The sequence below is a fragment of the Stenotrophomonas sp. 2694 genome (assembly GCF_040548715.1).
GTDB classification, from domain to species: Bacteria; Pseudomonadota; Gammaproteobacteria; order Xanthomonadales; family Xanthomonadaceae; genus Stenotrophomonas; species Stenotrophomonas indicatrix.
In genome coordinates this window covers 57,090-113,232 of record NZ_JBEPSG010000006.1, presented here as the reverse complement: position 1 = coordinate 113,232, position 56,143 = coordinate 57,090, and the positions used below count along the sequence as shown (strand labels likewise).

At 66.9% G+C, this 56,143-nt stretch carries 51 protein-coding genes, 1 other RNA gene, 1 pseudogene and 1 riboswitch (2 of these 54 only partly in view); of the genes and pseudogenes, 35 read left to right on the top strand and 18 right to left on the bottom strand.

Annotated features, from left to right (window positions below):
• On the top strand, positions 1-901 hold the 3' portion of the coding sequence (bcsZ, locus tag ABIA73_RS09890) for a cellulose synthase complex periplasmic endoglucanase BcsZ (RefSeq protein ID WP_312310791.1). Its footprint begins 233 nt before the window's first position; only the last 901 of its 1,134 coding nucleotides appear in the window; its start codon lies beyond the left edge, outside the window; the stop codon is at positions 899-901.
• Positions 902-943: 42 nt separating this feature from the next.
• Here the strand turns inward: bcsZ and ABIA73_RS09885 are convergent, their stop codons facing one another.
• The 3 genes from ABIA73_RS09885 to ettA all read right to left on the bottom strand — a co-directional run bounded on the left by ABIA73_RS09885 (position 944) and on the right by ettA (position 4,923).
• Positions 944-2,260 carry an NCS2 family permease gene (locus ABIA73_RS09885; protein WP_025876668.1) on the bottom strand — a complete coding sequence of 439 codons (1,317 nt, stop codon included), beginning with the start codon at positions 2,258-2,260 and terminating at the stop codon, positions 944-946.
• Positions 2,261-2,323: 63 nt separating this feature from the next.
• A complete protein-coding gene (locus ABIA73_RS09880) occupies positions 2,324-3,013 on the bottom strand; it encodes an outer membrane protein (RefSeq protein WP_025876666.1) in 690 nt (229 codons plus the stop codon).
• A gap of 245 nt (positions 3,014-3,258) precedes the next feature.
• Entirely contained in the window at positions 3,259-4,923 is a 1,665-nt protein-coding gene (gene ettA / locus ABIA73_RS09875; RefSeq protein WP_025876664.1) for an energy-dependent translational throttle protein EttA, read from the bottom strand.
• Positions 4,924-5,175: 252 nt separating this feature from the next.
• Between ettA and ABIA73_RS09870 the strand changes: the two genes are divergently transcribed.
• The 6 genes from ABIA73_RS09870 to ribD all read left to right on the top strand — a co-directional run bounded on the left by ABIA73_RS09870 (position 5,176) and on the right by ribD (position 9,867).
• The gene (locus ABIA73_RS09870; RefSeq protein WP_025876662.1) at positions 5,176-5,652 is read left to right on the top strand and encodes an RcnB family protein; all 477 of its coding nucleotides are present in this window, start codon (positions 5,176-5,178) and stop codon (positions 5,650-5,652) included.
• A gap of 184 nt (positions 5,653-5,836) precedes the next feature.
• Positions 5,837-7,090: a serine hydroxymethyltransferase gene (gene glyA, locus ABIA73_RS09865; protein WP_088101079.1), complete on the top strand. Its 1,254-nt coding sequence runs from the start codon at positions 5,837-5,839 to the stop codon at positions 7,088-7,090.
• A 67-nt stretch (positions 7,091-7,157) separates the two neighbouring features.
• Complete coding sequence (locus ABIA73_RS09860; protein WP_140228003.1) at positions 7,158-7,577, top strand: hypothetical protein; 420 nt, start codon at positions 7,158-7,160, stop codon at positions 7,575-7,577.
• A gap of 30 nt (positions 7,578-7,607) precedes the next feature.
• Positions 7,608-8,051 (top strand): hypothetical protein, encoded by a 444-nt coding sequence (locus ABIA73_RS09855; protein ID WP_025876656.1) that lies wholly within the window; start codon positions 7,608-7,610, stop codon positions 8,049-8,051.
• A gap of 94 nt (positions 8,052-8,145) precedes the next feature.
• The gene (gene nrdR, locus ABIA73_RS09850) at positions 8,146-8,667 is read left to right on the top strand and encodes a transcriptional regulator NrdR (protein WP_025876654.1); all 522 of its coding nucleotides are present in this window, start codon (positions 8,146-8,148) and stop codon (positions 8,665-8,667) included.
• Positions 8,668-8,781: 114 nt separating this feature from the next.
• On the top strand, positions 8,782-9,867 hold the full coding sequence (gene ribD / locus ABIA73_RS09845; RefSeq protein ID WP_312963402.1) for a bifunctional diaminohydroxyphosphoribosylaminopyrimidine deaminase/5-amino-6-(5-phosphoribosylamino)uracil reductase RibD: 1,086 nt from the start codon (positions 8,782-8,784) through the stop codon (positions 9,865-9,867).
• Positions 9,868-9,881: 14 nt separating this feature from the next.
• On the opposite strand, the gene ABIA73_RS09840 is transcribed toward ribD, so the two are convergent.
• Genes ABIA73_RS09840 through ABIA73_RS09830 form a run of 3 tightly spaced genes read right to left on the bottom strand, consistent with a single transcriptional unit; the run spans position 9,882 to position 11,586 of the window.
• Positions 9,882-10,148 (bottom strand): hypothetical protein, encoded by a 267-nt coding sequence (locus ABIA73_RS09840; protein ID WP_218788654.1) that lies wholly within the window; start codon positions 10,146-10,148, stop codon positions 9,882-9,884.
• Positions 10,149-10,174: 26 nt separating this feature from the next.
• Positions 10,175-10,714 (bottom strand): energy transducer TonB, encoded by a 540-nt coding sequence (locus tag ABIA73_RS09835; protein ID WP_354275720.1) that lies wholly within the window; start codon positions 10,712-10,714, stop codon positions 10,175-10,177.
• Positions 10,711-11,586 (bottom strand): hypothetical protein, encoded by an 876-nt coding sequence (locus tag ABIA73_RS09830; protein WP_218788658.1) that lies wholly within the window; start codon positions 11,584-11,586, stop codon positions 10,711-10,713. The genes ABIA73_RS09835 and ABIA73_RS09830 overlap by 4 nt, the downstream gene beginning before the upstream one ends.
• Positions 11,587-11,645: 59 nt before the next feature.
• Between ABIA73_RS09830 and ABIA73_RS09825 the strand changes: the two genes are divergently transcribed.
• Complete coding sequence (locus ABIA73_RS09825; RefSeq protein ID WP_256994006.1) at positions 11,646-11,777, top strand: hypothetical protein; 132 nt, start codon at positions 11,646-11,648, stop codon at positions 11,775-11,777.
• A 42-nt stretch (positions 11,778-11,819) separates the two neighbouring features.
• Here ABIA73_RS09825 and ABIA73_RS09820 read toward each other — a convergent pair whose 3' ends face one another.
• From ABIA73_RS09820 to ABIA73_RS09805, 4 genes are all read right to left on the bottom strand, one after another.
• Positions 11,820-12,431 (bottom strand): hypothetical protein, encoded by a 612-nt coding sequence (locus ABIA73_RS09820; protein WP_218788660.1) that lies wholly within the window; start codon positions 12,429-12,431, stop codon positions 11,820-11,822.
• Between the two features lies 1 nt (position 12,432).
• The gene (locus ABIA73_RS09815) at positions 12,433-13,059 is read right to left on the bottom strand and encodes a hypothetical protein (protein WP_218788662.1); all 627 of its coding nucleotides are present in this window, start codon (positions 13,057-13,059) and stop codon (positions 12,433-12,435) included.
• A 7-nt stretch (positions 13,060-13,066) separates the two neighbouring features.
• Positions 13,067-13,948: a hypothetical protein gene (locus ABIA73_RS09810; RefSeq protein WP_354275719.1), complete on the bottom strand. Its 882-nt coding sequence runs from the start codon at positions 13,946-13,948 to the stop codon at positions 13,067-13,069.
• A 149-nt stretch (positions 13,949-14,097) separates the two neighbouring features.
• On the bottom strand, positions 14,098-14,721 hold the full coding sequence (locus tag ABIA73_RS09805; RefSeq protein ID WP_099820323.1) for an outer membrane beta-barrel protein: 624 nt from the start codon (positions 14,719-14,721) through the stop codon (positions 14,098-14,100).
• 242 nt (positions 14,722-14,963) lie between these two features.
• Positions 14,964-15,110: riboswitch (FMN riboswitch) on the top strand.
• A gap of 77 nt (positions 15,111-15,187) precedes the next feature.
• Between ABIA73_RS09805 and ABIA73_RS09800 the strand changes: the two genes are divergently transcribed.
• The 5 genes from ABIA73_RS09800 to thiL all read left to right on the top strand — a co-directional run bounded on the left by ABIA73_RS09800 (position 15,188) and on the right by thiL (position 19,258).
• Positions 15,188-15,814, top strand: coding sequence for a riboflavin synthase (locus tag ABIA73_RS09800; protein WP_354275718.1), 627 nt, complete (start codon positions 15,188-15,190; stop codon positions 15,812-15,814).
• A complete protein-coding gene (gene ribB, locus ABIA73_RS09795) occupies positions 15,811-16,911 on the top strand; it encodes a 3,4-dihydroxy-2-butanone-4-phosphate synthase (RefSeq protein WP_354275717.1) in 1,101 nt (366 codons plus the stop codon). Before ABIA73_RS09800 ends, ribB begins: the two co-directional genes overlap by 4 nt.
• Positions 16,912-17,231: 320 nt before the next feature.
• The gene (gene ribH / locus ABIA73_RS09790; protein ID WP_025876639.1) at positions 17,232-17,699 is read left to right on the top strand and encodes a 6,7-dimethyl-8-ribityllumazine synthase; all 468 of its coding nucleotides are present in this window, start codon (positions 17,232-17,234) and stop codon (positions 17,697-17,699) included.
• On the top strand, positions 17,696-18,175 hold the full coding sequence (nusB, locus tag ABIA73_RS09785; protein WP_025876637.1) for a transcription antitermination factor NusB: 480 nt from the start codon (positions 17,696-17,698) through the stop codon (positions 18,173-18,175). Before ribH ends, nusB begins: the two co-directional genes overlap by 4 nt.
• Before the next feature lie 120 nt (positions 18,176-18,295).
• Positions 18,296-19,258 carry a thiamine-phosphate kinase gene (gene thiL, locus ABIA73_RS09780; RefSeq protein WP_051562411.1) on the top strand — a complete coding sequence of 321 codons (963 nt, stop codon included), beginning with the start codon at positions 18,296-18,298 and terminating at the stop codon, positions 19,256-19,258.
• 389 nt (positions 19,259-19,647) lie between these two features.
• Here thiL and ABIA73_RS09775 read toward each other — a convergent pair whose 3' ends face one another.
• On the bottom strand, positions 19,648-20,103 hold the full coding sequence (locus ABIA73_RS09775) for a DUF805 domain-containing protein (protein WP_425513374.1): 456 nt from the start codon (positions 20,101-20,103) through the stop codon (positions 19,648-19,650).
• 441 nt (positions 20,104-20,544) lie between these two features.
• On the opposite strand from ABIA73_RS09775, the gene ABIA73_RS09770 reads away from it, so the two are divergent.
• The 4 genes from ABIA73_RS09770 (at position 20,545) to ABIA73_RS09755 (ending at position 25,673) form a co-directional block, all read left to right on the top strand.
• Positions 20,545-21,279, top strand: a complete 735-nt coding sequence (locus tag ABIA73_RS09770; RefSeq protein WP_080150020.1) for a CS1 fimbrial subunit B flags: Precursor — start codon at positions 20,545-20,547, stop codon at positions 21,277-21,279.
• 109 nt (positions 21,280-21,388) lie between these two features.
• On the top strand, positions 21,389-21,883 hold the full coding sequence (locus ABIA73_RS09765; protein WP_025876629.1) for a CS1 type fimbrial major subunit: 495 nt from the start codon (positions 21,389-21,391) through the stop codon (positions 21,881-21,883).
• Between the two features lie 126 nt (positions 21,884-22,009).
• Entirely contained in the window at positions 22,010-24,451 is a 2,442-nt protein-coding gene (locus tag ABIA73_RS09760) for a TcfC E-set like domain-containing protein (RefSeq protein WP_354275716.1), read from the top strand.
• A 34-nt stretch (positions 24,452-24,485) separates the two neighbouring features.
• Positions 24,486-25,673, top strand: a complete 1,188-nt coding sequence (locus tag ABIA73_RS09755) for a hypothetical protein (RefSeq protein ID WP_309910493.1) — start codon at positions 24,486-24,488, stop codon at positions 25,671-25,673.
• 45 nt (positions 25,674-25,718) lie between these two features.
• On the opposite strand, the gene ABIA73_RS09750 is transcribed toward ABIA73_RS09755, so the two are convergent.
• Both ABIA73_RS09750 and ABIA73_RS09745 read right to left on the bottom strand, forming a co-directional pair.
• A complete protein-coding gene (locus tag ABIA73_RS09750; RefSeq protein WP_140226197.1) occupies positions 25,719-26,126 on the bottom strand; it encodes a hypothetical protein in 408 nt (135 codons plus the stop codon).
• Between the two features lie 460 nt (positions 26,127-26,586).
• Positions 26,587-28,992, bottom strand: coding sequence for an autotransporter family protein (locus ABIA73_RS09745; RefSeq protein WP_354275715.1), 2,406 nt, complete (start codon positions 28,990-28,992; stop codon positions 26,587-26,589).
• A gap of 326 nt (positions 28,993-29,318) precedes the next feature.
• Here ABIA73_RS09745 and ABIA73_RS09740 point away from each other — a divergent pair, with 326 nt between their 5' ends.
• Together ABIA73_RS09740 and ABIA73_RS09735 are read left to right on the top strand one after the other, a co-directional pair.
• Positions 29,319-32,555 carry an autotransporter family protein gene (locus tag ABIA73_RS09740; protein ID WP_354275714.1) on the top strand — a complete coding sequence of 1,079 codons (3,237 nt, stop codon included), beginning with the start codon at positions 29,319-29,321 and terminating at the stop codon, positions 32,553-32,555.
• 195 nt (positions 32,556-32,750) lie between these two features.
• The gene (locus ABIA73_RS09735; RefSeq protein WP_354275713.1) at positions 32,751-34,772 is read left to right on the top strand and encodes an acyltransferase family protein; all 2,022 of its coding nucleotides are present in this window, start codon (positions 32,751-32,753) and stop codon (positions 34,770-34,772) included.
• A gap of 97 nt (positions 34,773-34,869) precedes the next feature.
• Here the strand turns inward: ABIA73_RS09735 and ABIA73_RS09730 are convergent, their stop codons facing one another.
• The 4 genes from ABIA73_RS09730 to ABIA73_RS09715 all read right to left on the bottom strand — a co-directional run bounded on the left by ABIA73_RS09730 (position 34,870) and on the right by ABIA73_RS09715 (position 39,086).
• A complete protein-coding gene (locus ABIA73_RS09730) occupies positions 34,870-36,255 on the bottom strand; it encodes an FAD-binding oxidoreductase (RefSeq protein WP_354275712.1) in 1,386 nt (461 codons plus the stop codon).
• Complete coding sequence (locus ABIA73_RS09725; protein ID WP_025876613.1) at positions 36,252-36,896, bottom strand: metal-dependent hydrolase; 645 nt, start codon at positions 36,894-36,896, stop codon at positions 36,252-36,254. The genes ABIA73_RS09730 and ABIA73_RS09725 overlap by 4 nt, the downstream gene beginning before the upstream one ends.
• A 110-nt stretch (positions 36,897-37,006) precedes the next feature.
• Positions 37,007-37,375 (bottom strand): YraN family protein, encoded by a 369-nt coding sequence (locus ABIA73_RS09720; RefSeq protein ID WP_032974901.1) that lies wholly within the window; start codon positions 37,373-37,375, stop codon positions 37,007-37,009.
• Positions 37,365-39,086, bottom strand: a complete 1,722-nt coding sequence (locus tag ABIA73_RS09715; RefSeq protein WP_354275711.1) for a penicillin-binding protein activator — start codon at positions 39,084-39,086, stop codon at positions 37,365-37,367. Before ABIA73_RS09715 ends, ABIA73_RS09720 begins: the two co-directional genes overlap by 11 nt.
• 81 nt (positions 39,087-39,167) lie before the next feature.
• On the opposite strand from ABIA73_RS09715, the gene rsmI reads away from it, so the two are divergent.
• From rsmI to rnpB, 3 genes are all read left to right on the top strand, one after another.
• Positions 39,168-39,986, top strand: a complete 819-nt coding sequence (gene rsmI, locus ABIA73_RS09710) for a 16S rRNA (cytidine(1402)-2'-O)-methyltransferase (protein WP_025876607.1) — start codon at positions 39,168-39,170, stop codon at positions 39,984-39,986.
• 102 nt (positions 39,987-40,088) lie between these two features.
• Complete coding sequence (locus tag ABIA73_RS09705) at positions 40,089-40,877, top strand: PDZ domain-containing protein (RefSeq protein ID WP_032974904.1); 789 nt, start codon at positions 40,089-40,091, stop codon at positions 40,875-40,877.
• 115 nt (positions 40,878-40,992) lie between these two features.
• Positions 40,993-41,344: RNase P RNA component class A (gene rnpB, locus ABIA73_RS09700), an RNA gene on the top strand.
• Positions 41,345-41,502: 158 nt separating this feature from the next.
• Here the strand turns inward: rnpB and ABIA73_RS09695 are convergent.
• A complete protein-coding gene (locus ABIA73_RS09695) occupies positions 41,503-42,291 on the bottom strand; it encodes an NRDE family protein (RefSeq protein ID WP_279208861.1) in 789 nt (262 codons plus the stop codon).
• 324 nt (positions 42,292-42,615) lie between these two features.
• On the opposite strand from ABIA73_RS09695, the gene mraZ reads away from it, so the two are divergent.
• From mraZ to ftsA, 13 genes and pseudogenes are all read left to right on the top strand, one after another.
• Positions 42,616-43,062, top strand: coding sequence for a division/cell wall cluster transcriptional repressor MraZ (gene mraZ, locus ABIA73_RS09690; RefSeq protein ID WP_025876601.1), 447 nt, complete (start codon positions 42,616-42,618; stop codon positions 43,060-43,062).
• 14 nt (positions 43,063-43,076) lie between these two features.
• Positions 43,077-44,045, top strand: coding sequence for a 16S rRNA (cytosine(1402)-N(4))-methyltransferase RsmH (rsmH, locus tag ABIA73_RS09685; RefSeq protein WP_025876600.1), 969 nt, complete (start codon positions 43,077-43,079; stop codon positions 44,043-44,045).
• Entirely contained in the window at positions 44,042-44,305 is a 264-nt protein-coding gene (gene ftsL / locus ABIA73_RS09680) for a cell division protein FtsL (protein WP_025876599.1), read from the top strand. The genes rsmH and ftsL overlap by 4 nt, the downstream gene beginning before the upstream one ends.
• Entirely contained in the window at positions 44,302-46,146 is a 1,845-nt protein-coding gene (locus ABIA73_RS09675) for a peptidoglycan D,D-transpeptidase FtsI family protein (protein WP_025876598.1), read from the top strand. Before ftsL ends, ABIA73_RS09675 begins: the two co-directional genes overlap by 4 nt.
• On the top strand, positions 46,143-47,651 hold the full coding sequence (locus tag ABIA73_RS09670) for a UDP-N-acetylmuramoyl-L-alanyl-D-glutamate--2,6-diaminopimelate ligase (RefSeq protein WP_154879374.1): 1,509 nt from the start codon (positions 46,143-46,145) through the stop codon (positions 47,649-47,651). Before ABIA73_RS09675 ends, ABIA73_RS09670 begins: the two co-directional genes overlap by 4 nt.
• Complete coding sequence (locus ABIA73_RS09665; RefSeq protein ID WP_032974908.1) at positions 47,648-49,042, top strand: UDP-N-acetylmuramoyl-tripeptide--D-alanyl-D-alanine ligase; 1,395 nt, start codon at positions 47,648-47,650, stop codon at positions 49,040-49,042. Before ABIA73_RS09670 ends, ABIA73_RS09665 begins: the two co-directional genes overlap by 4 nt.
• Positions 49,032-50,117, top strand: a complete 1,086-nt coding sequence (gene mraY / locus ABIA73_RS09660) for a phospho-N-acetylmuramoyl-pentapeptide-transferase (protein ID WP_025876592.1) — start codon at positions 49,032-49,034, stop codon at positions 50,115-50,117. The genes ABIA73_RS09665 and mraY overlap by 11 nt, the downstream gene beginning before the upstream one ends.
• Complete coding sequence (ftsW, locus tag ABIA73_RS09655; RefSeq protein WP_025876590.1) at positions 50,117-51,436, top strand: putative lipid II flippase FtsW; 1,320 nt, start codon at positions 50,117-50,119, stop codon at positions 51,434-51,436. The genes mraY and ftsW overlap by 1 nt, the downstream gene beginning before the upstream one ends.
• A complete protein-coding gene (murG, locus tag ABIA73_RS09650; protein WP_134832010.1) occupies positions 51,433-52,521 on the top strand; it encodes an undecaprenyldiphospho-muramoylpentapeptide beta-N-acetylglucosaminyltransferase in 1,089 nt (362 codons plus the stop codon). Before ftsW ends, murG begins: the two co-directional genes overlap by 4 nt.
• 40 nt (positions 52,522-52,561) lie before the next feature.
• Positions 52,562-53,998, top strand: coding sequence for a UDP-N-acetylmuramate--L-alanine ligase (gene murC / locus ABIA73_RS09645; protein WP_025876586.1), 1,437 nt, complete (start codon positions 52,562-52,564; stop codon positions 53,996-53,998).
• Positions 53,995-54,999 (top strand): D-alanine--D-alanine ligase, encoded by a 1,005-nt coding sequence (locus ABIA73_RS09640; RefSeq protein ID WP_154879378.1) that lies wholly within the window; start codon positions 53,995-53,997, stop codon positions 54,997-54,999. The genes murC and ABIA73_RS09640 overlap by 4 nt, the downstream gene beginning before the upstream one ends.
• A pseudogene (locus ABIA73_RS09635) lies at positions 54,996-55,673 on the top strand (cell division protein FtsQ/DivIB); the annotation flags it as partial. The gene ABIA73_RS09640 and the pseudogene ABIA73_RS09635, both read left to right, overlap by 4 nt.
• Positions 55,674-55,741: 68 nt before the next feature.
• Positions 55,742-56,143, top strand: the start of a protein-coding gene (gene ftsA, locus ABIA73_RS09630) for a cell division protein FtsA (RefSeq protein ID WP_025876580.1). 834 nt of this gene lie beyond the right edge of the window; only the first 402 of its 1,236 coding nucleotides appear in the window; it begins with the start codon at positions 55,742-55,744; its stop codon lies off the right edge, out of view.

Below are 56,143 nucleotides of genomic sequence, written 5' to 3'. Positions count from 1 at the left end.
CAACGATCCTGCACTGTTCGACCGCATCCTGGCCTGGACGCAGGACAATCTCGCAGGCGGTGACATGGCCGCGCGCCTGCCAGGCTGGTTGTGGGGGCAGGGCAAGGAAGGCTGGCGCCTGCTGGACGACAATCCTGCATCCGATTCGGACCTGTGGCTCGCCTACGCACTGCTGGAAGCTGCACGCCTGTGGCGCCGCCCCGCGCTGCAGGCCATCGCCGAAGGCATGCTGGCACAGGTGCGCGCGCGCGAAATCGTGCAGATACCCACGCTGGGGCCGATGCTGCTGCCGGGGCCGCAGGGATTCATCGAAGACGGCGCCACCCGGGTCAATCCGAGCTACCTGCCGCTGCCGTTGCTGCGGCGATTCGCAGCGGTTGATCGCAGCGGCCCCTGGCAGGCGCTGGCCGACAACACCGTGGCCCTGCTGCAGCAGACCAGTCCGCATGGGTTCGCGCCGGACTGGGCCGCGTGGAAGGACGGCAGCTTCATCGTCGATCCGGTGAAAGGGGCTGTGGGTGGCTACGACGCCATCCGCTGTTACACCTGGGCCGGCATGACTGCGCCGCGCGATCCCTTGTTCCGTCGCCAGCTCACCGCTCTGTCCGGCCCTCTGCAGCGCCTGCGCAGCGGTGCGCCGATGTGGGAGAAAATCGACACGCGTACCGGCAAAGGGCAGGGCGAGGGCAACTACGGTTTCCGTGCCGCACTGCTGCCCTACCTGCTGGCACAGGGTGAAACATCCCGCGCCGCGGTGCTGCTTGAAAGCCTGCCCAGCGCCGAACAGCAGCGTGCTGGCGAGCCCGCGTACTATTCGCAGATGCTCACCCTGTTCGGTCGCGGCTGGGCGGAAGGCCGCTGGCGTTTCGCTGCCGACGGACGCCTGCAGCCGCGCTGGTGATGCAACGGCCGGGCGATGCCCGGCGGGCCCATCAACAGGTGATCACTCCAGCGCGTAACGCAGCACGAACAACACCGCCACCAGCCACACTGCCGGATGCACCTCGCGCCAGCGGCCGGTGCCGGCCTTCAGCGCGGCATAGGCAATGAAGCCGAACGCCAGGCCGTTGGCGATGGAATAGGTGAACGGCATCGCCAGCGCACACAGCGCGGCGGGTACGGATTCGGTCAGGTCGCTCCAGTCCACTTCCACCAGTTCGCGCAGCATCAGTCCGGCCACGAACAGCAGCGCCGGCGCGGTGGCATAGCCGGGCACCATCGCCGCCAGCGGCGAGAACAACAGCGCGGCCAGGAACAACGCAGCCACCACCAGAGCGGTCAAACCGGTACGGCCACCCACCTGCACGCCAGAGGCGCTTTCGGCGAAGGCGGTGGTGCTGCTGGTGCCCAGCAGCGAGCCGGCCACAATCGCCGTGCTGTCGGCCAGCAGCGCGCGCCCGAACCGCTTCTGCGCGCCCGGCAGTTTCAGCAGGCCGGCACGGCCGACCACGCCATACAGCGTGCCGGTGGCATCGAACACTTCCACCAGCACGAACACCAGCACCACCTGCAGCAGCACGGCGATCGGCGCGCCGCCGTTGTGGTGCAGCAGGCCAGGCAGGTCCAGCTGCAGGAAGGTCGGCGCCAGGCTCGGCGGCAACGACACCAGCCCGTGGTACTGCAGATCGCCCAACGCCCAGCCGGCCGCGGTCACCGCCAGGATGCCGATCAGGATCGCACCGCGCACACGCCGCGCTTCCAGGATCGCGATCAGCAGGAAGCCGCCCAGTGCCAGCAGCGGCGGCGCGGTATTGAGCGGGCCCAGCGCCACCAGCGTGTCCTCGTTGCCGATGATCACGCCGGATTTCTGCAGCGCGATGATGGCCAGGAACAGGCCGATGCCGGCCACGATCGCCGACCGCAACGACGCCGGAATGCCCGACACCAGCCACGCGCGCACGCCGGTCAGCGACAGCACCAGGAACACCAGGCCGGAAATGAACACCGCCGCCAGCGCCTGCTGCCAGGGCAGCCCGGCAGCGCCGACCACGGTGAAGGCGAAGAACGCATTCAAGCCCATGCCCGGGGCCATGCCTACCGGGAAGTTGGCCGCCAGCGCCATCACCACCGAGCCCAGCGCCGCGGCCAGACAGGTGGCCACGAACACCGCACCGGCGTCCATGCCGGTGGTGCCCAGGATCTCGGGATTGACGAAGACGATGTAGGACATCGTCAGGAAGGTGGTGACACCGGCCAGCAGTTCGGTGCGCACGGTGGTGCCGTGCTGCTGCAGCTGGAACAGGCGTTCGAACAGGGACATCGCAGATCTCTCGTACCTGCACGCCCTGCCGCCCGAAGGACCGGCGGGTGCGTCGCCAGGCGGTTAGAAGTGGTAGTTCAACTTCAGCGTAACGCTGCTGTAGTTGGTATGGAAGCTGCGTCGCGCCGCAGCCGGGTAGTTGGGATCTTCCAGGTAAACCGGGCTGGAGCCCAGATGGGTGTAACGGTACTCCGCACCCGCCGAAAGCTGGTCGCTGAAGCGGTACAGCACGCCTGCGCCGACGTTCGCGCCGGTGGATACATGGGACGCGCGGGTTTCGAATTCGGCCACGCGGCAGCCATTGGTGGCCTCCACCAGCGACTTGTCGCAGCCCAGCGAAAACTCCTGGCGGGCCACGCTCACGCCGGCGCTGACGTACGGCAGCCACTGGCCCGCCGCGTAACCCAGCGTCAGGTTGACTGCGCCCGAACGGGTCACCGCATCCTTGCCGTAGTAGGGGCTGTACTGGTGGTTGTCGCGGTCCTTCCACTCCTGGGTGATGTTGCCGAAGGAAAGGGTGCCTTCGATCCCGGCAACCACATTGTTGTCGAACTGCCAGTTGCGGCCGGCCTGCAGCCCGCCAGCAAAGCCACGGATGCTTTTTTCAGAGGCATTGGCGTTGCTGCGGTCCTGGCTGTGGCCTTCGCCATGGCTGGCATGGGCACCCAGGTAGATGCCTTCCCAGTTCGCCGGCGCGGCCGCGGCAGTGCCCGACAGCAGCAGCGCTGCCGTGGTGGAGATCAGTGCTTTCATGGTGTTTTCCTACGAGGGGGATGAATCGGGTGCGTAGGAAAACCGAAGCGTTGGGCCGGGAACATACAACGAGTTGCAAAGTACGGAGGATGCCGCGTGCGACAAGGAATCAACACCGCTTTACACGGGCAGCCTTCAGCCGGGTCGCGTTGAAGCGCGTCGCGAAAGGGTCAAAAGCGTCAACAAAAATCGATTGCGGCCCATGAAAGGCGAAAGGCCGCGCGAGCGCGGCCTTTCGTTCTTGCTTACTTCAGCGCCTTGAAGCGCAGGCGCTTCGGCGCAGCGTCGTCGCCCATGCGGCGGCGCTTGTCTTCTTCGTACTCGCGGTAGTTGCCCTGGAAGAACTCCACGTGCGAATCGCCTTCGAACGCCAGGATGTGGGTCGCGATGCGATCCAGGAACCAGCGGTCATGCGAAATGACGAACGTGTTGCCCGGGAACTCCAGCAGCGCATCTTCCAGCGCACGCAGGGTTTCGATGTCCAGATCGTTGGACGGTTCGTCGAGCAGCAGCACGTTGCCACCCTGCAACAGGGTCTTGGCCATGTGCAGGCGGCCACGCTCACCACCGGAAAGCGAGCCGACCATCTTCTGCTGGTCCTGGCCCTTGAAGTTGAAGCGGCCGATATAGGCGCGCGACTGGATCTCGATGCCGTTGATGTTGAGGATGTCCAGGCCGCCCGCGATTTCCTGGAACACGCTGTGGTTGCCTTCCAGCGCGTCGCGGCTCTGGTCCACGTAGGACAGCTGCACGGTCGGGCCGACCACGATCTCGCCGGTGTCCGGCTTTTCCTGGCCGGTGATCATCTTGAACAGGGTCGACTTACCGGCACCGTTGGGGCCGATGATGCCGACGATGGCGCCCGAGGGCACCAGGAAGTTCAGGTTGTCGAACAGCAGGCGGTCGCCGAACTTCTTGGAGACGTTCTTGAATTCCATCACCGCCTGGCCCAGGCGCTCGCCCGGCGGGATGAAGATTTCATTGGTCTCGTTGCGCTTCTGGTAATCGACCGACTGCAGCTCTTCCAGGCGAGCCAGACGGGCCTTGCCCTTGGTGCGGCCGCCCTTGGCGTTCTGGCGCGACCACTCCAGTTCCTTCTGGATCGCCTTCTGGCGAGCCTTTTCCTGGTTGTCTTCCTGCTTCAGGCGCTCATCCTTCTGGGTCAGCCAGTCGGTGTAGTTGCCCTTCCACGGAATGCCGCGGCCACGGTCCAGTTCCAGGATCCACTCGGCGGCGTTGTCCAGGAAGTAGCGATCATGGGTGACCGCCACGACGGTGCCGGTGTAGCGCGCCAGGAACTGTTCCAGCCATTCCACCGACTCGGCGTCGAGGTGGTTGGTCGGTTCGTCGAGCAGCAGCATGTCCGGCTTCTGCAGCAGCAGGCGGCACAGCGCCACACGGCGCTTTTCACCACCGGACAGCTTGCCGACGATGGCATCCCACGGCGGCAGGCGCAGCGCATCGGCGGCCACGTCCAGCTGGTTTTCCAGCGTGTGCGCATCGCCGGCGGCGAGGATCGCCTCCAGGCGCTCCTGTTCCTTGGCCAGCGCGTCGAAATCGGCGCCTTCTTCGGCATAGGCGGCGTAGACCGCGTCCAGCGCAGCCTGTGCCTGCAGCACTTCGCCCACGCCTTCTTCAACCGCTTCACGCACGGTCTTGGTCGGGTCCAGCTCCGGTTCCTGCGCCAGGTAGCCAACCTTGATGCCGGCCTGCGGACGGGCTTCGCCCTCGAAATCGGTGTCCACGCCGGCCATGATCTTCAGCACGGTGGACTTGCCGGCGCCGTTCAGGCCCAGCAGGCCGATCTTCGCGCCCGGGAAGAAGGACAGCGAGATGTCCTTGATGATCTGCCGCTTGGGCGGGACCACCTTGGACACGCGGTTCATGGTGTAGATGTATTGCGAGGACATGAGGTCTCCGTAGGCGCGACCCTGCGCCCGGTCCGTCACGGGGAACTTCCCGTTGCGGCAGCGGGCACAGACTGAATGGAATACCCCCAATTATAGCCGGAACCGCTTACGCCCCGCGCCGTCCGCAGCGCCCGGGGCTGGCCGAGGACTGAATGGGCCGTCACAGTCCCGCAGCGGGAAGCGTTTCCAGCCGGAAACCGTTCAGATCGAATGCGCAATATGGGCTCACCACCCACCCAGCAGAGGTCTCCCATGCACATCCATCGACTCATGGCCGGCGCCGTGGCCTCTGTACTGGCGCTGGGCGCCATCGCCCCGGCCTTCGCCGACAACGACCACCGTGGTCGCGACCATGACCGCCGTGAATGGCGCGAAGATCGCCGCGAGTGGCGCCACGACCGTCGCGACTGGGAACGCGACCGCCGCGAAGCGCGCCGTGACTACCGCCACGACCGCCGCTACGACCATGGCTACTACCGCCCGGCACCGCCGCCGCCGCGCGTGGTCTACAGCCCGGGCTACCGGCCCGGCTATGGCTATGGCTGGCAGCGCGGCCACCGCTATCGCGATTACTACCGCGGCCCGATCTACGTGGTGAACGACTACCCGCGCTACCACCTGCGCCGCCCGCCGTCCGGCCACCACTGGATCCGCGATGACCGCGGCAACATGCTGCTGGTGGCCGTGGCAACCGGCATCATCGCCGACTACATCATCAACAACCGTTGATGCAGCGCCAGGGTCGGATCCCTTTCCAACGGAAAGGGCTCTGACCCCACACCGCCATTCGACACCATACGGGGCCGGATTCGTTCGTCGAATCCGGCCCCGGTCGTTTCGGCCCCAGCAGGCCGGGGCGGGGCTACAATCAATGGCTGAGCCGCATCCCTTTCCCCGCCTGCTGGAGTAACCGATGTTCCCGCGTGACGTCCGCATCGAAACCTACGATCCCGAACTGGCCAAGGCCATCGCCGCCGAAACCCAGCGCCAGGAAGACCACGTCGAGCTGATCGCCAGCGAGAACTACACCAGCCCGGCGGTGATGGAAGCCCAGGGCAGCCAGCTGACAAACAAGTACGCCGAAGGCTACCCGGGCAAGCGCTACTACGGCGGCTGCGAGTACGTGGACATCGCCGAACAGCTGGCGATCGACCGCCTCAAGCAGCTGTTCGGTGCCGACTACGCCAACGTGCAGCCGCACAGCGGTTCGCAGGCCAACCAGGCCGTGTACTTCGCGCTGCTGCAGCCGGGCGACACCATCCTCGGCATGAGCCTGGCCCACGGCGGCCACCTCACCCACGGTGCCAAGGTCAACGCCTCGGGCAAGCTGTTCAACGCCGTGCAGTACGGCGTCAACGACCAGGGCCTGATCGATTACGACGAAGTCGAGCGCCTGGCCCTGGAGCACAAGCCGAAGATGGTCGTGGCCGGCTTCTCGGCCTACTCGCAGGTGATCGACTGGGCGCGCTTCCGCGCCATCGCCGACAAGGTCGGTGCCTACCTGTTCGTCGACATGGCGCACGTCGCCGGCCTGGTTGCTGCTGGCGTCTACCCGAGCCCGCTGGAACATGCGCACGTGGTCACCTCGACCACCCACAAGACCCTGCGCGGCCCGCGCGGCGGCATCATCGTCGCCAAGGGCGCCGACGAAGACCTGGTCAAGAAGCTGCAGTCGATCGTGTTCCCGGGCATCCAGGGCGGTCCGCTGATGCACGTCATCGCCGGCAAGGCCGTGGCCTTCAAGGAAGCGCTGGAGCCGGGCTTCAAGACCTACCAGCAGCAGGTGGTGAAGAACGCGCAGGCGATGGCCAACACGCTCATCGCACGCGGCTACAAGATCGTCTCCGGTGGCACCCAGAACCACCTGATGCTGGTCGACATGATCGGCAAGGACGTGTCCGGCAAGGACGCGGAAGCCGCACTGGGCAAGGCCCATATCACCGTCAACAAGAACTCGGTGCCGAACGACCCGCGTTCGCCGTTCGTGACCTCGGGCCTGCGCCTGGGCACCCCGGCGGTGACCACCCGCGGTTACCTGGAACAGGACTGCGTGGACCTGGCCAACTGGATCGCCGACGTGCTCGACGCCCCGGCCGATGAGGCCGTGATCGCCCGCGTGCGTGATGCGGTCAGCGCGCAGTGCCGCAAGTACCCGGTCTACGGTTGATCGGGCACTGGGGTCGGAGCCCTTCCCTGTGGGAAGGGTTCTGACCCCGGCACCGGAGTACCCGCGCATGGATGAGCGCCGCCTCAGGTATCTCTATGCAGCCTTGGCTGTGCTCTTCGGCCTGCCCAGCCTGGTAGGCGGCGGGGCCGCAGCGATGCTGCTGCTGTTGATGGGCCTGGGCCAGTTTGGTCACGGCACCCTGGCATCGGTGACGCTGATGCCGCTGTGGGGCCTGGCCGGCCTGGCCGGCTGCCTGGCCTGGCTGTGGCTCAGTGCGGGTTACCTGATGCACGGACGTGCCGGCCTGCGGGTGCGGCCGGTCTGGTGGTGGATGTTGCTGGCCGGAGGTCTGGCCGCCTTGCCGCCGCTGGGGCTGGCGGCGTGGTGGAGCGTCAAGGTTCACGCCGAAGGCTTCGGACTGCTGCTGCTGGGGCCGTCGATGCTGGTCCCGGCCGCCATGCTGTTGTGGCTGCGACCATGCACGTGAAGCAAGCGGCCAGCAAGGAGATTCGAACGCATGGATGAGCGCCTGCACAAACGCCTGTATATCGCCCAATGCCTGCTGCTGGGGTTGCCTGCACTGGTGGCCGGTGGCGGCGTCGCCGGCTTCGGTATCTACACCTTCCTGACGCGCCACGGCCTGATGCGCGGCGACGAAGGGGCGGTGCTGTTGCTGTGGGCGCTGGCGGGTGTGATCGGCTTGCTGGCCTGGTTGTGGCTCAGCATCCGCTACCTGCGGCTAGGGCGCGATGGCCTGCGGCGCACCGCCCGTATTCCCTGGATCGGCTTGGCGCTGGGCGCCATGGCGGCGCTGGCGGTGATCGGCGTGGTGCTTTTCAGCTTGTTTGCCGGCAGCCCCTGGCAGGTACTGGGCTATCTGGTGCTGGGCGTGCCGCTGCTGGTGCCGGCTGCGCATCTGGTGTGGTTGCGTCGCGCTCCGGGCCTTGCCGGACAAGGCTGATTGCCGCCTGCATTTGCTGCAAAACCCCTTCTCAGGTACCGTTGCGACGCTACCACGACCGTGGCAGCAGGTATTTCCCTGAGCCAGGCGTTCAATGCATTGCCCCTTCTGCCAGCATGCCGATACACGGGTCATCGACTCGCGCGTCTCCGAAGACGGCGCGACGATTCGCCGTCGGCGTGAGTGCGAGGCGTGCAACGAACGCTTCAGTACGCTGGAAACCGTTGAACTGAAGCTGCCGGCCATCGTCAAGAGCGATGGCACCCGTGAAGCCTTCGATGCCCGCAAGGTCCGCGCCGGCTTTGACCGCGCGCTGCAGAAGCGTGCGGTGCCGGAAGAGAAGATCGAGGCGGCGGTGCGCGCAGTGGTGCACCAGCTGCGCATCAGCGGCGAACGCGAGGTGCCGTCGATCAAAGTCGGCGAGTTCGTGATGAACGAACTGCGCAAGCTTGACCATGTCGGTTATGTGCGTTTCGCTTCGGTCTATCGCAGCTTCGAGGACGTGGCCGATTTCCGCGAAGAAATCGAGAAGCTCGAACGCGACCTGCCTTCCAGCACCGAGCAGTTGCAGCTGCTGGGCGATGTGATTGCCCTGACCAAGAAAAAGAAGGGCTGACGGCCTCTGCTTCGGTAGCCGCCAACCTTGGTTGGCGCCGTGCCGCCCATCCACGCATGGCGTGGATCTACTGGGCCTTGGCTGGCACCGTGCTGACGGCGGTACCATGGCGGCATGAGCATATCGTTCACCGTCCTTGACCACCTGCACATGGCCGCCGCATTGCGGCTTGCCGAACGCGGTGCCTATACCACCCGTCCCAATCCGATGGTCGGCTGTGTGATCGCCCATGGCGAGCGCGTGGTCGGGCAGGGCTGGCACCAGCGCGCTGGCGGCCCGCATGCCGAAGTATTCGCCTTGCGCGAGGCCGGCACCGAAGCGCGTGGTGCCACCGCCTACGTCACCCTGGAACCCTGCGCGCATTACGGCCGTACGCCGCCGTGCGCACTGGCGCTGATCGAAGCCGGCGTGTCGCGCGTGGTCGCGGCGATGCGCGACCCGTTCCCGAAAGTCGATGGCGGTGGTTTCGATCTGCTGCGCGACGCCGGCATCGAGGTTGCCGAGGGCTTGATGGCGGCGCAGGCGCGCGAACTCAACAAAGGCTTCCTGTCGCGCGTGGAGCGCGGTCGTCCGTGGTTGCGGGTGAAGCTGGCCGCCAGCCTCGATGGCCGTACCGCGATGGCCGACGGCAGCTCGAAGTGGATCACCGGCCCCGCCGCTCGCGAAGATGTGCAGCACTGGCGCGCGCGCGCTGGCGCGATCCTCACCGGCGCCGACACCGTCATCGCCGACGACCCGATGCTGACCGTGCGCCTGGCTGACACTGAAGTCATGCCGCCCCTGCGCGTCGTCCTCGATTCCCGCCTGCGCTCGCTGGAATGCAGCCGTGTGCGCGAAGGTGGGGCGCCCACGCTGTACCTGCACGATGCAATGATCAGCCCGCCCGACGCTGCCGATGCTGCGTTCGCCAGCGTGGCGGTGCGTCACGGTCGCCTTGATCTGGGCGCGGTGTTGGCACTGCTGGCCGAGCGCGGCATCAACGAGGTGCACACCGAAGCCGGTGCAACGCTGGCCGGCGCGCTGGTGCGTGGTGGGTGGGTGGACGAGTTGCTGATGTACCAAGCGCCAACACTGCTGGGCGACAGCGGCCGCCCGTTGCTGGCCGACCTCGGCATCGACGTGATGGACCAACAGCGTCGATTGCATGTGGTCGACCAGCGCCAGGTGGGCGACGACCTGCGCCTGCTGCTACGCGTGTAAGGCGAGACGTTCATTCACGCATGACGTGGATCTACCTTGCCCTGGTAGATGCCGACCTTGGTCGGCGCATTTGCTTCAAGTGCCCGGACACTCTGCCAGCGGACTCTACACAGTTCAGAGGTATCCTCATCCACCCCGCATGCATCCCAAACATCCAGCGGTAGCAGCCCGGCCAGCACCTGCAGGGTGTATGCCTGCTCGTGCGAGGGAGCAGCAGCAGCAGATGTGTTCCACCACAGAACGCCCAGCAGGAAGCACAGGTGTCTCATCGGCGCTGCCAATCGACCCCTCGTTGCTCCTGCCGCCATCAGTGCGTCTGCTTGGATGATTCGTTGTCACGTTTGGCTCCGCGGATCACGTTGAAGCGAAACACCGCCTCGACGGCACCGCCCTCATCGCGACCGTTACGGTGTGCGGGCAGGTAACACCACTCCTGTGCGGCGTCCATCGCGGCAGCTTCCAGCAGGGCATTGCCACTGGACTGCACCACACGAACATCCAGAAGGCGGCCACCCGTGTCTACTTGCATCTGCAGGCGCACCATGCCGCTTTCGCGAGCCCTAACGGGAAAAACAACCTGGCGCGCAGCGCGGGTGGTGGGCTCGATCGAGACGCTGTCGCCGCGCTCGGTGAATACACTGCAGTCGGCGCGTGGGGTGAAGGTCCGGGTCGGCGTTGAGGCAAAGCGCTGCAGGCAAGTCACAACGTCGTCGTCTTCCCTGCAACCTGGCTTCTCGGTCTGCAGGCGACTCTGGGGCTGCTCGGGCCCGACTCCGCCGGCGGGTGGCGGTGCGCATGCGCCCAGTCCGGCCAGCGCAGACAGAAGAACCGTGCTGCGCAGATTCACTCGGTCACCGGCCCCGCAGGCGGCTCACTGCGATAGCCTTCCCACAGCGCGCGGTTCCGTTCATGGGTTCCGCGGCAATAGGCAGCGGCCAGCTCCGGCCCCAGCGCTCTCACCTTTTCTTCCACGGCATCCTGCAGGGTGGTGCCACGCTGCAGTGGGCTATCCGGATCATAGCGTTCGGCGAACTCAAGTTGAGCATCCAACATCAGGTCGCATGCGGGAATGCCCGAGTACGCGGTGACCGCTTCCGCTTTGATCTGCTCGTTCCATTCCTGGAAGGGAAGCAGCTGCTTCCAGAGTTTTGGAGTAAGGAGCAACATGTCACCACTGACCCACGGGCCGTTGCTGCCGGCACGGAAAAATTCGGCCTTGGCGTCATAGGTCCTGTCGGGGGCCTTGGTCAGGGCAGAAGCAAACTGGCCCATGATGGATCCGAGTGCGTTCGTCTTGTCTTCTTCTGTTCGAAATCGCTCGCGACTTTCGCGGTAGGATTCGAAGAAAATGGAAGAATCAGGAAGTGTGCAGCGGTAGTTGATGGTGAAACGATCATAAGACTCACCGCTATCAATTGCGATTACCCAGCAACGAATGGTGTTCCATCTTGCCCTCATTGCAGTGGCGACCGGCTGCCCATATTCCGCAGTCAGACCTTCGACTTCGTAAAGGCCGTCAATGATGCTTGTGATATCGGGGTAATCGCTCGGATCTGCTGTCTGCAAGCTCTTTCTCAGCGCGACTTTGGCTTTCTCATCGTTCTGGGTAATTACGCGCGACAACGCGTCAAAGGTTTCCTCCAGCGAAAGTTCGGCGGGCTCTGTGCCCGTGACAACGAACGGTGCGCTAAGCAGCAGAGCGAGAATCGGCTTCAGCATGACAGAACGTGGTGACTCGGAATGACACTCAAGGATGTCTGCGAACTGCACTCGCGTCCATGCAACTTTTCCTAAATTCCTGCCCTGTCGCGTTCGGATCCTTCGTGTTGCGGCAGTGGCTGGATTTCTTCATGGCCGGTCTCGGCATCCAGACCCTGGGCCAGCAGCAGCGCCTGCGTGTGGTCGAGTAACGCCAGGTGGGGGATGACTTACGCCTGTTGCTGCGGAAGCAGTCACTCCGGTAACGTCAACAACATCTGTATCCACTCGTGCAGCGGCGGCAGGTCCTGCGGGCCCCAGGCATCAGCCTCACCTGCGCGGGCCATGGTGACGCGGGCGCTGTAGGTTCGCTTCGGCGCCCGCTGCAGCAGATCCATCCACACCCGGGTCCCGACGAGGTCATCGTGCGCCATCTGCTCGCGAAGTTCGGGCGCGGGTGTGCCGTCCGAAAGTGCTGCGTAATCGGGCATCTGACAGCTGTAATCGACGATCGAAATCTGGACGCCATCGCGATCGCTGCGCTTGCTGTCAGTGCTGCGGCAGCGCGTCTGCCGCAGTGCTTCGGCCATGATCGGCGACAGTTCGCGGCCCAGGTGCGTCTGCGCGTCATCTTCCGGTGCTTCGCCGATCATCATCCGCTCCACCGTCGCCTCCCAGCGCTCGCTGAGCGGTGGCATGTCGATCATGGCCGAGACCTGTGCTGCCGCCTCTTCATCGCCTTCCAGCAGGTAGCGCGCGAACAGATCGAAGCTCTCCTCGGGCGAGGGCATGGGCGTCTGCGCCCCCGCCGAGGTGGCGACGAACATCAAGGCAAGCATTGATGGCAGATGCAGGCGGTTGCGCACGTCAGCGATCCCCGCCGGGCGGGTGCTCGTTCCACTCGAAGAACGGCAGGAAGGCATCGGCCAGTGTCCCCATCAGCGGCGAGGGGTCTGCCCGCCAGCGACCGCCGCTATCGCGTTCGAAGGCCAGCGTGACATTCCGCTCCCGATCCGGCGCATCGGCGAGCAGCTGCGTGTACGCCGCCGCCAGTGCCGGCGCCATCTGTGGCGGGTGCGGGCCATTGAACGGCACCGGGTGTTGCCGGTACACGGGCAGCAGCGCCGCCAGATCCGGCAGGGCGCAACGGTAGTCCACCAGGGCACTGTCACCGTCAGGCCCGTGCGGGTACTGCACGCTGTCGGTCGTGCATCGCACCGAGGCCTGCCGCGCACGCAGCGCGGCCGCCGCCTGCGGCCAATCGGCCATTTCCGGTGCGTCGTCCAGGTGGCTCACACCGGCCAGGGCCGCAGCGATGGCCACACCCTTGTCGCCTTGCATGTACTGCGCCAACGCACGCTGTGCAGGCGCATCGCCGTGCACGATCACCTGTGCAAACAGATCGAATACCTGCGCGTCCGGAAATGCCGCAGAACCTGCCCGCGCACTACTGAAGGCCAGCAGCAGCGCTGCCAGCCCCCATGTCTTCAACACGGCCCTCTCAGGCGCACGCATCGGTCCACATCATCTCGGCCATCGGACGCAGTGCCTTGCACTCCTGCGTCATTTCCTCGGCCGACATCACCTGCGTCTTGGCCTTCAACTCTTCGGTCATCGCATCCACACCGCTGATCTGGTCCGGTGCGATCTTCGCCACGCAGCTGCGGTGCTGCTGCAGCAGCAGATCGCAGGCCGGCACGCCGGTCACCTTCGGTGCCTTGGCTGCTTCAACGTCCTTCATCCAGCCATCGAACGGCGCCAGCGCATCCAGCACCGGGCCCACCAGATCATCGAAGTTGCTGCTGTACCAGTAGCCCTTGTCCTTGGCGGTGTACAGGGTGAGGGTGCCGGTCACGGCCTTGCGCGGGCCACTCTGCAGGGCCTGGGTATAGGCCTCGGTGAAGCGCGCGCGCGGAGCCTTGTCCTCACCCGTCAGGCTGGCCAGGAACAACGGCTGCACGCTGCCCAGGTCGGCCAGCTGGCAGCTGAAATCAACCTTGGCGATCTTCTGGTCGTCCACGAATTCGTTGTCTTCCACCGTGCTGCGCGTGGCACGGCACTGCGAGGCCTTCAGCGCCTTGGCGTACATCGCTTTCGCCGCTGCCGGATCGCCCTTCACTCCGGCCACGTCCAGCACGATCTGCCACGGCTCGGCCAACGCCTGGGCCATCATGCCCGGCACCGGCGTTACCGAGTCCTGGCCGTCGAAGGCCGGCTTCAATGCATCGTTTAGCGTGCGCGTGGCGGCGGCATCGTCTTCCAGCAATGCGCGTGCGTACAGATCGAAGGTCTGTTCGGGGCTCAGCTGCGCCGGGGCAGCCGCGGCGAACAACGGGGCGCACAGCAGTGCGGTGGCCAGCAGGCCGCGGATCGGGGTCTTCATGACGGTGTTCCTGTTCCAGAGGGCGGCAAGCCTAGCGCAATTGTCATTGCATTCGATGGCGTGCGACAGCCAAGCGCATTGCGCGTGGCGGCCAACAAAAAACGGGCCCCTTGCGGAGCCCGTTCGATCGCACGACGAGGATCGGGCAATCAGAAGCTGGCGCGCACGCCGGCCGAGTACTGGGTGACGTCGCGGTAGCCGGAGATCTCGCCCACCAGACCCCAGGTACGGGTGAAGTTGATCTGACCACCGAGGGTGCCGACCCAGGTGCCCTTGAACTCGTTGCCACCGTCCATGTAACCGGCCTTGATCCAGGCTTCGGTCATGCGCGAAGGCTTGCCACGCAGGCCCATGGTGGCGCGCACCAGGTTGGTGTGGTCCTTCACGGTGAAGCGGCCGTAGTCCACGTCCTTGACGGTGATTTCAGCCTGCTGGCGGACCCAGGCGATGTCGGCGGTGTAGTCGACGCGGTCGCTGAAGGGCATGTGGTAACCGATGCCCAGCTCCGGCTGGTTCAGCTTGAGCTTCATCGAGCCGTAGTCGTAGTCGTACGACTTGCTGCCGTAGTTCCAGCCGCCGAACACGTGCACCTGCTCGGCCAGCGCGATCGAACCGCGCACGTAGCCACCATCAACCTTCGGGTCGTTGAACACGTCGTCGTCGGTCTTGACCTGGGTCCAGCCGCCTTCGACGTAGGTGTAGCTCAGGGCGTCGGCGGAGGCCGAGAACGGGGCAGCGGCCAGCAGGGCGGCCACGATCAGGATCTTGCGCATGGGAATTCCTGTGAATTTCAGTCCATTGGCGGCCCACCTGTGCGGCAGTCCGTGGCGACCTCATGTCGTCCGACCGCCGATTTTAATGAAAGTTTTACGAAATGCGAGCGACGGCCGTCACAGGCTCGGACGCGCCCGGGTGGGGTCAGAGCCCTTTCCTGCGGAAAGGGATCCGACCCCCGGGGCATCCGGCCCCGTTCAGCCCGGGCTGTTACACTTGGCGGGCCGGTTCGCCGGTACACAAACGTCTTCAGGGCGGGGTGCAATTCCCCACCGGCGGTAGGTGCGCAAGCACGAGCCCGCGAGCGCCCCGGCCTTACCGTCGGGGGTCAGCAGATCCGGTCCAATGCCGGAGCCGACGGTCATAGTCCGGATGAAAGAAGACGGTGCCACAGGGCCTTTGCGGCCCTGCGCCCGCCTGTTTGCCTTGCGGCGTTTTTCGCTCACTTTTCGCGGAGAACGTTACTTGTTTACTGGAATCATTGAAGGCGTCGGCCGTCTGGCCGCACGCGAATCCATCGGCGGCGATGTCCGCTTCACCTTCAACGTCGGCAGCCTGCCGTTCGACAACGTGCAGATGGGCGAGAGCATCGCCATCAACGGCGTCTGCCTCACCGTCATCGCGTTCGACGCCGGCAGCTTCCAGGCCGATGCGTCCACCGAGACCCTGGGCCTGACCACGCTGGGCCAACTGGCCGAAGGTGCGGTCATCAACCTCGAACGTGCCATGCGCCCGACCGACCGCCTCGGCGGCCATCTGGTCAGCGGCCACGTCGACGGCCTCGGCCAGGTCCTGTCCATCCGTGAAGATGCGCGTGCCCAGCGCTGGCGTTTCGCCGCGCCGGCCGCCCTGCGCCGTTACATCGCCAAGAAGGGCTCGATCTGCGTGGACGGTGTCAGCCTCACCGTCAACGAAGTGGACGAGGAAGGCTTTGAAGTAGCGCTGATCCCGCACACCGTGGCCAATACCGCGTTCTCCGCCACCGGCGTGGGCAGCGCGGTGAACCTGGAAATCGACCTGGTCGCTCGTTATGTCGAGCGGTTGCTCGGAGTGCCGACCAACGGTCAGCACCCACAGGGAGATACCCCATGAACTTCGCCCCCATTCCCGACATCCTGGAAGACATCCGCCTCGGCCGCATGGTCGTCATCGTCGATGACGAAGACCGCGAGAACGAAGGCGACCTGATCATGGCCGCCGAGCTGGTCAAGGCCAGCGACATCAACTTCATGGTCACCCATGGCCGCGGCCTGGTGTGCCTGCCGCTCACCCGCACCCGCGCCGCCGACCTCGGCCTGGCGCCGATGGTGCAGGCCAATACCGCGCAGTTCCAGACCAACTTCACCGTCAGCATCGAAGCGGCCGAGGGCGTGACCACCGGCATCTCGGCACACGACCGCGCGCATACCATCCGCACCGCGGTGAAGCCCAATGCCAAGCCGTCGGACCTGCACCAGCCGGGCCACATCTTCCCGCTGATTGCCCAGCCCGGTGGCGTGCTGACCCGCGCCGGCCACACCGAAGCCGGCGTCGACCTGGCCATGCTGGCCGGGCTGGAACCGGCCGGCGTGCTGGTGGAGATCCTCAACCCGGACGGCAGCATGGCGCGCCGCCCGGAGCTGGAAGTGTTCGCCCGCGAGCACGGCCTGAAGATGGGCTCCATCGCCGACCTGATCGCCTACCGCCTGGCCACCGAAAAGACCGTCGAGCGCGTGGACGAACGTGATATCGACACCGAGTTCGGTCCGTTCAAGCTGGTCACCTACCGCGACCGCATCGCCCACGACCTGCATTTCGCCCTGGTCCGCGGCACCCCGGATGCGGACACGCCCACCCTGGTGCGCGTGCAGGTGGAAAACCCGCTGGCCGACCTGCTGCACTGGCGCCGTGATGACTTCGGCGTGGCGGCCACCGATGCCCTGCGCGTGATCGCCGCGGAAGGCAGTGGCGTGATGGTGGTGCTGTCGGCCCCGCGCGACGGCGAAGCGCTGTTGGCCCGCCTGCGCCAGCAGCCGGCGCCGGTGGTGCCGGGCAAGGACAAGGATGTGGGCCAGTGGCGCCGCAACGGTGCCGGCGCGCAGATCCTGTCCGACCTGGGCCTGGGCAAGCTGCGCGTGCTGGGCACGCCCCGCCGCCAGATCGGACTGGCCGGCTATGGCCTGGAAGTGGTGGAGACGGTCACCCCGTGACCGCTTCGCCGGCCGCCCCATGACCGGTAGTGCCGGCCGCTGGCCGGCAACCCCGGTAATGCTGGTCACCCGATAACCGGTAGTGCCGGCCGCTGGCCGGCAACCTCAGGGAACTGCAGTTGCCGGCCAGCGGCCGGCGCCGGGGGGGGGGGGGGGGGGGCGGGGCCCGCCCCCCCCCCCCCCCGCCCCCCCGGGGGGGCCCCCCCCCCCCCCCCGCCACTACCCGGGGTGTAGAGCCAGCGGTTGGCACACGGGGGCAGCAGCCACGGCCGGGGCCCATCCACGGTAGAATTACCCCTTAATCGAATCCCAAGCCGCATATGAGCCACTACGAAGGCGATCTTCGCACTCCCGAATCGGCGCGCTTCGCCATCCTGGCCAGCCGCTGGAACGCCCGCATCACCGATGTGCTGGTTGCTGGCGCCCGCCAGAGCCTGGCCGGCAACGGCATTGCCGAAGCCAACATCGACGTGATCCGCGTGCCGGGTGCCTGGGAGCTGCCGCTGGTCGCCGCGCGCCTGGCCGCCGCCCACGAACACGCCGCCATCCTCACCCTGGGTTGCGTGATCCGTGGCGACACCCGCCACTACGAACACGTGGCCGACCGCTGTGCCGAAGGCCTGATGCGCGTGCAGCTGGACTTCGGCGTGCCGGTGCTGAACGGCGTGCTGGCCGTGGAACGCGTGGAAGATGCCGAGGCCCGCGCAGGCGGCAGCCACGGCAACAAGGGCGAGGAAGTCGCGCTCGCCGCATTGGAAATGGTCAACCTTCTGGAGCAGCTGCCATGAACAAGAACACCCAGGGCAAGCCCTCCGGTAAACCCGTCCGCCGCGATGGCATCGATCCGGTGCTGCGCTCGCGCGCGCGCCGTCGTGCCGTGCAGGCCATCTATGCCTGGCAGATCTCCGGCGGCAACGGCCAGTCGCTGATCGCCCAGTTCGCCCACGAACAGGCCCGCGAAATCGCCGACCTGGCGTACTTCGAAGCGCTGGTGCATGGCGTGCTCGACAACCGTCGCGACATCGACGAAGCCTTCGGCCCGTACCTGGACCGTGGCATCGACGAAGTGGACGCGATCGAACGCGCCGTGCTGCGCCTGGCCGGTTACGAACTGCGTTACCGCCTGGACGTGCCGTACCGCGTGGTGATCAACGAAGCCATCGAATCGGCCAAGCGCTTCGGTTCCGAACATGGCCACACCTACGTCAACGGCGTGCTGGATCGTGCCGCCGTGGAATGGCGCAAGGTCGAATCGGGTCACTGACCCACCTGTGGTAATGCCGGCCGCTGGCCGGCAACTGCAGGGATTCTGAGGTTGCCGGCCTGCGGCCGGCACTACCGCCCACCGCGCACGGCGCGGCACGTACAAACGCGGGAGCGCCCCATGTCCCTGGCCGAATTCGCCCTCATCGACCGCATCCGCGCCCGCACCGTCGAGCGCGACGACATCGTGCTCGGCATCGGCGATGACGCCGCGCTGCTGCAGCCGCGCCCGAACGAGCAACTGGTGGTCACCGCCGACACGCTCAACAGCGGCGTGCATTTCCCGGCCGAGACCCCGGCGTTCGACATCGGCTGGAAGACGCTGGCCGTCAACCTGTCCGACCTCGCCGCGATGGGCGCGCGCCCGGCCTGGTGCACGCTGGCGCTGTCGCTGCCCGAAGCCAGCGAAGACTGGATCGATGCCTTCGCCGATGGCTTCTTCGCGCTGGCCGACCAGCACGACATCGCCCTGATCGGCGGTGACACCACGCGTGGCCCCCTGTCGCTGTCGGTTACCGCGATGGGCCAGGTGTCACGCGGCCAGGCGCTGCGTCGTGATCGCGCACAGATTGGCGATGACATCTGGGTCAGCGGCACCCTCGGCGATGCTGCCGGTGCGCTGCGCCTGTGGCAGCAGGGCGCATTGAACGTCACTGCCGCCACCTTGCTGGCCGACTACGAAACCCTGCGCCTGCGCCTGCTGCGTCCCACCCCGCGCGTCACCCTGGGCCTGCGGCTGCGTGCATTCGCGCATGCCGCCGTGGACATCTCCGATGGCCTGCTGGCCGACCTGGGCCACATCGCCGCACGCAGCGGCGTACGCGCCGAAGTCGACGCCGATGCATTGCCGATGTCGTCGGCACTGCGCGAACTGCTCGGCCGCGATGGCGCCCGTGACTGCGCGCTGCACGGCGGCGACGACTACGAACTGTGCTTCACCGCCGCCGCCGACCAGCGCGACGCGCTGCACTACGTCGCCGAATCGCTGGACGTGCCGATCACCCGCATCGGCCGCATCATGGAAGGGCAGGGCGTGCACACCGAAGGCCACGACGGCCCGAGCGGATACGAGCATTTCGCCTGACACATGAGAACGCCGGGCATGGCCCGGCGCCACCGCGTTGCTCTGGTAGGTGCCAACCTTGGTTGGCACGGATGTGTCAGGCCTTCGTGCCCACGCTGCGTCGACCAAGGTCGATGCCTACCAGAACGCCGGGCATGGCCCGGCGCTACCGTGTTGCTCTGGTAGGTGCCAACCTTGGTTGGCACGGATGTGTCAGGGTTGCGCGCCAACGCTGCGTCGACCAAGGTCGACGCCTACCAGAACGCCGGGCATGGCCCGGCGCTACCGTGTTGCTCTGGTAGGTGCCAACCTTGGTTGGCACGGATATGTCAGGCCTTCGTGCCGACACTGCGTCGACCAAGGTCGACGCCCACCAACGCGGGGCACATCGGCGTTGCCCGGCGTAACCTTTAAACGTGCGGAACGGGTGCGCCAAAGCGGTTGCCGCCCGGCGTGCTGGGCAGCAGCAGGAACACCAGCAGCACCAAGCCTGCAAACGGGACCATTGCCAACAGCAGCCACCAGCCCGAGCGATCGGTATCGTGCAGGCGACGAACGGTGGCAGCAATGCCGGGCAATGCGAAGGCCAGCCACATCACCAAGCTCAGCCCGCTCGATGCCAGGATGAGGCCCTGAGAACCGCTGTAGCCGGCATAGAAACTCACAATGTATAGCGGGATCGAAACGATCACGATGAACAGCTGGAACCACCAGAACTCGCTGCGGCTGGCACGGCCACTGAACTGTGCATAGCGCTTCAGTGGAGCCATCATCTTGTGCATCGGTACACTCCTTGGAAAGAAGCGCGCACTATCGGCTCCAGGGTGGATATGAGCCATAGAAATCATTGCGAATGAGAGCGGCATTCAATTCAACCAGGCGCTCCCCCATAGATCTCAACGTGAGGGGCTCACGCCACCCGCAACTGCGTACGCGCCGAAGTCGATGCCGATGCATTGCCGATGTCGTCGGTACTGCGCGCTGCACTACGTCGCCGAATCGCTGGGCGTGCCGACCACCCGCATCGGCCGCATCATGGAAGGGCAGGGCGTGCACACCGAAGGCCACGACGGCCCGAGCGGATACGAGCGGGTACGAGCACTTCGCCTGAGTGCGGCAGGGATTTGTGTCCTGCCGGTACGCGGCTGCGGGCAGGGGGCCTTGGTGGCCGGCCATGCTGGCAGCACGGGCGATGAGCATTTAGGAATCCTCCGAATTCGCTGCTGTGCGCTTCGGCTTACAACTATTTTCATAGCCGGGCGTTTGACGCGACGACACACTTCACGCTCCTGAAAACGAGCGGTGCCATGTCACGTGTCGTCCATGTCCTGCTGCTGTGTGCGCTGGCTTTCCCCAGTCACGCCAGTGCACCGCAGATCAATGTCGGCGTCCTCTTCGACTACCTGCAGCCCGGCAGCAGCAACCTGCTCAAACGCATCCGCAATACCGGCGCCGGCACCGCCTACGTCCGGGTGGAAGTGGCAGAGATCGTTTTCGATGCCGATGACAAGCCCGTCGAAGTTCCGGTGGATGCGCCATCGCTGGTGCGCAACGCGCCTGGGGCGCATGGGGTCATTGCCAGTCCCAGCCGCCTGATCATCGCAGGCAACGGCCAGCAGGCCACACGTCTGGTGTATCGGGGCCTGCGCGACGAGGAACGCTACTACCGCCTGCGCTTCGTGCCGGTGGCGCCCAGTGCCGAGGAATTCTCGCTCAGCGAGGAACAGGCACAGCAGGCCGCAGAGCTTTCCTCGGCCATCCGCGTGTTCACCGGCTTCGGCACCGTGCTGTTCATCGCGCCACAACACCCGCGCTATGACACCCGCATCGAGTCCGGCCAGATCCACAACCACGGCAACGCCACCATTGTTCTGGAAAACCTGCGCCAGTGCGAGCGGGCCAAGGTCGACGCCTGTACGCCCGGAATCATCGTGCACGTACGCCCCGGCCGCTCTCACGTGCTGGCGTCTGACGATACGCATTTCATCCGTTACGACCTGAAGGAGGGCGAACGCCAGCGCAGCATCGACAGCCGCCGCTGACCGTCCGTCCCCCACCAACGCCATTGTCCCGCCCGGGCCCGCCAGGAGTCCGATGGGACAGCTTTGCCCTTGTCCTGGCTTTTGTACCCACTCACCCAGGAGTATCTGAATGTCCTTCTTGAAACACGCGATGGCGGCTGCGGCAGTCCTGCTCATCACCCCGGCCGTCAGCTTTGCGGCTACCGAAACCAAATCGATCACCGTCAACGTGTCGGCTGACGTGCCCAACGTTGCCGGCCTGCAGGTGTCCACGCCGGACGGCTGGGAAGGCCTGCCGCAGAATCTGCCGTGGGATACCGCACGCCAGGTGCTCGGCGAACTGACCGGTCGCGTTATCAACGTGAAGTCGCCGGCTGCCATCACCGCCTATCTGTCCGCCCCGGCGCAGATGGCATCGGCCGCGGACGTCGTGGATCTGGCGGTGAAACTGGACAACGTGGTCGTGCCGGCAACGGCCGCCGCCAAGATCACCGTTGCCAACGCAGCCCAGGCCGCATCCGGCAAGTCTCTGGCCTTCGCCATCGCGCCTACCGAACCGGGCGGCGGTTACAAGCAGGGTACTTACGGCGGTCAGTTCCACATGATCTTCGAAAGCGACATCTGACGCCTGCCGAGCTCTGTGCCTTCCTGCCCCACCGCGCGTGCGGCAGGAGGGCCAATGCCATCTATGCGCCTTTCACACCTACCTCCGCGACCGGTTCCGATGCGACTGGCTGTTGCTATTGCCGCCATGCTTGCTGCTGCCTCGGCGCAGGCGACCGCAGGCGCGCCAGACGCACAGGTCAGCCTGCTGGAGCAGCGCGACCGCATGCCTGCGGAGTTCCGCGAGCATCTGTTCGGCAATCCGCTGACCGTACGCGTGGAACTGGACGGGCAGTACCTGGGCGACGCCGAAGTACTGCTGCATGAAGACAACCGCGTACAGCTGATCGGCTTCGTCGAAAGCAACGACAGCCCGTGGCCGCAGAGCGAGCGCACGCGCTGGGCCGAGCAGCTGGCCGAACCGCTGCCGCTTGGCATATGCGCGCCGCAGTGCCGTGGCCTGGCCGCGCTGCACTACAGCCTGGCCAATTCGCTGCTGAGCCTGTTGACGCCGGCAACTGCCAGTGCGGAACAACGCAACATTGCCCTGCCGGCGTCCGGCAGCCATGGCTTGATCGTACGTAACAGCCTGGCCGTGCATGGCGGCCAGGACCAGCCGGCCAGCGCCCGTTACAGCGCTGAACTGAGTGGCAGCATCGGTCTGTGGAGCACGGTTGGCAGCTACCAGTACTACGCCCAACCCGGCAGCACGGAGCACTATCTCAGTGCGTTGTATGCACAACGCGAGCTCGGCGATCATTTCGTCCGCGCGGGCTATTTCCTGCCCACGTTCGAGGGCATCATCCGCCAGCCACGCGCGCCGGGTACGCAGAATGACACCGCGCTGGGGGTGATGTTCGGTTCGTCGGATGTACTGCTGGCCGACACGCGCAGCGCCAGTGTCTACCCGGTGTACGTCACCGCCAACCGCGACGGTGTGGTGGAGATTCTGCGCGACGGCAACCTGCTGGCCACACAGGCTGTGAAGCCCGGCGTGCAGGAGATCGACACGCGTCGCCTGCCAGGCGGCATCTACGACGTGGTACTGCGGGTCATTGAAGACGGCCAGGAGGCCTCGCGCGAAACCGCCTCGATCCACAAACCCAGCCGTTGGCGTGATCCCACCCGGCGCTGGCGCTACAGCGCGTTCGCCGGCCAGCAGCGCAGCCTGCTCGACAGCGATCGTTCAATGCAGGAGGGCGAGATCGCCGCCGGTGCGGTGGTCAACTACCTGTTGCACCCGCGCGCAGTGGCCGGTGCCACCGTGCAGCAGATCGGCACGCGCCGCGCCACCGGCCTGTCGATGGACTGGCAGGCCAGTGATCGCTTCAGCGCCTACACCAATTTCTACACCTCCAGCGATGCCGGGCGCGGCGTGGATCTGCAGGGACTGTATCGCTACCGTGCCGGTTCGGTGGTCGCCAACCACGCGCGCAGCTGGGCAGAGCAGCGTCATCGGCTGCCCGCCAGCGAGGGTGCGCCGCCACGTTGGGAAACCCGGGGAGGCTGGCAGGACACCACGGCCGTATCGATCACCCATCGCTTCAGTCACCGCGATAATGCGAGCCTGCGCGTGGCCCGCAGTTCCGGCTTCACCCGTGGCACCGGCATCGACGTTTCCTACGGCCGCCGCGAGACCCTGTTCGGCAGGCATGACGTCAACTGGCGTGTCTCGGCCTACGACCGTCCGGGCAGCCGCTTCACCCACTATCGCCGCCAGCGCGGCATCGATCTGACCGTCAGTGTGTCACTCGGCAGCGAGCGCCGCAGCTACAGCGGCAGCCTGGGCAGCCGGACCGGCGAAGCCGGCCAGCGCGACGGCTACGTCACCGCGGTCGCCACCCAGCGTGTGGATGGGAAGATCCTGCGCAGCGTCAATGGCATGGTCACAGCTGAACGCAGCGGCATTGGCGCCGGCGCGGGCGCCTATCTGCAGAGCCCACTGCTGGAAGGCGATGTGCAGCTGTATCGCGGTGCCGGTTCCGGCCACGTTGGCGGCAGCGCCAACCTGGACAGCACCGTGGTGATCGGGGGAGGACATGCTGCCGTGCTGGGCCAGGGACGCAGCGGCAGCGTGGACACCGGCATCATCGTCGACGTGCGCAGTGACTTCCCCGATGTCACGTTGCGTGCCGACGACAGTCGTGGCGGTGGCGTGCAGCTGCGCCCGGGACGCAACTTCGTTCCGGTCACCGCCTATCGTGCGGGACAGGTGCAGTTCGACTTCCACGGCCGGCACGCACCTGCGGCGGCGCTGCAGCCGTCGACCATCAGCTACCACCTCAACAAGGGCGGCGTGGTGCATACCACGGTGGATGTACTGCGCACCTTCACCGTGATGGGGCAGGTACTGGATGCCGATGGCAACGGCATCCGCGGGGTTCAGGTGATCAACCATGCCGGCCGCAGCGTCAGCCAGGAAGAAGGCTTCTTCACCCTTGAACTCAGCGCACGCGCGCCGGTGGTGGAGCTGCGCTACCCGAACCGGATCAGCTGTGTGCTGACCATGGAAGAGGGCCGTCATCCGCGCGAAGGCGATGTACTGATGGTGGGTGGCATCGGTTGTCCGCCGTCGGTGGTCGCGCACTAGCCCATTGTTCCGACGAACCAGGCAGGTCTAAAGCATGACTATTGGCATCCGGCTGTTCCCGTTGCTGGCCGTAATGGCGGCGTTGCCTGCCACCGCACAGGTGGTGGACGTCAACGTCACCGGCGAATTCAGGCCCAACGCCCTGGATCCGGGCGATACCGCATTCCGCAACACGACACCCCGGGGCAGCTTCTGCAACTGGAGGCCGGCCGAATGCGATAGAAACGGGGCCTATATCTTCGATCTCGGCAACCGCGAGTACTGGCGCAAGGAAGGGCCGAGCGACGACACGTCAAGGCGTGATACCACCTACGTCCGCTTCCCGCCACCGCGTACGATCACCCTACAGGAGGTGTCGAGCGGACGCACCTTCGAGGCGACCATCAGCTTTGCGGCGCTGTCCATGCGCATCAACTTCGGTGGTGGCGCCGATCCCTGGTACTACGGCGTCAGTGGAGGTTGCACGGCCATCCGCGGCGCCGGTGGGCTTGGATGGTCGCTGGGCGGTTGGGCGGCGCGGACGCCAGCCAGCCCCACCGAGTGCTACAGCACCAACACGCGGTATGCCCGCACCTACTCCTACAGGAACGTGGGGCTCGGCATCCACGTCACCCTGCCCAATGCAATGACGCTGCAGGACGGCCGTTACGTGGCCCAGGAAACCTGGACCACCGGCGGCGCCGGGGCCGACATCGATCTGGGCGACAACATCACCGGTGTCGAGGCCGTGCGCATGAACTTCGTGTTCGATGTGATCCACGATTTCCAGGTGCGCTTCGCCACCGAGGCGCCGCGCGTACAGTTGGCGCCCGAAGGGGGCTGGTCGCCCTGGATCGATCATGGCACTGCTCCGGCGAGGCTGCGCCAGGAGCTGCCGTTTCATCTGACCACGTCGATGGACTTCAGCATGAAGCTGCGCTGCCAGCACCACGTCGGCGACCAATGCGGCATTCATGATCCGCAGGCGGACAAGCAGGTGCCGGTGGAGGTGGACGTCACCCTTCCGGGCATGAACAACCTGCGCGATGGTCGTCCGGCGCAGAACACCGTACTGCTGGCCGATGACGGTCAGGCACCGCGCTTCACGCCCGATGGCTACCTGATGCAGCGCCGTTCGACCCTGCGCTTCACCGCCGGGCGTGAAGCGGTGCTGGAGATGGTGAAGACACCGGGCTCGCGCTGGGAAGGAGACATGACCGTGCTGTTCGACGCCAATCCCTGAGCCTGGGGCAGGGATTGGCGCGGCCGAGGTGCCGCGGAAGCTGCATCACGCCACCCGCAACTGCACATCCACATACTCGGCCAGCCCACGGCAGGCCAGCAGCAGCCCTTCGCGCACGTCATCGCCCACCTGCTGGTCGGCATCGCCGTCCACGCGTACGCGCTCGATGGCGTGCAGCAGTTCCAGCAGCAAGGTCAGCCCGGCATTGGCGCGGTCGATGCGTGCCATCGCGAAGCCGAAGCATTTGCGACCTTTGTCCGGCCACGGTTGGCCGTCGGCAGCGTCCACCTCGCGGATGCGTTGCAGGCAGCCGAGCAGGGTGATGCCTTCGTCGGCGTGGGCGCGCATCGTACTGCCCAATGTGGTTTCGAGTGCTTTGGCCAGATCGTCTGGCAGGCGTTCGACGGCGTCGCCCAATGTGGCGAACAGATAGGGATAGAGCGAAGAAGTCATGGCGGCGTCCTTGAGTGTGATGCAAGGGGCCGCCCTCGCGTTGGGCGAGGGCGGCGGACGGTGCGTGGTTGCAATACCGGTGGCAACTCTGCGAAACGCCGGCGGGTACGAGACCCCCACGCACCGCCCGCCATAGGGCACGGACGGATTGCCTGCCGACGCCGCCCAACAAGGAAATAGCGACGCCGACAGGCAAGCGTAAACAACAAAGTTGCCAAACGGGATTGCAAGCCCGTGCCACCCGTTGTCGGTGGCGCGCCATGATGTGCATGCAGGTGCTGCTGTACCAATCAGAAAAGTTTCAATTTCGAAAACGTTGCAGATGCATATCGAACGCGCTGCGCGAAGCCGAGCACGCCTGCGCGTGCCAGTTGCGACATTTGTCGTGGAGCCGAGCGCATGCTCGGCGCTACAGAAAGCAGAACGGCGCCGGATCTCTCCGGCGCCGTTCGTGCTTACATCACCACTTGTAGGCGACGCTCAGGTTCGCCGTCGCTTCGCGGTAGCCACTGTCACCGCGCATCACCCCGAACCCGCCCCAGGCACTGAAGCCGGAACGGAATTCCACGCGCGCACCCGCGCTCAGTTCATAGCGGTTTCGCGGGATGCCGGCCCTCAGCACTTCGTCGTCGAAGGCGATGCCGTTACCAGCACCATCGCGGTACCAGTTGGCCGCCAGATACGGGCTGACCGAGGCACCGGCGGCGCTGCGGCCTTCACCCTGCAGGCGCAGGCCGGCACGACCGGACAGGCCGCTGTTGCCCGCTGCACGCACCACGGTGCCGTTGGCTTCGGTATGCACGTCGGTCTTTGCATCGGTGTAGACCAACTGCAGTTCCGGCTGCAGGCTCAGCGTCGTGCTGCCGATCTGGCCGATGCCGAAGCGGTAACCGGCTTCCAGCGAGCTCTGCCAGATGTCCGAGTCGTAGCGCTCCTCGGCCAGACCTTCGCCCTGCACGCGGTTGCGGAACTGGCCGCGCTGCACGCTGGCATCCACGTACATGGCGTCGTTTGCCCAGTTGCCGTACACGCCCAACGCGCCGCCTTCCACCTTGCCGCGTGCGCTGAAACCGGTCACGTCCGAACGCGAGGTGGCGCTGCTGCGTGCAGCGGTGCCCATCACGCCCACGCGACCACGGCCGTCATCGAACACACCCACGTCCGCTCCCAGCTGCAGGCGCGAGCGGTCCACGCGCAGGTCGAGCTGGTCATCCACCGCACCCAGCTTGCTCTGCGTGGCATCCACCCGGGCCCAGCTGCGGACGCCATCGCTGGCGGCAGTGCTGCCGCCCTGACGGTCACGCCAGCCATGGCGCAGCATCTGGTCCAGCGCGAACTGGTTGGCCAGATAGGCCCCGGCTTCCGGGCGCAACACCGGCGGCGGCGGCTCGATCGGGTCCACCGGGTCCACCGGGTCGATCGGCTTGCACTCCGGCAGGGTCGGATCGACCACGCACGGATCCGGGCCGGCGCCCGTCTGCGAGCGCAGATACCAGTTGCCGTTGGCGTCCTTCACCAGGAAGTATTCGTACTGCCCACCCACAGCGCGGCCGACCAGATCGAACTGGGCATTGGATGCACCGCCGATATCGATCAGCTCAATGCCGCGGTCGGTCTTGGCGCCAGCGCCGCCGGCATTGAGCACGCGCACGTTGGCCTGGCCGTTGGCATCACCGTTGATGATCAGCTTGTCGGTGGCCGAGCTGTCATCACCCAGGTGGGTGTTGAACAGCAGGGTGCCGCCCGTGCCATCGAAGCTGTCGACGGTAAGGGTGTTGAACGTGCTGGCATTGCCCAGTGCCACGGTGCCGGTGTTGCCCAGCGCGAGGTGGCCGACGTTGCTGTCGCCGGTCATCAGCCAGGTGCTGTCGCTGTCGATGCTGGCGCTGGTGACGTTGAGGAAACGGCCGTCGATCTGCGCCTTGTTGCGCAGGGCGACGTCGACCTTGGCGGTGGGGGCGCTGGCAAGGTCCAAGGTGACGTTGCCGGCCAAACGGGCGTCATCCACATTGAAGTTGACGTCGGTACGCGAGGTGACCACGCCGATGTCGCGGCCCACCAGCAGCAGGTTGCCATCGCCGCCGATCAGCTGCGCCCCATTGGCCACGGTGATGTCGTAGGTGTTGTCAGCGGCTGCATTGACCCGGATGGCAGCGCCGCGACCAGATTGCAGGGTGGAGTTATCGATGTTCAGACGGATGCGTTGATCCGGATTGACTTCGCCCCAGAGCACCGCGCCGATATTGGATGCATCCACACGCGAGCCGTTGACGATATCCATCTGCCCGAACTGGATCCGCACGCCAACGCCGTTGGCGACATCGCGGCTGGCGACTGGGGCGTCTTCCACGTAGATGGTGGTGTCGTTGATGGTTGCCGTGGGGCTGGCAGCACCGTTTCCTGTTGCCGAGCTTGCCAGGTCGACGCCGACCGAAAGGGCCTCGCCAGGGCGCAACGAGGCAGGGGTCACGGAGATCGAGCTCTGCCACAGGACGGCCTGCGTGGTGCCACCATTCAACCCGATGCCACCAAAGATCCGGCTTCGGGCCAGAGCGAGATACGCCGAGTCGTTCAGGGTAATGGCTCTCTGACTGGTTCCACTACGGGTTATCACGGCGTCCCGGATGTTCAGCTCGGAGGTGTCGTCAGCCACGATCTGCAGCGTCTGCCCACCGTCCACCTGCAGGTACGAGCGATTGACCAGCGTCCAGGCCTCAGCCGGGTCGCCTGCAGATACGTCGGCGCTCTGGTTGTCCAGATCACCGGCCAGCGCCATGCCGGCGGGGAAGGTTCCCAGGGCCAGCAGCAGGCCGCGTGCCAGCGGGCGCAGGCGCAGTGAGGTGGCTGCAGAAAGGAAGTGGCTCATGGATAGTGTCCTTTGCGAAGGAAATCGGTGGAGACGGCATCGACCCTTTGCCCCGCCCGTTCAGCCGGGTGACGTATACGCCTTCGATCTGTGAAGGCGGAGTGATCGGAGGGTCTTCTGCGAAGCCATCTGTCTTTATTGGCCTCCAGTCTCCACTGCGCGCGTCGTGCCGCCCATGCAAATAGTTGCAAAGCTCGCTTGGCCCTGCGCGCGGTTCATCCGGCAGACACCCCGGTGGCCCAGCGCCGCACTCCATCTGCAACGCATTCGATATCCGTACGTAGGCTGTACGTGGAGCATGGGCCGCCGTTCCCAGGAGATACCCCATGTCCCCCTCGCTTCCGCCGCGCCGCGCACTGCCGATCGCGCTGGCCATGATTCTCTGCACGTCCCTGCCTGCATTTGCGCAGCAGGTCATTGCCGATGGCGATGATCAGACGCCGGCAGCAGGCGATTACCAGACCAGTGAGCCGGTGGAGCCAGGCAACCCGGCTGGGCATGTATTCCACGCACTCAATGGCGGCACGATCGTGCCCGTTGGCGAAGTGAATCTGCGCACTGGAGGAATGCGTGCCGCCGCTGTACGCGTTGAAGGCGCAGGCAGCCATGTTGCCTTGACGGGTGGCAGCATCGTCACCACCGGCTACGGTGCAGCGGGCGTTTCGATTGCCAGCGGGGGTTCTGCCGTGTTGACCGGTACCCGCATCGAGACCGAAGGCCAGGCCAGCGTCGGTGTCGGCCTTGAAGGTGGCGCGCTGGAGGCCAGCAACCTCCATATCATCACCCGCGGTGGACTCGGGCATGGGGTGTCAGTACGCGGTGGCGATGTGCAGCTGCGTGACAGCGTGATCGAGACGCACAACAGTGCCAGCGGACTGGTCGTCAGCGATGGTACCCTGCTGGCCGAGCGGGTCCGGCTGGAACAGAACACCTCGGGGAGCGCGGTGACGCTTGATTTCGCTGGCAACGCGCGCGCGACATTGCGCGATGTGCAGATCAATGGAACCGCAGCGGGCGCATCGGGTGTTTCCAGCGGCCTGGGCAGCCAGCTGTTGCTGCAGAACGTGGATATCAATCTCACCCACGAGCGTTCGGGCGCAGGATTGCTCGTGGGGGGCGATGTGGAGTTCCGCGGCGGGCGGATCCACGCGGCAGGTGACAACGCTGGTGTCGTCAGCTTCGCCACAGGCGGTGGTGGCTCGCTGCTGCTGGATGATGTGGTGATGGACGGAACCTGGGGCATCGGCCTGCGCACGGGCTCTTCGCTGGAAATGCGCAACAGCCGGCTTGAGGCAGAGAAGAGCGGGATTGATCTTGGCATGGCCGGTGGCGAAGCATGGGTGGAAAATTCAACGCTGCATGTACGTAACGGGTGGGGTGTTTCGGTGCAGGGCAACAGCAGGGTGGACGTGCACGCCTCTGCGATCACCACCGGCGGCGACCAGAATCCGGCCGTCGGTGTGACCGAGGGTGCCGCCACGCTAAGCGAGACCACCCTGCACACCACGGGCATGTATGCTCATGCGCTGCACACGTTTGGCAACAACACTACGGCGCCGACCATCACGGCAACGCGTATTGAAGCAGTGACCGAGGGTGAGAGTGCCTACGGTGCCACCGCGCGCAAAGGCGGTAGTGTGCACCTGACGGACAGCGTGGTGCGCACACGTGGGCAGAAGGCACACGGGGTACTGGCAGATGGACGGGGTGAGCTGACCCTTACAGCCACGCAGGTGATCACCGAAGGCGAGGGCGCCTGGGCCGCGGCCATCGTTGAGGGCGGTAGCCTGCGGATCGACGGCAGCGCGCTGATCAGCCAGCAGCACGGCGGGGTGTGGGTACGCGGCAGCCGTGACCCGGGCCTGACCCTGGCCAACGGCGCACTGGTATCCGGCGGCAACGGCATCGGCCTGGCGCTGGATGCGGCGGTGGCAGGGCGCTTCGACGTGGTGCTCCAAGGCGGCTCGCAGATGGTCGGCGACATCGTCATCACGCCCGAGGACGAGGACGCCGGCTTGGTGCCACAGTCCGATGTGCATGTGCGTTTGGCCGGCGGCTCGCTGTGGCAAGGTTCGTCGGATCTGGTGCAGACGATGGCGATCGAAAGCGGCAGCCAGTGGACGCTGGTCGGTGACGCCACGGTGGGTGAACTGCAGCTGCTCAACAGCGGGCTGGCGTTGTCCGACGGCAGCGGCCGCTTCAACACGCTTACCGTGGGCGGTGACCTGCACAGCGAGGGCGCGACGTTCCTGTTCCAGGGCGCGCTGGGTGGTGATGACAGCGCAATTGATCAGCTGCATGTGCAGGGGGATACCTCGGGTGATGCAAGCATCGTGGTCAACAACATCGGCGGTGCGGGCGCACCTACGGTGGACGGCATCCAGCTGATCGAAGTGGACGGAGCATCACTGGCGCGCTACGCGCTGGCCGGCCGCGCGGTGGGAGGTTCGTACGAGTACTTCCTGTTCCAGGGCGGCCTGGCCGATCCGTCTGACGGCAACTGGTACCTGCGCTCGGAATGGTTCGATGTGTGCCAGGACGATCCGGCGGCGCCGGGCTGTGCGGTGGATCCGGGCCCGGGCCCGGACCCGGGTGAGGGCGGGGACGGTGGCGAGGGCGTGGGGCCGGTGGACCCGATCCGGCCGCCGCCTGTGCTGCGCCCCGAGGCAGGTGCCTATCTTGCCAATCAGTCGGCCGCCATCAACATGTTTGCCCACCGCATGCATGAGCGCACCGGCGCCATCGGCAGCGAGCGCACTGCGTGGGCGCGCGCAGGCCGCAGCAATGCAGATTTCACCGCGGTGGGTGGTCAGCTGTCGGTGGACGGCAATACGTCGGTACTGCAGATCGGCAGTGATCTGCTGCGTCGGGGCAGCGCCGCCTTCGGGGTGATGCTGGGCAGTGGCCGCACCGACAACCGCGTCGTTTCGGATCTGACCGGCTACACCGCTACCGGCCGCGTGCGTGGTAGTGCGCTGGGTGTTTATGGCACCTGGTTGCAGGACGCCGAGGGCGCTCACGGCGCCTATGTGGATGCGAACGTGCAGTACGGTCGTTTCGACAACCGGGTGCAGGGCATCGGCCTGGAGCCGGAGCACTATGATTCGCGCGTGGCCAGTGCGTCGCTGGAGGCCGGCTACACCTTCAATGTGTGGCAGGGCGCCGCCAGTGCGCTGTATGTGCAGCCGCAGATGCAGCTGACGTATGCAGACTACCGCGCGGATCGTCACGTGGAGACCAATGGCACTGTTATCGACCATGCCGAGGCCGGTGGTCTGAGCGGGCGTTTGGGCGCGCGCGTGTTCGGCCATGGCACCGCAGCCGGCAACATCGTGCAGCCCTACCTGGGCGTGAACTGGCTGCGTGGCAGCGGCACCAGCGCGTTGCAGTTCAACGGTGACACGCTGGGCGCGGATGTGCCGCGCAACCGCTACGAAGTGCAGGCCGGTGCCGAGCTGAAGCTGGGCCAGCGCTGGAACGCATGGGGTGGCCTGAGCGTGCAGCGCGGCGACCATGCTTACCGCAACGTGGGCGGCCAGGTGGGTCTGCGCATGGCCTGGTAAGCGGGCGTGCAGCGGGGCTCGGATCCCATTGCCACGGCAATGGGCTCTGACCCCTGGCTGCTGCTGTAGAGCCGAGCCTACGCTCGGCTCATCGCGATCTGAACGAAGAGCAGCCGAGCATGGCTCGGCTCTACAACTGCGGCGAGCAGGGACGGGACATGAACAATGTCCACGTCTGTCGCGATTGTCCATTGAATGACTGCGCAAGCGCTGGCCATGCTGCCCGATCGCTCGCTGACGGTCGCCCGCATGCTTCACCCCGAACGCTCCCACAACGCTGCCATCGATGGCCTGCGTGCACTGGCCGTGCTGGCCGTCATCGTCTTCCATGCGAACGCGGCGTGGCTGCCCGGTGGCTTCACCGGTGTGGACCTGTTCTTCGTGGTCTCAGGCTTCGTGATCAGCCAATCGCTGGCTGCGCGTGCAGGCATGCCACTGGGCGCGCTGCTGCTCGATTTCTACCGGCGTCGCGTGCTACGTCTGTTGCCGGCGCTGCTGGTGATGCTGATGGCCACCTTCGTGCTGTCGGCGCTGTTCATTCCCCGCGCCTGGCGCAACGAGCAGTTCGACCAGACCGGTTGGGCGGCGCTGGTGGGTTTCAGCAACGTGGTACTGGCCGGCCAGCAGGATGACTACTTCTCGCCCGGCGCGGAACTCAATCCGTTCCTGCACACCTGGACACTGGGCGTGGAGGAGCAGTTCTACCTGGTGTTCCCGCTGCTGTTCTTCGTCTGGTTGCGCGGCCGCGACCGTTGGCCGTGGTCGCGTGTGCTGTTGCCGGCGCTCACGGTGCTGTCGCTGGCGTGGGCGGCCTGGCAGGCGCAGACGGCCCCGGCGTCGGCGTTCTACCTGCTGCCGTCGCGGTTCTGGGAACTGGCGGCCGGTGCGCTGTTGTACCAGTGGATGAGCACGCGCGGTCCCGGCAAGCGCGGGGATGCGCTCGCACTGTCCGGCCTGGCCCTGCTGCTGGCGGGCGTGCTTGTCGCGCCGCAACTGGCGATGCCGGTGCCGGGTGTGCTGGCCACGGTGGTCGGCACCCTGTTGCTGTTGGCGGCGGTAGCCGGGCATGGCCAATCGCGGGTCGGCCGCGCCTTGGGCTGGGCACCGCTTGCGTACCTGGGGCGCCTGTCGTATTCGCTGTACCTGTGGCATTGGCCACTGCTGGTGCTGCTGCGCTGGACCTACGGGCTGCAGGGCGCGGCGCTGTGGCTGTATCCGGTGCTGCTGCTGGCCGTGTCGGCCGCTTCCTACCATTACATTGAACGTCCGCTGCGCAGCGCCCGGCCGCTGTTGCGGCTGGCGCCGGCGAAGGTGCTGGCGATGGCGCTGCCGGTGGTGGGGCTGTGCGGCGCCGGTGCCTGGGCGACGGTGGAGTACCACGAGCAGATCTCGCTCAGCGTCACCCGTGATGGCTACGCATGGCAGGCGCGTCGCTACCCGGCGTGGCGACCGCTGGAGCCGGTGGGCGCACCGGCGCTTGAAGGGCGACGCCTGTTTGTTGTGGGCGACTCGCATGCGGCGGCCTACCGCACGATGACCAGCATGGTCGCGCGACAGACCGGGATGGAGATCCGCCAGGAGGATCGCGGCGGCTGCAGCTTCGTCAATCTGCTGCGGGCCAGCCCGGCCGACTGCCAGGACTTCATCGAGGACAGCCTGTCGGCCATCGAACGCGACGCGCGCCCGGGTGACATCGTGTTGCTGGCGGCGCTGCGCATGCCGGAGCTGCGAGGGTTCGATTGGCAGCAACAGGACGCACAGCAGATTTATCGGCAGTTGCGGGCCGAACGCACGCCCGCGCATGCGCAGGCGGCACATGATGAAGCCGACCGTGTGCTGGGCCGCCTGCAGCGGTTGGGCGTGCACGTGGTCATCGATGCACCGCTGCCGCTGTTCAAGGCCGGGGCCTATCGCTGCTCGGACTGGTTCAACCGTAGAAATCCGGCGTGCGCCGGTGGCCTGAGCATGTCGCGCGCGGATCTGCAGAGGCTGCGTGCGCCGCAGATGGCACTGCTGGCCGAGCTGGCCGCGCGTTACCCGTCATTGACCGTGTGGGATCCGCTGCCGCTGCTGTGCGGGCCGGATACCTGCTCGGCGGTGCAGGACGGTGAACCGCTGTTCTTCGACAACGATCACCTGAGCGGCCATGGCAACCGCGTGCTGTTGCCCAGCTTCCGGCAGACGCTGATCGATATTGCGGGCGACAATCCACTGTAGCGCCGGGCCCGCGCTTTGCTGCTCTCCGTTCCGCTCGCGCAAGCCCGCGCGTCGCGCGGCGAGCCGCGCATGGCTCGGCTCTACCGCCCTCCGCGGCCTATGCCGGCGGCAGCACCTTGCCCGGGTTGAGGATGCCATCCGGATCCAGCGCGGCCTTGATCGCGCGCATCGCCGCCAGCGTTTCCGCGGTGAACGCCTTCGCCATGAAATCACGCTTGGCCAGGCCGATGCCGTGTTCGCCCGACAGCGTGCCACCCAGCGCCAGCGTCAGTTCGAAGATCTTCGGCAGCGCGGCATGCGCGCGTGCGTTCTCGTCGGCATCGTCCGGGTGGTACAGGATGTTGACGTGCAGGTTGCCGTTGCCGGCATGGCCGAAGGTGACGATGGTCAGCGAATAGTCGCGGGCCAGTACCTGCACGCCGGCTACCAGATCGGGGATGCGCGATACCGGTACGACCACGTCTTCGTTGATCTTGCCCGGGGCGACGCTGCGCAGCGCCGGTGACAAGGCCTTGCGTGCGGCCCACAGCTGGTCGCGCGCGCGGCCTTCCATTGCCACGTCCAGTGCGATCATGCCGTCACCTTCGGCGGCGGTCGCCAATGCCTGCAGCAGGTAGGGCAGGGTGTCGTGGTCGCCATCGGCCTCGACCAGCAGCATCGCGCCTGCGTCGGGTACGTCGGCACCGTTGAGGCGCAGCAGCTCCAGGCTGCGTGCGTCCATGAATTCCAAGCGCGTGGGAACGACCGGCTGCGACATCAGCCGCGAGACGGCAGAGGCGGCCGCGTCGGCATCGCGGTACAGCACGCGCAGCCCGGCCTGGCTGACCGGCAGCGGGGTCAGCTTCAGCGTGGCTTCCACGATCAGCGCCAGCGTGCCTTCGCTGCCCACCAGAAGATGGGTCAGGTCGTAGCCGGTGGCGTCCTTGGTGTAGGCACCGCCGCAGCGGATCACCTCGCCGGTACCGGTCACCGCCACCAGGCCCAGCACGTTGTCGCGGCTGGTGCCGTACTTCACCGCGCGCGGACCGCCGGCATTGCAGGCCAGGTTGCCGCCGATGCTGCAGATCTCGGCGCTGGAGGGGTCCGGTGCCCAGAACAGGCCGTGCGGTGCCAGTGCCTGCTGCAGCGTTCCGTTGAGTACGCCCGGCTGCACCACGGCGCAGCGGTCACCGGCGCGGATCTCGAGGATGCGATCCATGCGGGTGAATGACAGCACGATGCTGCCGGGCACTGGCACGGCGGCGCCGGTGGTGCCGGTGCCCGCACCGCGCGCGACCAGGGCCACGCCATGCGCGCGGCAGGCACGCACCAGCGCCTGCACCTGTTCGATGTCTGCCGGCAGTGCCACCCCAGCCGGGCGCTGGTGGCGCCATGAGTTGTCCTGCGCGTTCGCCTCCAGTGCGCCGTCATCCATGCGCCAGCCGTCGCTGCCCAGCAGGGCGGACAGTTCGGCAACCAATGCGGAGGGCAGGGCAGTACTCATGACAGGTCTCGTGGGGCAGCGGGGGCGGGGTGAATAAGTTTCCAGGCGATGACAGCGCCGGCCAGCGGCAGCCACACCCAGCGCAGTTCCGACAGCAGGGTGGCCAGGCCGCGCGCGCTGAAGAACTGCGGCGCGAACGGCGACACGCGGATCGGCCGCCAGGGTGCGAAGAAGCGGTGTTCGCTCCAGGGCCAGGCCAACGCAACGCCAAGGCCGCCGGAGGTCAACGCATCCAGCAGCGGATGGCTGGCGGCGCAGACGAACACAAACGCTGCAGCTTGTACGGTAGATGCCAAGGTTGGCTTTGCCGTGGTAGGTGCCAACCTTGGTTGGCACAGCACCGCCAACCAAGGTTGGCGACTACCGGAGCTGAGAGGCGCCGACCCAGGTCGGCGGCTACCAAAGAACGCCAACACCGCCGCCAACACGGCCAGCACCAGGGCGAACAGCAACGAGTGGCTGGCCCCCCGATGGCCGAACGCATCGGCGTAGGGAATGTGCAGGGCAAACGCGAGTACATCGGCGTCGGGCAGCATCGCCGCGATCACGCCGGCGCCCAGCAGGCGTGGCGGAATGCGGCCGCGATCAGCAGCGCACCACAACGCCAGTGGCACCGCCGCGTGGGTGATGATCGAAGGCATCAGTCACGCACCGTGGTAGTGCCGGCCAGGCTGCGCTCTGGTAGGTGCCAACCTTGGTTGGCACAGGAGCGCCGACCAAGGTCGGCCTCTACCAGAGCGGACGGTACCCATCAGCAATCATCCAACCGGAACGCATCGCGCAGCCAGTGCAGCTGCGGTGGTTCGCCCGTGGCTTCAACCACGTCGAAGCGGCAGGGCGCATCGGCCACGGCGGGGTGTTCCTGCAGGTACAGCTGCGCCGCGTGGATCAGGCGCCGGCATTTGCGCGGATCGACCGAGGCCGCGCCGCCACCGAAGTCCTGTCGCGCGCGGTAGCGCACTTCCACGAACACCACGGTGCCGGCGTCATCCATCACCAGGTCCAGTTCACCGCCGCGATAACGCACGTTGCGTGCGCGCGGCCGCAACCCGGCCTGCTGCAGATGCTGCTCGGCGGCGGCTTCCACCGCCGAGCCACGTTGCAGGTGCTCAGCGACCACCGGCGATCGGCATCGGCCGGCCACCGCTGAAGGTCGACCATGCCGGCTGGCGCAGGATGTTGCCGTTGCTGTCCAGGTACAGCGTGCCGGTGGCGCCGTCCAGGCCGCCTTCGGTGGCCAGCTTGTCCAGGTAGGCGCTGATCTTCCACGCATCGGCGCCGAAGGCGAACAGGCGGCTGGCGGCGCCGCGCGCGCTGGGCAGGGTCTGCGCGACCTGGGCAGCGGACGGCACGCCGGACACGCTGCGCACGTTCCAGGCTTCGTTCGGGTAGATGATGCCGTCCAGCGCCACGTCTTCTTCGACCTTGCCACTGCCGGTGGTCAGCTGCGAGGTACCCACGCGGGTGGCACCACCGGCACCGGCCAGCGCCAGCTGCGGGGCCAGCAGGCGGGCCTGCGGTGCACGTACGGCCAGGAACACGGCATCGACCGCGCCGGCGTTGCGCACCTGCGCGCTGATATCCCCCACCGTTTCGCTGATCGCGATGGTGGCGGCGACGCTGCCGCCGCGCTGGGCAAAGCGCTGGGCGAAGGCGGCTGCGGCGCGACGGCCGGTGTCGTCGCTGCTGTTGATCACCAGCGCCTTGCTGCGCTCGCGGCCACGCATGTATTCGGCGGCGACGATGCCGTCGTCCTCCGGTGCCAGCGAGAAACCGGCGCTGCCAGCGGGCGGTGCATCCTTGCCGCGGTTCAGGCCGAGCACCGGTACCGGCAGCTGCTGGCGGCCGTACACGGCATCCACCTCGTCGCGGCCGAGCGGGCCGACCACAAAGTCGGCGCCGGACGCCACGGCCTTGTCATACGCGGCCAGCGCACCGGCCGGGGTACCAGCGGTGTCGAAGAAGTTGACCTCCGGACGACGGCGGGTTTCACCGTAGTAGGCGCTGAGCAGGCCATCGCGCACCGGTTGTGCGGCGGTGGCCAGGCGACCACTGAGCGGCAGCAGCACGGCCAGCTTGGCCGGCGGGCGGTAGCCATCGCTCATCGCCGGCGGGCGCTTGCTGGTGTCGAACTGGGCGGCGCCATCGCGATCGAACGGGCGCGGCAGCGGCAGGCCACGAGCGATCAGTGCACGGCCTGCAAAGTTGTACAGCGGGTCATTGGCCGGCAAGGCGGCGGCGCGGCTGCGCAGGGTGGCATCGTCGAGGGTGCCGAGCAGGCCGGAGATGGCGGCCTGGTTTTCGCTGCGCGCGGTGCCGGTCAGGCCGGCATGCGCACGGGCACGTTCGGTGGCGGCGCCAAAGGCATCGCCGGTGGCCTGCAGGGCACTGGCGCGGGCCAGTGACCAGCGCGTGCGCAGGCTCGGGTGCACGTTGTCGGCATGATCCTTCAGCAGGGCCAGTGCCTGCGCCGGCTGCTTGTCGGCCAGCGCCAGCTCGGCGCTGGCCAGCTGGTAACGCTGCAGGCTGGCGCCGGTCAGCTGGCGGGCGGTCACCTGGCCCAGCAGGCTGCGCGCGCGTGCGCTGTCGCCGGCCAGGTGCCAGGCCCAGGCCGCATCGGCCAGTGCGTTGCTGCGGGCGCCGCCACGCAGGGTCGCGGCCAGCGCTTCCAGTTGCAGGGCGGCGTCGCGCGGCTTGCCTTGTTCAATCAGCGCCAGCGCCTGGCTCTGGGCCGGCGATTCGGGCGTGCTGACGAGCCTGGTGGTGGCACAACCGGCCAGCAGCATCAACGACAGCGACAGGGCAGAGATGCGTGCGGCGGGCTTGTTCATGATCGGGTCCATGCGATGAGGGCAGCGGCCTTGGCCAGGTACACGCTAGGATTCTACCCTTGCCCCGTGAGTACCGCTGAAATGAGTGTCCCAACCCTGTATGTCGTCGCCACGCCGATCGGCAACCTGGCCGATCTGAGCCCGCGCGCGCAGGAGGTATTGCGTTCGGTGGCGGCCATCTGCGCCGAGGACACCCGCCGCAGTGGCCAGCTGCTGTCCCATTTCGGCATCCAGCAGCCGCTGGTGGCCCTGCACGAACACAACGAAGAGGCCCTCGCCCAGCGCCTGGTGGCGCGGCTGCAGGCGGGCGAGTCGCTGGCGCTGGTCAGCGATGCCGGCACCCCGCTGGTCAGCGATCCGGGCTTCCGGCTGGTGCGTGCCGCGCGTGCTGCCGGCATCAAGGTCAGCCCGATTCCCGGCGCCTGCGCGGCCATCGCTGCGCTGAGCGTGGCCGGCCTGCCCAGCGACCGCTTCAGTTTCGAGGGATTCCTGCCGGCCAAGGCCAGCGGCCGCCGCGATCGCCTGCAGGGGCTGGCCGGCGAAGTGCGCACGATGGTGTTCTACGAATCTTCGCACCGCATCACCGAGTCGTTGGCCGACATGGCGGCGATCTTTGGCGGCGAGCGCCCGGCCGTGCTGGCGCGCGAGCTGACCAAGCTGTTCGAGACCGTGCTGGATGGCGACCTGGCCGGGCTGCTGGCGCAGGTGGAAGCCGATGACAACCAGCGCAAGGGCGAGTTCGTGGTGATGGTGCAGGGCGCCGGTGACGATGCCGAGGCGCAGCTGGCTCATGGCCGGCACGTCTACGCCAAGCTGAGCGAGCACCTGCCGCCGTCGACCGCGGCCAAGCTGGCGGCCGAGTTGACCGGCGCACCGCGCAAGGCGTTGTACGGCAGTTGAGCGGGTGAAGGAGATCCACGCCATGCGTGGATGAAAACACCCCGGAGTGCAGTAGATCCACGCCATGCGTGGATGAAGTGGCCCTAGACAAGGATGAGGACGATGTCGGCAAAAGGACTTTCACTGGTGTTGGCTCTGGTCGTTTCCGCCCACGCGTGGGCGGGCGAGGAGATCGATCCATCGGATCTGGGGCGTGGCTTCACCGGCTATGAGCTGTTCGATCCTGGCCTGGTGCAGTTGCGGCAGGGCCCGTATGTGGAAGGCAACCACGCGATCGTCATCTACACCGCCGCACGGGAGGCCGTGGACCTGGCCGAGGGCTGCCCGCAGGTGGACCCCGCTGCGCGCGAAGCGATCGAGCAGGCCTACCAGCAGATGGCGGCCAGCCAGCACCGGTATGTAAGTGCGCGCCAGTGGACGCGGCTGCGCGAGGCGCTGCACGGCAGCTACAAGCAGCCGCCGCTGCGTGGCGTGCTGGAATGTGGCGCGTTCGCCATGCAGGCCCCGCATTTCGATGAACGTATGGCGGGGCGCCTGCTCGCCCACACCGAGATGTCGCGCTCGGCCAACGGTGCCGTCGATGATCGCGCCGACGCGTTGCGGCCCGTGCTGGGGTTGGGGATGGCGGGAGGGACGCTGGTCAATCACGTGCTCAACGGCAGCAACGCCGAGCGGGCCGGCCTGAAGGCAAATGACGAGGTGCTGTCGGTGCAGGGCACCGCCGTGGCGACGACCTACGGCATCGAACAGGTCCTTCGCGCGTACGCGCCCGGTGATCGCATCCAGCTGAAGGTGCGCCGCACGGTGCTGGATCTGGCAACCGGGGCCTCGTCGCAGGAGCTGGATATCGCGCTGGTGCTCCAATCGCGGGCGGCGCTGCTGGCGCGTTGAGCCCGCAGGTGCGGTGCGCAGCCACGCGTGTCGTGGCCCTACTGCGGGGGCAGATGAACCGCACGCCGCAATCAAACCGGCAGGGCGGGCCCGCGTACGCTAGAATGCGCGCGGCGGAGTCGGCCAGACAGTCGCGTCATCCCTTCGGGGGTGCCGAGGAAAGTCCGGGCTCCATAGGGCAAGGTGCCAGGTAACGCCTGGGCGGCGCAAGCCGACGGAAAGTGCAACAGAAAGATACCGCCTACGTCTTCTTCGGAAGGCCGGTAAGGGTGAAATGGTGCGGTAAGAGCGCACCGCGAGTCTGGCAACAGACCGGTACGGCAAACCCCACCTGGAGCAAGACCAAATAGGGATCCATTGGCGCGGCCCGCGTTGGATCCGGGTAGGTTGCTTGAGCGTTGCGGCGACGTAACGCCTAGAGGAATGACTGTCCACGACAGAACCCGGCTTATCGGCCGGCTCCGCCCCTTCATTCCATCCACATCCATCCACGCATGGCGTGGATCTACCTATCGCCCTCCACGCAGGGTGTGTGGACCTGGTAGTGCCGGCCGCTGGCCGGCAACCGCGTGACATGCCCGAAGATGCAGAAGTTGCCGGCCAGCGGCCGGCACTACCGTTCCAGTCAGAAAATGACGTGACCCTGTCCGCTGGGTACGCCCTGCGGACCAAAGCGGCGCTCGTGGATTTCGCCGTGGCCGTTGCCATCAATCAGCAGCACGGTGCTGGCGCGGGTGCCGTAATCGTCACCACGGATGAAGGCGGGGCTGAGCCAGCGTTCGCGTTCCAGGCCGATGCCGGTATCGGGCAGGTCGCTGTCGACCGGGCGATGTTCATCGGCCAGGGCATCCCACAGCGGGGTCAGGTCTGGGCTCAGCGCCCTTTCCCGTTGGGAAAGGGATCCGACCCCGTCTTGCTCCAGCCACGCCGACAGCGCATCCATCAGCCGCCGGGTCTTCGGCCAGGGCGCATCAAGCGCGCCGTTGGACATGCCATGCACGCCCGGGCCAAGCGTCTGCCGTTCGGCCGGGTGGTTGCCCAGATACTCCAGACTGTGGCCATCGGCCAGCAGCAGGTTGAACGGGGCATAGGCAGCGGAGATCCCGGCCAGACGTTCTATATGCATACCCGCCGGATCGCGGCCACGCAGGTAGTCGGCCACCAGGGCGCCACGCGATGGCCCGGTCTGGGAAGCCTGCGGATCGCGGACGTTGGTCACCACCGCCATCCGGCCGCCGGCACCCACCCCGGCCCAGCCGCCGCCCGAGCGCAGGTCGCGTCCGCCGATGACCGACGTCTCATCCTGCCAGGGGGCCAGGGCCGCGGTCGGGCGGGCGTGGAACTCATCACGGTTGCCGGCCATCACCAGCCGCCAGCGCGGGTGGTGCAACCAGCCAATAGCAAGCAGGCACATGGCGCCATTGTGCCCGGTTTGCGCAGTCCGACGTCGCTTTCGGCCCGTTCCGGATGAATGCGCAGCCCATGTTTCACGCGCCCTCCACACCCCTGAACTTCCGTTCAATCTCAAAAATTGAGACGGATCAGCAACTTGTGGATAAACCTTGAACAACTCTCTAAACATCGGCGCAAACCATTGATGCGGCTGGCGATTTCCCTGCTGAAAAGTTGTTGACAACCCTTGGGCCGCTGCTAAGGTGGGCATCAGAGGGAAATCCGGGTGTTTTGTGGATTTTCGTGGTTCAATGTTTCACCGGGCGAAGGATAAGGTGCAGGCGTCGTGTTCCAGGGCGAGACGGCCATCACAGTTGACGACAAAGGACGCATGGCGGTTCCCACCGCTCACCGCGACCTGGTTGCGCGCGTCAGCAACAACCGTCTCGTGTTGACCTACAACCCCTTCGAATCCGGCTGCCTGTGGCTGTACGCCGAGTCGGAATGGGAGCGGGTACGCGACGACGTCATGTCCAAACCCAACACACAGCGCGTCGTACGTCTGCTGCAGCAGAAGCTGGTCGGTTCAGCCGCCCACCTGGAGCTGGACGGCAACGGTCGCATCAGCATTCCCGCCAGCCACCGCGGTGCGGTGGGCATTGAGAAGAAGGCGGTATTGCTCGGTATGGGCGACAAATTCGAATTGTGGAGCGAGCAGGCGCATCGGGCCCTGATCCAGCAGACGTTGTCTGATGAGGATCTGGGTGATGGGTTGCTCGACCTGAAGTTGTGAGCCGGGGTGCCCGGATGCGCCCAGAAGCGCAGACCGGTCACCTTCCGGTGTCGCAGTCGCCGGCGGTGCATCTGCCGGTCCTGTACACCCAGGTCCTGGAAGGCCTGAGGGTGATCGAAAACGGACGTTATCTGGATGGCACGTTCGGTCGTGGCGGTCATGCACGTGGCGTGCTCACCCAGCTCGGTCCCGAGGGACGCCTGCTGGTCATGGACAAGGATCCGGAAGCCATTGCCGTTGCCGAGCGCGATTTCGCGCCGGACCCGCGCGTGTCGATCTTCCGTGGCAGCTTCGCCCAGCTGCTGCAGTGGAACGAGACCGCCGAAGGCCTGGATGGCGTGCTGTTCGACCTTGGCGTGTCCTCGCCGCAGCTGGATGTGGCCGAGCGTGGTTTCAGCTTCGGCAAGGACGGCCCGCTGGACATGCGCATGGACCCGGACAGTGGCGAAAGCGCTGCGCAGTGGATCAACCGCGTGGAGGATCGCGAGATCGCCGACGTGCTGTGGACCTACGGCGAAGAGCGGCAGAGCCGGCGCATCGCCCGCGCCATCGTGGCCCGCCGTGAGAAGCAGCCGTTCACCCGCACCGCCGAACTGGCCGAGCTGATCGCCTCGGTGATGCCGCGCGGCAAGGACAAGATCCATCCGGCCACGCGCAGCTTCCAGGCCATCCGCATCCACATCAACCGTGAACTGGCCGACCTCGAAGCCGGCCTGGACGCGGCGGTGGAGCGCCTGAAGCCCGGTGGCCGGCTGGCGGTGATCAGCTTCCACTCGCTGGAAGACCGCATCGTCAAGCAGTACATGAACCGCCTGGCCAAGGCACCGCCGGCCAACCGCCGGCTGCCCGAGGCGCAGGCCTTCGTGCCGACCCTGGACCTGATCGGTGGCGCCATCAAGGCCACCGACGAAGAGCTGGCGATGAACCCGCGCGCCCGCAGCGCCGTGCTGCGTGTGGCCCAGAAGCGGGAGGCCGATGCATGAGCCGGCTGCTGCTGATCATCCTGTTGGCCTGCACCGTGGCCTCGGCGATCGGCGTCGTGTTCGTGCGTCACCGTCACCGGCAGACGTTCATCGAGCTGTCGCGCGCCGAGCGTGCGCGCGATGACCTGAACATCGAATTCGGCCGCCTGCAGCTGGAGCAGGCGACCCTGGCCGAAGCCAACCGCGTGGACAGCATCGCCCGCGAAAAGCTCGGCATGAAGTTCCCCGAAGCCGCCGACGTGGTGGTGGTGCGCCCATGAGCAAGACCGGCCGCAACCGTCCCCGCAACGCCTTCAACCTGCGCCAGCGCCTGCGCTGGGTGGCCCTGGCGCTCGGCCTGTGCTCGGTATCGCTGGTGGGTCGTGCCGCCTACGTGCAGATCATCAACAGCGACTTCTACCAGCGCCAGGGCGAAGCGCGTTACCTGCGCGAACTGCCGATCAAGACTTCGCGCGGCATGATTACCGACCGCAACGGCGAGCCGTTGGCGGTGTCCACGCCGGTCGCCTCGATCTGGGTGAACCCGCAGGACCTGCTGCGTTCGCCCGAGCGCATCCCCGAGCTGGCACAGGCGGTGGGCATGTCGGTGGACGAGCTGAGCAGCCGCCTGTCGCAGAAGTCGGACAAGGAATTCATGTACCTGCGTCGCCGGATCAATCCGGATGAGGCAGAGCGCGTGGTCGCGCTGAAGATTCCGGGCGTGGCGGCACAGCGTGAGTTCCGTCGCTTCTACCCGCAGGGTGAAGCGATGGCGCACGTGCTGGGCTTCACCAACATCGACGACCGCGGCCAGGAAGGCCTGGAGCTGGCCTTCGACGAATGGCTGCGTGGCAAGCCCGGCGGCAAGCGGGTGATCCGCAACCGCAAGGGCGAGACGGTCGAAAGCGATCTGCTGCGTGCGGCCGAGCCGGGCAAGGACCTGACCCTCAGCATCGACCGCCGCATCCAGTACCTTGCCTTCAAGGAACTGCGCAACGCGCTGGTGGCCAACAAGGCCGCCGGCGGTTCGATGGTGATCATGGACGTGACCACCGGCGAGATCCTGGCCATGGTCAACCTGCCGACCTACAACCCGAACTCGCTCAACGGCGCGGTGCCGGACACGCGTCGCAACCGCGCGGTGACCGACCTGGTCGAGCCGGGCTCGACGATGAAGCCGCTGACCATCGCCACCGCGCTGCAGTCCGGGGTGGTGACCAAGGACACCATCATCGATACCAACCCGGGCTACATGCAGGTTGCCCGTTTCACCATCCGCGATGTGCCGCGCAACAACGGCGTGCTGAACGTCACCGGTGTGATCACCCGCAGCTCCAACATCGGCGCGGCCAAGATCGCCGCGAAGATGCCCGACCAGGTGTTCTACGACGGCGTGCGCCGTTTCGGCTACGGCTCGGTGCCGCACAGTGGCTTCCCCGGCGAGTCCGGCGGTGTCGTGCGGCGCCCCGCCAACTGGGACGGCGCGACCAAGACGACCATGTCCTACGGCTATGGCCTGAATGTCACGCCGCTGCAGATCGCCACCGCGTACTCGGCGCTGGCCAACGGCGGCAAGCTGATCGCGCCGACCTTCGTCAAGGGCCAGCGCAACGAAGGCCAGCAGATCATCGACGAGAACGTCGCCAAGCAGGTGGTGGCGATGATGGAAACGGTGGTCACCCAGGGCGGCGCCAAGCAGGCGGCGGTGCTGGGCTACCGCGTGGCCGGCAAGACCGGTACCGCGCGCAAGACCGGCCCCGGTGGCTACGAGCGCGGCCACTACAACGCGCTGTTCGCCGGCGTGGTGCCGGCCACCAATCCGCGTTTTGCCACCGTCATCGTCATCAACGATCCGCAGGGCGGCAAGTTCTACGGCGGCCTGGTGTCGGCGCCGGTCTATCACAACGTGATGGAAGGCACCCTGCGCCTGATGGACGTGCCGCTGGATGACCTGCAGTCGTGGCTGGCTGCCCAGCAGTCCGGAAAGATCGGGCATTCGGCCTCGGTGCTGCCGGTGCCGCCGGCCGAAGCCGCACTGCCGGTGGATGCCGCCGCTGAATTCGATGCCGCGCTGCCCAGCGCGCACCCCCATGTGCCGCCCGCCACGGGAGGCACGCAATGAGCCCTTCGATGTTGCTTTCGCAGTTGCTTCCGGACGTGGCCCTGGCGGGCCATGATCCCGTTCTGACCGGCCTGGTGCTGGACAGCCGTGCCGTGCGCCCCGGCAATGCCTTCGTTGCCATCGCCGGTTTCGGCGCGCATGGCCTGGGTTTTGTCGAGCAGGCGCGTGCTGCCGGTGCCGGCGCCATCCTGTTCGAAGCGCCGGCGCCTGCCGAGCTGCCTGCACCGGCCGATGCCATCGCCGTGCCGGACCTGCGCGCGCGTCTGGGGGCAATGGCCGACCAGTTCCATGGCGCGCCTTCGCGGGCGATGACCATGGTTGGCGTGACCGGCACCAACGGCAAGACCTCCACCGTGCAGCTGCTGGCCCAGGCCTGGCACCTGCTCGGTACGCCCAGTGGCAGTATCGGCACGTTGGGCGCCGGACTTTATGGTGCGGTCGAGCCGACCGGTTTCACCACCCCGCTGGTGCTGCAGATGCATGCGCTGCTGGCGCAGCTGCGCGACGATGGCGCGCGCGCGGTGGCGATGGAAGTCAGCTCGCATGCGCTGGACCAGGGCCGCGTGGATGCGGTGCACTACGACGTGGCGGTGTTCACCAATCTCACCCGCGATCACCTTGACTACCACGGCGACATGGCCAGCTACGGCGCGGCCAAGGCGCGGCTGTTCCATCGCCCGGGCCTGAAGGCGGCGGTCATCAATCTTGACGATGCGTTCGGTCGCCAGCTGTTCGCCGGCCTGCCGGCGGGCGTGCAGGCCATCGGCCTGAGCTCGCGTGGTGCCGACGGTGCCAGCGTGCGCGCCGAAGCGCTGCAGCTGGATGGCCGCGGCATCGGTTTCGAACTGGTCATCGACGGCCAGCGCGTTGCGGTGCAGTCGCCGCTGCTGGGCCGCTTCAACGTGGACAACCTGTTGGCCGTGGCCGGCAGCCTGCATGCGCTGGGGCATCCGCTGCCGCGCATCGCCGAGGTGCTGTCGGCACTGCAGCCGATCCGTGGCCGCATGAACCGCCTGGGCGGCGAAGATGGCCTGCCGACCGTGGTGGTTGATTACGCACACACCCCCGACGCGCTGGAACAGGCGCTGGACAGCCTGCACGGCCACCTGCAGGGCACGCTGTTCTGCGTGTTCGGCTGCGGTGGCGAGCGCGATACTGGCAAGCGCCCGCAGATGGCTGCCATTGCCGAGCGCCTGGCCAACCAGGTCATCGTCACCGACGACAACCCGCGTGGCGAAGACGGCGACGTGATCGTGGCCGACATCCTGGCTGGCTTCACCGATGCCTCGGCCGTGACCGTGCAGCGCAACCGCGCGCGTGCGATCGGCCTGGCGGTGAAGCGCGCTGGTGCCGGCGACATCATCCTGATCGCCGGCAAGGGCCACGAGCCCTACCAGGAAGTGAATGGCGTGCGCCATGACTTCGACGACACCGAAGTATCGGCCGCCGCGCTGGCTGCGAAGGCCGGTGTGTTGGCCGCTCAGGCCGGGGAGGGCGCCGCATGAAGCGCACCCTGCTTTCGCTGATCGCACACTGGGCCGGTGGCGAGATCCACGGCGACGACGTGGCCATCGACGCGGTCAGCAACGATACCCGCAGCCTTGGCCCGGGCAGCCTGTACGTGGCGCTGCGTGGCGAACGCTTCGACGGCCACGATTTTGCTGCCGACGCACAGGCACGTGGCGCCAGCGCATTGCTGGTCGAACGCCTGCTGCCGCTGGACCTGCCGCAGGTGCTGGTGGCCGACAGCGAGCGCGCGCTGGCGAAGATCGCCGCCGGCATGCAGCGCGACCGCGCGACCGAACTGTTCGCCATCACCGGCAGCAACGGCAAGACCAGCGTCAAGAGCCTGCTGCTGGCGATCCTGCAGCAGGTGGCCCAGCACGCGCACAAGGTGGTCTACGCCAACCCGGGCAACCGCAACAACGAGATCGGCCTGCCGCTGGCGGTGATCGACGCACCGGAAGATGCCGACTACGCCGTCTACGAGATGGGCGCCGGCAAGCCGGGCGACATCGCCTACCTGACCGACATCGCGCGCCCGCGCTATGCCCTGGTCAACAACATCGCCCCGGCCCACCTGGAGCGGATGGGCAGCCTGCTCGGCGTGGCGGTGACCAAGGGCGCGATCTACGCCGCGCTGCCTGCCGATGGCGTGGCCGTGATCAACGCCGACGATGCCTACGGGCGCTGGTTCGAACAGCATTTCATCGGTACCCCGGCACGTTGCCGGGTGCTGCGCTATGGCCTGGAACACACCGCCGACGTCACCGCGCGCGACATCCGCGCCGGTGCGCAGGGCAGCCGCTTCACCCTGGTCACGCCGATGGGCGAGGCGGGCGTGGTGCTGGGCCTGCCGGGCCGCCACAACATCAGCAATGCGCTGGCCGCCGCCAGCCTGGCGCTTGCCGCCGGCATCGAGCTGTCACTGGTGGCCACCGGCCTGGCGGAAGCGCAGCCGGTGCCGGGCCGCCAGATCGCCCATCAGCTGCACAACGGCGCGGTGCTGGTGGACGACAGCTACAACGCCAACCCTGGTTCGCTGGCCGCCGCCATCGACGCACTGGCCGCCGCCCCGGAAGAGGGCTGGCTGGTGCTGGGTGACATGCGCGAGCTGGGCGCCGACGCCGAGGCGCTGCATGCACAGGCGGGCATCCGCGCGCGTGCCGCCGGCCTCAAGCGCCTGTATGCGCTGGGCCCGCTCAGCGCCGCTGCCGCCGCTGCGTTTGGCGAGGGCGGACATCATTTCACCACCCATGACGCGCTGTCGCAGGCGCTGAAGGAAGCGCTGCACGCCGGCGTGCGCTGCCTGGTCAAGGGTTCCCGTGGCAGCGCCATGGACACGATTGTCAAAGCGCTGCTGGCGCAAGGAGAGGAATCCCCGCATGTTGTATGAACTGGCTCGATGGTTGCAGCAGTTGGAGAGCCTGTTCGGGCTGTTCAACTACCAGACGTTCCGCGCCATCCTTGCCGCGTTGACGGCGCTGTTCCTGTCGCTGTGGCTCGGCCCGGCGATGATCCGCAAGCTTGCCCAGTTCAAGGGCGGCCAGCCGATCCGGACCGATGGTCCGCAGACCCATTTCTCCAAGGCCGGCACGCCGACCATGGGGGGTTCGCTGATCCTGCTCACCGTCACCCTGTCGGTGCTGATGTGGGCCGACCTGCGCAACCGCTACGTGTGGCTGGTGCTGGCGGTGATGCTGTGCTTCGGCGCCATCGGCTGGTACGACGACTGGATCAAGATCGTCCGTCGCGACCCGAACGGCCTGAAGTCGCGCTGGAAGTACCTGCTGCAGTCGATCTTCGGCCTGGCTGCGGGCATCTTCCTGTTCCAGACCGCCGACGTACCGGCGGCGCTGACCTTCTACATCCCGATGTTCAAGTCGGTGGCGCTGCCGCTGGCTGGCATCGGCTTCGTGGCCATTGCCTATTTCTGGATCGTCGGCTTCTCCAACGCGGTCAACCTGACCGACGGCCTGGACGGGCTGGCGATCATGCCGACGGTGCTGGTGGCCTGCGCGCTGGGCGTGTTCGCCTATGCCTCGGGCAACGCAGTGTTCGCCAACTACCTGCAGATCCCGCAGATTCCAGGCGCCGGTGAGCTGGTCATCATCTGCGCGGCGATCGCCGGCGCGGGGCTGGGCTTCCTGTGGTTCAACACCTATCCGGCCATGGTGTTCATGGGCGATATCGGCGCGCTGTCGCTGGGCGCGGTGCTGGGCACCATCGCGGTGATCACTCGCCAGGAACTGGTGCTGGTGATCATGGGTGGCGTGTTCGTCATCGAAACGCTGTCGGTGATGATCCAGGTCGCCTCGTTCAAGCTGACCGGCAAGCGCGTGTTCCGCATGGCGCCGATCCACCACCACTTCGAACTGAAGGGCTGGCCGGAGCCGCGCGTGATCGTGCGCTTCTGGATCATCTCCGTCGTGCTGGTGCTGATCGGCCTGGCCACGTTGAAGGTACGCTGATGAATGACCTGTCGCACCAGGCAACACGCCTTGAGGCCATCGGTGGCAGCTACGACAAGTGGCTGCTCGGCGCGATGATCGCGCTCACCGGGCTGGGCGTGGTGATGGTGGCGTCCAGCTCGATCGCGTTGATGAGCAGCCCGTTCTATTACCTCAACCGCCACCTGATCTTCCTGGCGGTCGGCATCGTGTTGGCCATCTTCGCCGCGCGTACCGAGCTGAAGACCATCGAGCAGTACAACCAGATGCTGCTGCTGGGCTGCTTCGCGCTGCTGGTGGTGGTGTTCGTGCCCGGCCTGGGCAGCAGCGTCAACGGTGCCCGCCGCTGGATCAACCTGGGCATCTCCAAGTTCCAGACGGTCGAAGCGGTGAAGGTGCTCTACATCGTCTGGCTGTCCAGCTACCTGGTGCGCTTCCGCGACGAGGTCAACGCGACCTGGCCGGCGATGCTCAAGCCGCTGGGCGTGGCCGGTGCGCTGGTGGTGCTGCTGCTGCTGCAGCCCGACTTCGGCTCGTCCACCCTGCTGCTGGCGATCACCGCCGGCATGCTGGTGCTGGGCGGGGTGAACATGCCGCGCATGTCGATGCCGGTGGTGATCGGCCTGGTGGGCATGAGCGCGCTGGCGATCATCGAGCCGTACCGCATGCGCCGCATCACCTCCTTCCTCGACCCGTGGGCCGACCAGCAGGGCGACGGCTACCAGCTGTCCAACGCGCTGATGGCGGTGGGCCGCGGCGAGTGGACCGGCGTTGGCCTGGGCAACTCGGTGCAGAAGCTGTACTACCTGCCCGAGGCGCACACCGACTTCATCTTCTCGGTCACCGCCGAGGAATTCGGTTTCCTGGGCACCTGCGTGATCGTGGCCCTGTACGCACTGCTGGTCGGCCGCACCTTCTGGCTGGGCATGCGCTGCGTGGAAATGAAGCGCCACTTCTCCGGCTACATCGCCTTCGGCATCGGCCTGTGGATCAGCATGCAGACCTTCGTTTCGATCGGCGTGAACCTGGGCATCCTGCCGACCAAGGGCCTGACCCTGCCGCTGATTTCGTCGGGTGGTTCGTCGGTGCTGATGACCTGCGTGGCGATGGGCCTGCTGCTGCGCGTGTCCTATGAACTCAAGCGCGCCGAGCGCCGCCAGGCCGTGCGCATGGGCGCCGCCGACGATGTTGCCGGGCCTGCCGCCGCCGAGCCTTCTGCTGCACCGGTGGCGAAGAACGTGCCGATGGCTGCCGAACCGGCCGCGGCCGAGCCGGCCGCCGTGCGTGGCACCAGCCGCCTGCAGTCGCGCGTCGAACCCACCTTCGGGAGGCTCGGATGAGCGCGGCCCAGAACAACAACCGGCCGGTGATGATCCTGGCCGGTGGTACCGGCGGGCACATCTTCCCGGGCCTGGCCGTGGCCCGCGTGCTGCGCGCGCGTGGCGTGCCGGTCACCTGGATGGGTGCCGATGGCGCCATGGAAACCCGCCTGGTTCCGCAGCACGACATCCACATTGATACGCTGGCCATCACCGGTCTGCGCGGCAAGGGCAAGCTGGCCCTGCTGGCCGCGCCGTGGCGCCTGATGCGCGCGCTGCGTGCGGCCGGCCTGATCATTCGTGATCGCCAGCCGCGTGCGGTGGTCGCCTTCGGTGGCTTCGCTTCCGGCCCCGGTGGCATGGCCGCGCGCCTGCACGGCCTGCCGCTGATCGTGCACGAACAGAACCGCGCGCCGGGCCTGACCAACCGCATCCTGTCGCGCTACGCGCGCCGCCTGCTGACCGGTTTCCCGGGCACCTTCGCTGCACGCGAGGAGTTCGTGGGCAATCCGGTGCGCGCCGAAATCGCCGCCGTCGCGCCGCCGCAGCAGCGCCTGGCCGATCGCAGCGGTCCGCTGCGCCTGCTGGTGCTGGGCGGCAGCCAGGGTGCCCGCGCGCTCAACAGTGGCGTGCCGCAGGCACTGGCCAGCCTGGGTGCGCAGGTGCCGGTGGTGGTGCGTCACCAGAGCGGCGAGAAGCTGCATGCCGAAGCGGTCGAGGCCTATGCCAAGGCCGGCGTGCAGGGCGAGGTCACACCGTTCATCGCCGACATGGCCGAAGCCTTCGCCTGGGCCGACCTGGTGGTGTGCCGTTCCGGCGCGTCCACGCTGGCCGAACTCTGCGCGGTCGGCATCGGCAGCGTGCTGGTGCCATTCCCCGCTGCTGTCGACGATCACCAGACCCGCAATGCGGAGTACCTGGTCGAGCGCGATGCAGCCGTATTGCTGAAGCAGGACGAAACGCTGGCAGACGGCATTGCCGCGCTGCTGCGTGATCTGTCCGAAAATCCCGCCCGCCGCATGCAGATGGCGCAAGCCGCGCGTGCCCTGGCCAAGGTCGATGCCGCCGAGCGCATCGCCGATATCATTCTCGAGGAAGCTGTATGAAGAAGGCACGCTCCAGCGCCTGCCCTGCGCGAGGCCGCGCATGATCCGCCGCCTGCATGACACCAACGATCTGGTGCGCGCGTTCCCGCGCGTGCATTTCGTCGGCATCGGCGGCACCGGCATGAGCGGCATCGCTGAAGTGATGCTGACGCTGGGCTACGAAGTGTCCGGTTCGGACAACGCCGACAACGTCGCGACCCGCCGCTTGGCCGGCCTGGGCGCGCGCATCATGCGCGGCCACTCGGCCGCCAACGTGCTGGGCACCGACTGCGTGGTGGTCTCCAGCGCGATCCGCGAAGACAACCCGGAGCTGATGGAAGCGCGCAGCCAGCGCATTCCGATCATGCCGCGCGCGGCGATGCTGGCCGAACTGATGCGCTTCCGCCGCGGCATCGCCGTGGCCGGCACGCACGGCAAGACCACCACCACCAGCCTGACCGCTGCGGTGCTGAGCGAGGGTGGGCTGGACCCGACCTTCGTGATCGGTGGCCAGCTGCTGGCGGCCGGTGCCAACGCCAAGCTCGGTGGTGGCCAGTGGCTGGTGGCCGAGGCCGACGAGAGCGACGGCAGCTTCCTGCGCCTGAATCCGTTGATGTCGATCATCACCAACATCGATTCCGATCATCTGGAGAACTACGGCAACGATTTCGCCCGCGTGCAGGCGGCGTTCGCCGAGTTCCTGCAGCGCCTGCCGTTCTACGGCCTGGCGGTGCTGTGCATCGACGATCCGGAAGTGGCCGCACTGGCCGCCAAGACTCCGCGCCACGTGATGAGCTACGGCATGAGCCCGCAGGCCGACGTGCGCGCCGAGAACGTGGTGCAGGAAGGTTCGCGCATGCGCTTCACCCTGCGCCTGCCGCAGGGCACCAGCCAGGAAGTGGTGCTGGCGCTGCCGGGCAAGCACAACGTGCTCAACGCGCTGGCCGCTGCGGCGGTCGGCTGGCAGCTGGGCGTGGCCCCGGACACGATCGCGCGTGCACTGGCCAGCTTCGCTGGCGTCGGTCGCCGCTTCAATGACCTGGGCGAAGTGACCACCGCCAGCGGTGCCAAGGTCCGCATCATCGACGACTACGGCCACCATCCGAGCGAGCTGGAAGCGGTGTTCGCCGCCGCGCGTGGTGGCTGGGCCGACAAGCGCCTGGTGGTCGCCTTCCAGCCGCACCGCTACAGCCGTACCCGTGATCAGTTCGACAAGTTCGCCGCGGTGCTGTCCAGTGTCGATGCACTGGTGCTGAGCGAGGTCTACCCGGCCGGTGAAGAGCCGATCGCCGGCGCCGATTCGCATGCACTGGCCCGCGCCATCCGTGCGCGCGGCCGCAGCGAGCCGGTGGTGGTTGGCAAGGCATCCGAGCTGGCCACCGTGCTGCCGGACGTGCTGCAGGACGGTGACCTGCTGCTGATGATGGGTGCCGGCGACATCGGCGCCGTCGCCAGCCACATTGCCGTGGAAGGCTTCAAGGCGGAGGGCGAGGCGTGAGCACGCTGACCTTCCCGCCGCTGCGCAGCACCGACCCGGCCGTGTTCGGCCGCGTCGCCGTGCTGCTCGGTGGCAGCTCCAGCGAACGCGAAGTGTCGCTGGATTCGGGCCGCAACGTGCTCGAAGCCCTGCAGTCGCGCGGCGTCGATGCCATCGCCATTGATGGCATTCCGGCGCTGGCCAAGGCGCTGGCGGCCGGCGGCATCGATCGCGTGTTCAACATCCTGCACGGCCACAATGGTGGTGGTGAGGACGGCATCGTGCAGGGCCTGATGGAGGCCTTCGGCGTGCCGTACACCGGCTCCAACGTGCTGGGCTCGGCGTTGAGCATGGACAAGATCCGCACCAAGCAGGTGTGGCTGTCACTGGGCCTGCCGACCCCGCAGTACCGCGAAGTACACGGAGGTACGAGTGCCGCGGGAGGCAGGATGCCGGGAGCGGCCGAAAAGAATGTCCACGCGCTGGCGGCCGAGCTCGGCCTGCCGGTGGTGGTCAAGCCGGCCAACGAAGGCTCCAGCGTGGGCATCAGTCGGGTCACCGACGACGCCGGCCTGGACGAAGCCGTGGCCCTGGCCGCGCGCTACGACGGCCAGCTGCTGATGGAACAGATGGTGGTGGGCGACGAACTGACCGTGGCCATCCTCGGCGATGTCGCGCTGCCGTCGATCCGCATCGTGCCCAAGGGCCAGTGGTACGACTACAACGCCAAGTACATCGCCGAAGACACCCAGTACCTGTGCCCGGGCCTGGATGGTGATGACGAAGACGAGATCCGCCGCATCGCGCTGGCTGCCTTCCGCGCGGCCGGTTGCCGTGGCTGGGGTCGCGTCGACGTGATGCGTGACCGCACCAGCGGCCGCTTCTTCCTGCTGGAAGTGAACACCGCGCCGGGCATGACCAGCCACTCGCTGGTGCCCAAGGCGGCCGGGCAGGCCGGTATCAGCTTCGAAGAGCTGGTGTGGCGCGTGTTGGAACAGACCCTGGAGGCATCGCACGCATGAACGCGGTGCTGCGCATCTTCGTCTGGCTGTTGGCACTGTCGGTGGTTGCACTGCCGGTGGTGGCCGTGGTCAATGGCTGGGTCGGCGCCGAGCGCTGGCCGCTGGCGAAGCTGCGCGTGCACGGTGAGTTCAAGCGGGTGCCGCCGGAACAGCTGCAGCAGGTGCTGCTGCCGTATGCGCATGCCGGCTTCTTCGCGGTCAAGCTGCAGGACGCGCAGGACGCACTGGAAAAGCTGCCGTGGGTGGAAAGCGCGCAGGTGCGCAAGCAGTGGCCGGACGTGCTGGAAGTGACGCTGGTCGAGCACAAGCCGTTCGCGCGCTGGGGCGAAGATCGCCTGCTGTCCGAGCAGGGCAAGCTGTTCCCCACGCCGAAGAAGCTGGCCGACCTGCAGCTGCCCGAGCTGGATGGCCCGGACAGCCAGACCGAGGAAGTGGTCAAGCTGTACAACGATTCGCGCGCGCTGTTCGCGCCGGCAGGCGTCGACGTGCGCCGGCTGACGATGGACGCGCGCGGCAGCTGGTCGCTGCTGCTGAGCAACGGCACTGAAGTGGTGGTCGGCCGCGACGATGCCCGCTCGCGCCTGCAGCGCTTCGTGCGCGTGCTGCCGCAGCTGGCCAACCAGGCCGCGCCGATCGAGCGCGCCGACCTCCGATATACCAATGGTTTCACGCTGAGCTGGGGCACTCCGGCCGCCCCCGCCAATGCACCGGGCACCCCGGCAAGAAGGACGCAGGAAAGAACATGAATCGCAAGGGTGACAAATCGCTGATCGTCGGCCTGGATATCGGCACCTCCAAGGTGGTGGCGCTGGTGGGCGAGTATTCGCCGGGCAACCCGATCGAAGTGATCGGCATCGGCTCCCATGAGTCGCGCGGCCTCAAGCGCGGCGTGGTGGTGGATATCGAATCGACCGTGCAGTCGATCCAGCGTGCGGTCGAAGAAGCCGAGCTGATGGCCGGCTGCGAGATCCGCTCGGTGTATGCCTCCATTTCCGGCAACCACGTGCAGTGCAAGAACTCGCCCGGCATCGTGCCGATCCGCGACGGCGAAGTGACCTGGGGCGACCTGGATCGCGTGCTCGATGCGGCCAAGGCAGTGGCGATTCCGGCCGACCAGAAGATCCTGCATGCGATCCCGCGCGAG

Excerpts from the sequence above, each read along its gene's own strand:
- ABIA73_RS09885 (WP_025876668.1), bottom strand. The coding sequence starts at position 2,260 with ATGTCCCTGTTCGAACGCCTGTTCCAGCTGCAGCAGCACGGCACCACC.
- ABIA73_RS09880 (WP_025876666.1), bottom strand. The coding sequence starts at position 3,013 with ATGAAAGCACTGATCTCCACCACGGCAGCGCTGCTGCTGTCGGGCACT.
- ettA (WP_025876664.1), bottom strand. The coding sequence starts at position 4,923 with ATGTCCTCGCAATACATCTACACCATGAACCGCGTGTCCAAGGTGGTC.
- ABIA73_RS09870 (WP_025876662.1), top strand. The coding sequence starts at position 5,176 with ATGCACATCCATCGACTCATGGCCGGCGCCGTGGCCTCTGTACTGGCG.
- glyA (WP_088101079.1), top strand. The coding sequence starts at position 5,837 with ATGTTCCCGCGTGACGTCCGCATCGAAACCTACGATCCCGAACTGGCC.
- ABIA73_RS09860 (WP_140228003.1), top strand. The coding sequence starts at position 7,158 with ATGGATGAGCGCCGCCTCAGGTATCTCTATGCAGCCTTGGCTGTGCTC.
- ABIA73_RS09855 (WP_025876656.1), top strand. The coding sequence starts at position 7,608 with ATGGATGAGCGCCTGCACAAACGCCTGTATATCGCCCAATGCCTGCTG.
- nrdR (WP_025876654.1), top strand. The coding sequence starts at position 8,146 with ATGCATTGCCCCTTCTGCCAGCATGCCGATACACGGGTCATCGACTCG.
- ribD (WP_312963402.1), top strand. The coding sequence starts at position 8,782 with ATGAGCATATCGTTCACCGTCCTTGACCACCTGCACATGGCCGCCGCA.
- ABIA73_RS09830 (WP_218788658.1), bottom strand. The coding sequence starts at position 11,586 with ATGCTGAAGCCGATTCTCGCTCTGCTGCTTAGCGCACCGTTCGTTGTC.
- ABIA73_RS09825 (WP_256994006.1), top strand. The coding sequence starts at position 11,646 with ATGCAACTTTTCCTAAATTCCTGCCCTGTCGCGTTCGGATCCTTCGTG.
- ABIA73_RS09810 (WP_354275719.1), bottom strand. The coding sequence starts at position 13,948 with ATGAAGACCCCGATCCGCGGCCTGCTGGCCACCGCACTGCTGTGCGCC.
- ABIA73_RS09805 (WP_099820323.1), bottom strand. The coding sequence starts at position 14,721 with ATGCGCAAGATCCTGATCGTGGCCGCCCTGCTGGCCGCTGCCCCGTTC.
- ribB (WP_354275717.1), top strand. The coding sequence starts at position 15,811 with ATGAACTTCGCCCCCATTCCCGACATCCTGGAAGACATCCGCCTCGGC.
- ribH (WP_025876639.1), top strand. The coding sequence starts at position 17,232 with ATGAGCCACTACGAAGGCGATCTTCGCACTCCCGAATCGGCGCGCTTC.
- nusB (WP_025876637.1), top strand. The coding sequence starts at position 17,696 with ATGAACAAGAACACCCAGGGCAAGCCCTCCGGTAAACCCGTCCGCCGC.
- thiL (WP_051562411.1), top strand. The coding sequence starts at position 18,296 with ATGTCCCTGGCCGAATTCGCCCTCATCGACCGCATCCGCGCCCGCACC.
- ABIA73_RS09775 (WP_425513374.1), bottom strand. The coding sequence starts at position 20,103 with ATGCCGCTCTCATTCGCAATGATTTCTATGGCTCATATCCACCCTGGA.
- ABIA73_RS09770 (WP_080150020.1), top strand. The coding sequence starts at position 20,545 with ATGTCACGTGTCGTCCATGTCCTGCTGCTGTGTGCGCTGGCTTTCCCC.
- ABIA73_RS09765 (WP_025876629.1), top strand. The coding sequence starts at position 21,389 with ATGTCCTTCTTGAAACACGCGATGGCGGCTGCGGCAGTCCTGCTCATC.
- ABIA73_RS09760 (WP_354275716.1), top strand. The coding sequence starts at position 22,010 with ATGCTTGCTGCTGCCTCGGCGCAGGCGACCGCAGGCGCGCCAGACGCA.
- ABIA73_RS09755 (WP_309910493.1), top strand. The coding sequence starts at position 24,486 with ATGACTATTGGCATCCGGCTGTTCCCGTTGCTGGCCGTAATGGCGGCG.
- ABIA73_RS09750 (WP_140226197.1), bottom strand. The coding sequence starts at position 26,126 with ATGACTTCTTCGCTCTATCCCTATCTGTTCGCCACATTGGGCGACGCC.
- ABIA73_RS09745 (WP_354275715.1), bottom strand. The coding sequence starts at position 28,992 with ATGAGCCACTTCCTTTCTGCAGCCACCTCACTGCGCCTGCGCCCGCTG.
- ABIA73_RS09740 (WP_354275714.1), top strand. The coding sequence starts at position 29,319 with ATGTCCCCCTCGCTTCCGCCGCGCCGCGCACTGCCGATCGCGCTGGCC.
- ABIA73_RS09735 (WP_354275713.1), top strand. The coding sequence starts at position 32,751 with ATGACTGCGCAAGCGCTGGCCATGCTGCCCGATCGCTCGCTGACGGTC.
- ABIA73_RS09730 (WP_354275712.1), bottom strand. The coding sequence starts at position 36,255 with ATGAGTACTGCCCTGCCCTCCGCATTGGTTGCCGAACTGTCCGCCCTG.
- ABIA73_RS09725 (WP_025876613.1), bottom strand. The coding sequence starts at position 36,896 with ATGCCTTCGATCATCACCCACGCGGCGGTGCCACTGGCGTTGTGGTGC.
- ABIA73_RS09715 (WP_354275711.1), bottom strand. The coding sequence starts at position 39,086 with ATGAACAAGCCCGCCGCACGCATCTCTGCCCTGTCGCTGTCGTTGATG.
- rsmI (WP_025876607.1), top strand. The coding sequence starts at position 39,168 with ATGAGTGTCCCAACCCTGTATGTCGTCGCCACGCCGATCGGCAACCTG.
- ABIA73_RS09705 (WP_032974904.1), top strand. The coding sequence starts at position 40,089 with ATGTCGGCAAAAGGACTTTCACTGGTGTTGGCTCTGGTCGTTTCCGCC.
- ABIA73_RS09695 (WP_279208861.1), bottom strand. The coding sequence starts at position 42,291 with ATGTGCCTGCTTGCTATTGGCTGGTTGCACCACCCGCGCTGGCGGCTG.
- rsmH (WP_025876600.1), top strand. The coding sequence starts at position 43,077 with ATGCGCCCAGAAGCGCAGACCGGTCACCTTCCGGTGTCGCAGTCGCCG.
- ftsL (WP_025876599.1), top strand. The coding sequence starts at position 44,042 with ATGAGCCGGCTGCTGCTGATCATCCTGTTGGCCTGCACCGTGGCCTCG.
- ABIA73_RS09675 (WP_025876598.1), top strand. The coding sequence starts at position 44,302 with ATGAGCAAGACCGGCCGCAACCGTCCCCGCAACGCCTTCAACCTGCGC.
- ABIA73_RS09670 (WP_154879374.1), top strand. The coding sequence starts at position 46,143 with ATGAGCCCTTCGATGTTGCTTTCGCAGTTGCTTCCGGACGTGGCCCTG.
- ABIA73_RS09665 (WP_032974908.1), top strand. The coding sequence starts at position 47,648 with ATGAAGCGCACCCTGCTTTCGCTGATCGCACACTGGGCCGGTGGCGAG.
- mraY (WP_025876592.1), top strand. The coding sequence starts at position 49,032 with ATGTTGTATGAACTGGCTCGATGGTTGCAGCAGTTGGAGAGCCTGTTC.
- ftsW (WP_025876590.1), top strand. The coding sequence starts at position 50,117 with ATGAATGACCTGTCGCACCAGGCAACACGCCTTGAGGCCATCGGTGGC.
- murG (WP_134832010.1), top strand. The coding sequence starts at position 51,433 with ATGAGCGCGGCCCAGAACAACAACCGGCCGGTGATGATCCTGGCCGGT.
- murC (WP_025876586.1), top strand. The coding sequence starts at position 52,562 with ATGATCCGCCGCCTGCATGACACCAACGATCTGGTGCGCGCGTTCCCG.